The 57,671-nt window shown below is 49.5% G+C and carries 52 protein-coding genes and 1 tRNA gene (2 of these 53 only partly in view); 37 read left to right on the forward strand and 16 right to left on the reverse strand.

Features of this window, described 5'->3' with window-relative positions; translation table 11 throughout:
* From B0475_RS01400 to B0475_RS01425, 6 genes are all read left to right on the forward strand, one after another.
* Positions 1–826, forward strand: partial view of a VIT domain-containing protein gene (locus tag B0475_RS01400; RefSeq protein WP_077409621.1) — the end only. Its footprint begins 1,238 nt before the window's first position; only the last 826 of its 2,064 coding nucleotides appear in the window; its start codon lies off the left edge, out of view; it ends in the stop codon at positions 824–826.
* A 24-nt stretch (positions 827–850) separates the two neighbouring features.
* Positions 851–1,477, forward strand: coding sequence for a class GN sortase (locus tag B0475_RS01405; protein ID WP_077409622.1), 627 nt, complete (start codon positions 851–853; stop codon positions 1,475–1,477).
* A gap of 650 nt (positions 1,478–2,127) precedes the next feature.
* Positions 2,128–3,609: a serine hydrolase domain-containing protein gene (locus B0475_RS01410; RefSeq protein ID WP_198538062.1), complete on the forward strand. Its 1,482-nt coding sequence runs from the start codon at positions 2,128–2,130 to the stop codon at positions 3,607–3,609.
* Positions 3,610–3,698: 89 nt separating this feature from the next.
* Positions 3,699–4,088 carry a VOC family protein gene (locus B0475_RS01415; RefSeq protein ID WP_077409623.1) on the forward strand — a complete coding sequence of 130 codons (390 nt, stop codon included), beginning with the start codon at positions 3,699–3,701 and terminating at the stop codon, positions 4,086–4,088.
* A 9-nt stretch (positions 4,089–4,097) separates the two neighbouring features.
* On the forward strand, positions 4,098–4,523 hold the full coding sequence (locus B0475_RS01420; protein ID WP_157892601.1) for a GNAT family N-acetyltransferase: 426 nt from the start codon (positions 4,098–4,100) through the stop codon (positions 4,521–4,523).
* Positions 4,524–4,613: 90 nt separating this feature from the next.
* A complete protein-coding gene (locus B0475_RS01425; RefSeq protein WP_077409625.1) occupies positions 4,614–5,075 on the forward strand; it encodes a hypothetical protein in 462 nt (153 codons plus the stop codon).
* 311 nt (positions 5,076–5,386) lie between these two features.
* Here B0475_RS01425 and B0475_RS17580 read toward each other — a convergent pair whose 3' ends face one another.
* Positions 5,387–5,536 (reverse strand): hypothetical protein, encoded by a 150-nt coding sequence (locus B0475_RS17580; RefSeq protein WP_157892605.1) that lies wholly within the window; start codon positions 5,534–5,536, stop codon positions 5,387–5,389.
* Between the two features lie 81 nt (positions 5,537–5,617).
* Here B0475_RS17580 and mnmG point away from each other — a divergent pair, with 81 nt between their 5' ends.
* The 3 genes from mnmG to B0475_RS01445 all read left to right on the forward strand — a co-directional run bounded on the left by mnmG (position 5,618) and on the right by B0475_RS01445 (position 9,439).
* Positions 5,618–7,489 (forward strand): tRNA uridine-5-carboxymethylaminomethyl(34) synthesis enzyme MnmG, encoded by a 1,872-nt coding sequence (mnmG, locus tag B0475_RS01435; protein WP_077409627.1) that lies wholly within the window; start codon positions 5,618–5,620, stop codon positions 7,487–7,489.
* Positions 7,490–7,549: 60 nt separating this feature from the next.
* On the forward strand, positions 7,550–8,284 hold the full coding sequence (locus B0475_RS01440; protein WP_077409628.1) for a crotonase/enoyl-CoA hydratase family protein: 735 nt from the start codon (positions 7,550–7,552) through the stop codon (positions 8,282–8,284).
* An 87-nt stretch (positions 8,285–8,371) separates the two neighbouring features.
* A complete protein-coding gene (locus tag B0475_RS01445; RefSeq protein WP_077409629.1) occupies positions 8,372–9,439 on the forward strand; it encodes a CNNM domain-containing protein in 1,068 nt (355 codons plus the stop codon).
* Between the two features lie 192 nt (positions 9,440–9,631).
* Here the strand turns inward: B0475_RS01445 and B0475_RS01450 are convergent, their stop codons facing one another.
* Entirely contained in the window at positions 9,632–10,390 is a 759-nt protein-coding gene (locus tag B0475_RS01450; RefSeq protein ID WP_077409630.1) for a fructosamine kinase family protein, read from the reverse strand.
* Positions 10,391–10,476: 86 nt separating this feature from the next.
* On the opposite strand from B0475_RS01450, the gene B0475_RS01455 reads away from it, so the two are divergent.
* The 9 genes from B0475_RS01455 to B0475_RS01495 all read left to right on the forward strand — a co-directional run bounded on the left by B0475_RS01455 (position 10,477) and on the right by B0475_RS01495 (position 22,637).
* Positions 10,477–12,702 carry a S9 family peptidase gene (locus B0475_RS01455; protein ID WP_077409631.1) on the forward strand — a complete coding sequence of 742 codons (2,226 nt, stop codon included), beginning with the start codon at positions 10,477–10,479 and terminating at the stop codon, positions 12,700–12,702.
* Between the two features lie 14 nt (positions 12,703–12,716).
* On the forward strand, positions 12,717–14,159 hold the full coding sequence (locus B0475_RS01460; RefSeq protein ID WP_077409632.1) for an aldehyde dehydrogenase family protein: 1,443 nt from the start codon (positions 12,717–12,719) through the stop codon (positions 14,157–14,159).
* Positions 14,156–14,584, forward strand: a complete 429-nt coding sequence (locus tag B0475_RS01465; protein WP_157892607.1) for a hypothetical protein — start codon at positions 14,156–14,158, stop codon at positions 14,582–14,584. Before B0475_RS01460 ends, B0475_RS01465 begins: the two co-directional genes overlap by 4 nt.
* A 139-nt stretch (positions 14,585–14,723) precedes the next feature.
* Positions 14,724–17,147 carry a TonB-dependent receptor plug domain-containing protein gene (locus B0475_RS01470; protein ID WP_077409634.1) on the forward strand — a complete coding sequence of 808 codons (2,424 nt, stop codon included), beginning with the start codon at positions 14,724–14,726 and terminating at the stop codon, positions 17,145–17,147.
* Positions 17,148–17,252: 105 nt separating this feature from the next.
* A complete protein-coding gene (locus B0475_RS01475; RefSeq protein WP_077409635.1) occupies positions 17,253–17,795 on the forward strand; it encodes a Pycsar system effector family protein in 543 nt (180 codons plus the stop codon).
* A 240-nt stretch (positions 17,796–18,035) separates the two neighbouring features.
* Positions 18,036–19,094 carry an SO_0444 family Cu/Zn efflux transporter gene (locus B0475_RS01480; RefSeq protein WP_109862332.1) on the forward strand — a complete coding sequence of 353 codons (1,059 nt, stop codon included), beginning with the start codon at positions 18,036–18,038 and terminating at the stop codon, positions 19,092–19,094.
* 1 nt (position 19,095) lies between these two features.
* Positions 19,096–19,554, forward strand: coding sequence for a YybH family protein (locus tag B0475_RS01485; RefSeq protein WP_077409636.1), 459 nt, complete (start codon positions 19,096–19,098; stop codon positions 19,552–19,554).
* 138 nt (positions 19,555–19,692) lie between these two features.
* On the forward strand, positions 19,693–21,399 hold the full coding sequence (locus B0475_RS01490; RefSeq protein ID WP_198538063.1) for a GGDEF domain-containing protein: 1,707 nt from the start codon (positions 19,693–19,695) through the stop codon (positions 21,397–21,399).
* 20 nt (positions 21,400–21,419) lie between these two features.
* Entirely contained in the window at positions 21,420–22,637 is a 1,218-nt protein-coding gene (locus B0475_RS01495; protein WP_077409638.1) for a multidrug effflux MFS transporter, read from the forward strand.
* Here B0475_RS01495 and B0475_RS01500 read toward each other — a convergent pair whose 3' ends face one another.
* The 3 genes from B0475_RS01500 to B0475_RS01510 all read right to left on the reverse strand — a co-directional run bounded on the left by B0475_RS01500 (position 22,638) and on the right by B0475_RS01510 (position 26,269).
* On the reverse strand, positions 22,638–24,665 hold the full coding sequence (locus B0475_RS01500) for a putative bifunctional diguanylate cyclase/phosphodiesterase (RefSeq protein ID WP_198538064.1): 2,028 nt from the start codon (positions 24,663–24,665) through the stop codon (positions 22,638–22,640).
* Between the two features lie 78 nt (positions 24,666–24,743).
* Entirely contained in the window at positions 24,744–25,307 is a 564-nt protein-coding gene (locus tag B0475_RS01505; RefSeq protein ID WP_077409640.1) for a nucleotidyltransferase family protein, read from the reverse strand.
* Positions 25,304–26,269, reverse strand: a complete 966-nt coding sequence (locus B0475_RS01510; RefSeq protein WP_198538065.1) for an XdhC family protein — start codon at positions 26,267–26,269, stop codon at positions 25,304–25,306. The genes B0475_RS01505 and B0475_RS01510 overlap by 4 nt, the downstream gene beginning before the upstream one ends.
* Before the next feature lie 224 nt (positions 26,270–26,493).
* Between B0475_RS01510 and B0475_RS01515 the strand changes: the two genes are divergently transcribed.
* Complete coding sequence (locus B0475_RS01515) at positions 26,494–27,060, forward strand: molybdopterin cofactor-binding domain-containing protein (RefSeq protein ID WP_109862320.1); 567 nt, start codon at positions 26,494–26,496, stop codon at positions 27,058–27,060.
* A 66-nt stretch (positions 27,061–27,126) separates the two neighbouring features.
* The gene (locus tag B0475_RS17585; RefSeq protein ID WP_157892618.1) at positions 27,127–27,291 is read left to right on the forward strand and encodes a hypothetical protein; all 165 of its coding nucleotides are present in this window, start codon (positions 27,127–27,129) and stop codon (positions 27,289–27,291) included.
* Here B0475_RS17585 and B0475_RS01520 read toward each other — a convergent pair.
* The 3 genes from B0475_RS01520 to B0475_RS01530 all read right to left on the reverse strand — a co-directional run bounded on the left by B0475_RS01520 (position 27,275) and on the right by B0475_RS01530 (position 30,028).
* Positions 27,275–27,916, reverse strand: coding sequence for a flavin reductase family protein (locus B0475_RS01520; protein ID WP_232781822.1), 642 nt, complete (start codon positions 27,914–27,916; stop codon positions 27,275–27,277). The genes B0475_RS17585 and B0475_RS01520 overlap by 17 nt on opposite strands.
* Before the next feature lie 41 nt (positions 27,917–27,957).
* Positions 27,958–29,877 (reverse strand): M1 family metallopeptidase, encoded by a 1,920-nt coding sequence (locus B0475_RS01525; protein WP_077409644.1) that lies wholly within the window; start codon positions 29,875–29,877, stop codon positions 27,958–27,960.
* A gap of 74 nt (positions 29,878–29,951) precedes the next feature.
* Positions 29,952–30,028, reverse strand: a tRNA-Asp gene (locus B0475_RS01530).
* Between the two features lie 192 nt (positions 30,029–30,220).
* On the opposite strand from B0475_RS01530, the gene B0475_RS01535 reads away from it, so the two are divergent.
* The 4 genes from B0475_RS01535 (at position 30,221) to B0475_RS01550 (ending at position 35,281) form a co-directional block, all read left to right on the forward strand.
* Positions 30,221–31,693, forward strand: coding sequence for a glyceraldehyde-3-phosphate dehydrogenase (locus tag B0475_RS01535; RefSeq protein WP_077409645.1), 1,473 nt, complete (start codon positions 30,221–30,223; stop codon positions 31,691–31,693).
* A 155-nt stretch (positions 31,694–31,848) separates the two neighbouring features.
* Entirely contained in the window at positions 31,849–32,448 is a 600-nt protein-coding gene (locus B0475_RS01540) for a DUF937 domain-containing protein (RefSeq protein WP_077409646.1), read from the forward strand.
* A gap of 179 nt (positions 32,449–32,627) precedes the next feature.
* On the forward strand, positions 32,628–34,934 hold the full coding sequence (locus B0475_RS01545) for a DUF1631 family protein (RefSeq protein ID WP_077409647.1): 2,307 nt from the start codon (positions 32,628–32,630) through the stop codon (positions 34,932–34,934).
* A 17-nt stretch (positions 34,935–34,951) separates the two neighbouring features.
* Positions 34,952–35,281, forward strand: coding sequence for a PilZ domain-containing protein (locus B0475_RS01550; RefSeq protein ID WP_077409648.1), 330 nt, complete (start codon positions 34,952–34,954; stop codon positions 35,279–35,281).
* Here B0475_RS01550 and B0475_RS01555 read toward each other — a convergent pair.
* On the reverse strand, positions 35,275–36,627 hold the full coding sequence (locus tag B0475_RS01555; protein WP_077409649.1) for a TolC family outer membrane protein: 1,353 nt from the start codon (positions 36,625–36,627) through the stop codon (positions 35,275–35,277). The genes B0475_RS01550 and B0475_RS01555 overlap by 7 nt on opposite strands.
* A gap of 6 nt (positions 36,628–36,633) precedes the next feature.
* Entirely contained in the window at positions 36,634–37,272 is a 639-nt protein-coding gene (locus tag B0475_RS01560) for a protein-L-isoaspartate O-methyltransferase family protein (protein ID WP_077409650.1), read from the reverse strand.
* A gap of 187 nt (positions 37,273–37,459) precedes the next feature.
* Here B0475_RS01560 and rsmG point away from each other — a divergent pair, with 187 nt between their 5' ends.
* The 5 genes from rsmG to B0475_RS01585 all read left to right on the forward strand — a co-directional run bounded on the left by rsmG (position 37,460) and on the right by B0475_RS01585 (position 44,893).
* On the forward strand, positions 37,460–38,044 hold the full coding sequence (rsmG, locus tag B0475_RS01565; protein ID WP_157892620.1) for a 16S rRNA (guanine(527)-N(7))-methyltransferase RsmG: 585 nt from the start codon (positions 37,460–37,462) through the stop codon (positions 38,042–38,044).
* The gene (locus B0475_RS01570) at positions 38,041–38,811 is read left to right on the forward strand and encodes a ParA family protein (protein WP_077409652.1); all 771 of its coding nucleotides are present in this window, start codon (positions 38,041–38,043) and stop codon (positions 38,809–38,811) included. The genes rsmG and B0475_RS01570 overlap by 4 nt, the downstream gene beginning before the upstream one ends.
* Entirely contained in the window at positions 38,804–39,700 is an 897-nt protein-coding gene (locus tag B0475_RS01575; RefSeq protein WP_077409653.1) for a ParB/RepB/Spo0J family partition protein, read from the forward strand. The genes B0475_RS01570 and B0475_RS01575 overlap by 8 nt, the downstream gene beginning before the upstream one ends.
* Positions 39,701–39,808: 108 nt before the next feature.
* Positions 39,809–41,557 carry a phosphoenolpyruvate carboxykinase (GTP) gene (locus B0475_RS01580; protein WP_077409654.1) on the forward strand — a complete coding sequence of 583 codons (1,749 nt, stop codon included), beginning with the start codon at positions 39,809–39,811 and terminating at the stop codon, positions 41,555–41,557.
* 243 nt (positions 41,558–41,800) lie between these two features.
* The gene (locus B0475_RS01585; RefSeq protein ID WP_198538066.1) at positions 41,801–44,893 is read left to right on the forward strand and encodes an Ig-like domain-containing protein; all 3,093 of its coding nucleotides are present in this window, start codon (positions 41,801–41,803) and stop codon (positions 44,891–44,893) included.
* A 48-nt stretch (positions 44,894–44,941) separates the two neighbouring features.
* On the opposite strand, the gene rimI is transcribed toward B0475_RS01585, so the two are convergent.
* Entirely contained in the window at positions 44,942–45,424 is a 483-nt protein-coding gene (gene rimI, locus B0475_RS01590; RefSeq protein WP_077409656.1) for a ribosomal protein S18-alanine N-acetyltransferase, read from the reverse strand.
* 125 nt (positions 45,425–45,549) lie between these two features.
* Here rimI and mgtE point away from each other — a divergent pair, with 125 nt between their 5' ends.
* The gene (mgtE, locus tag B0475_RS01595; protein ID WP_077409657.1) at positions 45,550–46,911 is read left to right on the forward strand and encodes a magnesium transporter; all 1,362 of its coding nucleotides are present in this window, start codon (positions 45,550–45,552) and stop codon (positions 46,909–46,911) included.
* Here the strand turns inward: mgtE and tsaB are convergent, their stop codons facing one another.
* On the reverse strand, positions 46,912–47,562 hold the full coding sequence (tsaB, locus tag B0475_RS01600; protein ID WP_157892622.1) for a tRNA (adenosine(37)-N6)-threonylcarbamoyltransferase complex dimerization subunit type 1 TsaB: 651 nt from the start codon (positions 47,560–47,562) through the stop codon (positions 46,912–46,914).
* A 58-nt stretch (positions 47,563–47,620) separates the two neighbouring features.
* On the opposite strand from tsaB, the gene B0475_RS01605 reads away from it, so the two are divergent.
* Entirely contained in the window at positions 47,621–48,442 is an 822-nt protein-coding gene (locus tag B0475_RS01605; protein WP_077409659.1) for a M23 family metallopeptidase, read from the forward strand.
* Positions 48,443–48,649: 207 nt separating this feature from the next.
* Here the strand turns inward: B0475_RS01605 and ttcA are convergent, their stop codons facing one another.
* On the reverse strand, positions 48,650–49,474 hold the full coding sequence (ttcA, locus tag B0475_RS01610) for a tRNA 2-thiocytidine(32) synthetase TtcA (protein WP_077409865.1): 825 nt from the start codon (positions 49,472–49,474) through the stop codon (positions 48,650–48,652).
* Between the two features lie 74 nt (positions 49,475–49,548).
* Here ttcA and B0475_RS01615 point away from each other — a divergent pair, with 74 nt between their 5' ends.
* The gene (locus B0475_RS01615; RefSeq protein WP_077409660.1) at positions 49,549–49,752 is read left to right on the forward strand and encodes a DUF465 domain-containing protein; all 204 of its coding nucleotides are present in this window, start codon (positions 49,549–49,551) and stop codon (positions 49,750–49,752) included.
* A gap of 48 nt (positions 49,753–49,800) precedes the next feature.
* Positions 49,801–50,643, forward strand: a complete 843-nt coding sequence (locus B0475_RS01620) for a hypothetical protein (RefSeq protein ID WP_077409661.1) — start codon at positions 49,801–49,803, stop codon at positions 50,641–50,643.
* Here B0475_RS01620 and B0475_RS01625 read toward each other — a convergent pair whose 3' ends face one another.
* Both B0475_RS01625 and B0475_RS01630 read right to left on the reverse strand, forming a co-directional pair.
* Positions 50,644–51,972, reverse strand: coding sequence for a DUF1501 domain-containing protein (locus B0475_RS01625; RefSeq protein WP_157892624.1), 1,329 nt, complete (start codon positions 51,970–51,972; stop codon positions 50,644–50,646).
* A 10-nt stretch (positions 51,973–51,982) separates the two neighbouring features.
* Positions 51,983–53,779, reverse strand: coding sequence for a DUF1800 domain-containing protein (locus tag B0475_RS01630; protein ID WP_077409663.1), 1,797 nt, complete (start codon positions 53,777–53,779; stop codon positions 51,983–51,985).
* Between the two features lie 150 nt (positions 53,780–53,929).
* Here B0475_RS01630 and B0475_RS01635 point away from each other — a divergent pair, with 150 nt between their 5' ends.
* The 4 genes from B0475_RS01635 (at position 53,930) to moaB (ending at position 57,276) form a co-directional block, all read left to right on the forward strand.
* On the forward strand, positions 53,930–54,628 hold the full coding sequence (locus B0475_RS01635) for a cupredoxin domain-containing protein (RefSeq protein WP_077409664.1): 699 nt from the start codon (positions 53,930–53,932) through the stop codon (positions 54,626–54,628).
* A gap of 70 nt (positions 54,629–54,698) precedes the next feature.
* The gene (locus B0475_RS01640) at positions 54,699–55,547 is read left to right on the forward strand and encodes an AAA family ATPase (RefSeq protein ID WP_077409665.1); all 849 of its coding nucleotides are present in this window, start codon (positions 54,699–54,701) and stop codon (positions 55,545–55,547) included.
* Positions 55,548–55,561: 14 nt separating this feature from the next.
* Positions 55,562–56,737 (forward strand): vWA domain-containing protein, encoded by a 1,176-nt coding sequence (locus B0475_RS01645; protein ID WP_077409666.1) that lies wholly within the window; start codon positions 55,562–55,564, stop codon positions 56,735–56,737.
* Positions 56,738–56,781: 44 nt separating this feature from the next.
* Positions 56,782–57,276 (forward strand): molybdenum cofactor biosynthesis protein B, encoded by a 495-nt coding sequence (gene moaB / locus B0475_RS01650; protein ID WP_077409667.1) that lies wholly within the window; start codon positions 56,782–56,784, stop codon positions 57,274–57,276.
* Here the strand turns inward: moaB and B0475_RS01655 are convergent, their stop codons facing one another.
* Positions 57,277–57,671, reverse strand: partial view of an ion transporter gene (locus B0475_RS01655; RefSeq protein ID WP_077409668.1) — the end only. Its footprint extends 400 nt past the window's final position; only the last 395 of its 795 coding nucleotides appear in the window; the start codon falls outside the window, past its right edge; the stop codon is at positions 57,277–57,279.

Below are 57,671 nucleotides of genomic sequence, written 5' to 3' on the forward strand. Positions count from 1 at the left end.
CTCTGATGGCGGCACCAACATGGCACCCGCTCTACAAATGGCCATGCAGCGGGAAAACCGCAAAGCCGGTTATCTGAACCAGATCATTTTCATGACCGATGGCTCAGTGGGTAATGAGGCCATGATTTTTGATCAGATTGCCCAGGACATTGGAGATGCGCGCTTGTTCACCATTGCCATTGGCCCGGCACCGAATAATTATTTCATGAGTAAAGCAGCCATGTTTGGAAAAGGCACCTACACCCACATCGCCAGCCTGGATGAAGTGAATGCGTCCATGGGTCATTTATTCGCTCAATTGGCCAAGCCCGCACTGACTGATGTGGCGGTGACCTGGAATACTTCAGATGTGATTCAAAGTCCCAGTGTGATTCCCGATCTTTACATGGATCAGCCTTTGGTCATCACCAGCAAAACCACACTGAACAGCACAGCAGGGCGCCCTTCCTTTGTGGTCAGCGGTCTGAGTCAGCAAAAAACCTGGTCAGAGGGTTTGACCCTGAACAAAGATGGCCAGACCAACGGCATTGCCCGCTTGTGGGCCCGCAATAAAGTGGAAGAAATGACCGACGATTTGATGCTGGGTGGTGATTATGAGTTGCTGAAACAAGACATCATTGACCTGGCACTCGATCACCATCTGATCACCGAATTCACTGCCCTGGTGGCGGTGGATAAAAATCCGGATGCCAGCCGGATGGCCCGTGCGAAAGCGGCTCAGCAAGTGCCGTTTCCACAGGGATCATTGGGTTGGCGCTGGAACCTGCTGATGGGGTTGATGTTAATGGCTTTTGGGTTGTTCATCCAACGCAGAACTCAAGTCTGAATTGAACGTCAAACACAGGAGCCAATGATGATACATTCTCACTCTCGTCACATGACTTTCGGAGCCAAAGTCGCACCTCGCAAGGCAAGGAAAAGCGCGTGGATTAAGTTCATCCTGGCTGCTGTGTTAACCGTGGGCAGCTGGCAGGTGGGTTCCTCCGTCTACCTGCTGGCCAAAGCCCACCTGGCACAGTACCTGATCGCTGATGCCTGGCAGGAAACCCTGGCCGATGGTCAGCCGCATCCACCCTGGTCCTGGGCTGATACCCATCCGGTGGCCCGCTTGAATTTTCCCACCCTGACTGAAACCACCTATGTTTTGGAAGGGGCCAGTGGTCGCAACATGGCTTTTGGGCCGGTACACACACAATCATCTGGCATGCCCGGGACCCCGATCAGTACCGTCATCAGTGCCCATAATGACTCCCATTTCAGTTTCTTGGGTCAGTTGAAACTGACCGATGTGATACAAATTGAAACCCTTGATGGTGCTTACAGTTACCGGGTGTCTGACATCCGTGTGGTGGATTCTGATCAACATCAGATCAGCATCAATCAGCGCGATGAACTGATCCTCACCACTTGTTATCCGTTCAATGCCCTGCAAACCGGCGGTAACCTGCGCTATCAGGTCACGGCCAAACGCTTGTGAATCCACAGGTGCAGAACTCCGGCAGTGTGCGCCTGGTGAAGATCATCAAGGTATTGTGTGTGATGGCTTGTGCGTTAGCCGGTCATTGACCAGCCAAGCCTTTCATGGCGGATCGATTTGGCATAGATTGAAAAGAAATGAACTTGGGACTCCATGCAATTTTGTTCCTGACAAAATTGAAAACGGCCACAGCGTTCAGGCCAATCAATTAAGCACACGACCCTCTGATTATACTGAGTATAACCAACCGGGTCAGCGGTTCGGACTGATCATCAGCTCTCCATGGGTTCACGTATGTGTTCAATTGTCAGGACCAGCGATCGCCGGCTAGCAATGATGGATTTTGCGCTGCCCACATCGGTTGTGCTTCAGGGTGTGCGGCACAATCTGTAGACGGACCTGATGGTTTTTTGATAACCTGTTTTACGCTGTTTGTACGACCGATTGCATGTGTGACTGAACGCCCTTAAAGCGTGCTCACCTTGGTCAGGTACTTGTGATTAATGGCACTGTTTGTTGGCTTTGTCCCGTGCTAATCTATGCGTGCTGAACAGGATGGTTCATTGGTTTTTGCACATGTTTTCAACATGTCAGTTGTACATGAGTCATCCGCTACTATATTTAATAGACACAACGACAGGAATCCCTCTGTGAAACGAATACTCCCCGGGTTGTTGGTGCTGGTTATGCTCAGTGCCTGTGTGCACAGCCATAAACCACTTTCATACAATGGTATGTCGCTGACTGTTGATGGTTGTCAATCCTCCAACACCACGTCGGCACAACAAGCCATACTCGAACATGGACTGCGTTCTCAGGTGAAATTTGCAGATGAAAACGAGCCGCTGTACTCCATAGCGGAGCAGTTGACTGCCCATCAGATACCGGCTTTGTCTGTGGCGGTTATTGACGCAGGCAGGATTGCATGGACTGGGATTTATAACAGTGGAGGTTCAACATTGAATTGTGACAGCCTGTTTCAGGCCGCCTCACTGTCTAAGCCAGTGACTCTAATGGCAGTTGTGCGCATGCATTCAGAGGGCTTGATTGATATGGATAAGGACATTCAGGCATACTTGGAACACCAGGTTTTGCCGCAGGGGTTACAGACGACAGAGAATCCGGTGACTTTTCGCAACCTGTTGGGACACACCTCTGGGATCACGCCGGGTGGTTATGAAGGGTATGCGCAAGGCGAAATGTTACCATCAGATGTTGAGGTGCTCACCGGAGCTGCAGGGGTCAACTCACCGGCCATTGAAGTGGTTGCGGTTCCCAATGAGCAACTGATGTATTCCGGTGGGGCTTACACCCTGGCTGAACTGGCTTTGCAGGATGTTTTCAATGACACCTTCAGCAACATCATGAAGCGCTGGATTTTGCAGCCACTGGAGATGGGAATTGCCGATTTCAGCCAACCTTTACCAGCAATTAAAAGCAGTCAGGCAGCGCAGGGACATGACATGAACGGGGCTGTTGTGCCTGGTGGTTGGCGGAATCATCCGGAACAGGCTGCGGCAGGCTTATGGAGCAATGCTTCAGATCTGGCAAAATTTTTAATTGAGATGCATCATGCTTACCAGGGCGGCGGTAAGTTGTTTACCCAGCGAGATATTGAGCTGCTACTCAATGGAGAGCGTCATGGTCAGGCCTATGGCTTCATCATCAACCGCACTGACACATCTGTTGCCATCACTCACTTTGGTGGGAATGTTGGATACAGAACGGGTATGACCATTGATCTTGTGAGCGGTGATGGTCTGGTTTACCTGACCAACTCCGACAGTGGTGGCAACCTGGGAAATGAGCTGTTGTACGCAGCCAGTCAGATTTATGACTGGCAGCACTTTAAGCAGACAACGGTCAAAAGGGCTCAGGTTGAAACTCAGGTGCTGAAGGGTTTATCAGGTGACTATACCTGGAATCAACAAGTTGATCTGCAGGTTAAATATGATGAATCTGTTAAACAGATCGCGTTGTATTTTCCCAATGGTGATGCCTATCAATTGGTGCCGATAACTGGAGAAGCATTGGACTTCATCCATGCGGAAACAGGAGTTCGTGTGGCATTTGACCCTGAAGATGGTTTGCAATCATTTCTTCTGTATGGACAACAGGCGGTCAAAAAGTAAATGTTTTCTGCCTGGTCAGCTTTGTTCTGAGTCAGGTGAATATGTGATAAATTGATTGTTTCATAGCAATCATTCATCAGGAGTCAGACATGAAAATTAACCTCACCAGTGTGATGGTCACAGACCAGCAGCAGGCGCTTGAGTTTTATACCGAAAAGTTGGGTTTCATTAAAAACCAGGATGTGCCCATGGGTGAACACCGCTGGCTGACCGTGGTGTCACCTGAAGGTGCAGCAGGTGTTGAGTTGTTGTTGGAACCGCTGGGTTTTGCACCAGCCAAAGACTTTCAGCGCCAGCTATATGAAGCGGGTATTCCCTTTGCATCATTTGAATCTGCGGATCTGGACACAGAATGGCAAACCCTCAAGAAACAAGGTGTGGTGTTCAAAGGTGAACCACAGGAGATGGGTGGCGTGAACATGGTGGTGTTCGATGACACGGTGGGCAACCTGATTTGCCTGGTGGAAAAAACCAGCTGAGCCATCATTGTGAACCGTAAGGTTACTGTCAACACATTGCGCAATGAGCATTTGACTCAGGCCTGGGAGGTTTGGTTGACTGCCGGCTGGAATGATGACTTCGGTTTATCATTGAGTGAATTCATCACGTCCTGGCAGGCATCACCGGTCAAACAGGGTGTGTTTTTCGCTGATCAATTGGTGGGCATTGCCCGGGCCAATACCGATGGCGTCCTGTATGCCATGATTCATGATGTGGTGGTATCGCCCGATCACAGGAGTCAGGGGCTGGGTAAACAGCTGGTGACTGGGTTGGTTGATGCCTTGCGTGCCAAAGGGATACGCAGCATACAGTTGATGGCAGCACAGGGACAAGCGCGCTTCTATCAGGGTCTGGGGTTTGTCCGACGGCCTGAAGGTGGGCCAGGGATGACATTGGCTGATCGCGCTGAATGAGCAGCTGACACCAGGTTTCCTGGTGGATGCAATACTTGTACTTGAACACACCCATTGTTTATGATGGAAATCAGTCAATCAAGGAGTTTTATGGATATGCGTGGCAAGCTGTTTTATTGTTTCCTGATATCAGGTTCAGTCTGGACCAGTCAGACGTTCGCTTGTGATTGGCAAACCGGTGAACGTGAACAAAAGGTCTTCCTGTCCTGGGATGGCCAACGACTGGATCATTGGACAGTCGAACCGGGAGAGATCAAGGCTGTTGAACTGCCCAATGGTTTTCAGCTGGGTTTGAAACTGGAAAATCCCGAGCCTGAGAAAATCATCGACTACCGGGAAAAAATTCCTCACCCACCAGAAATGGTCAGCATCAGTTTGTATGACCTGGCTGGTGATGCACCGGTTTTCCTCACCCGCACTTATGGCGGCACCAATTCAATTCAAGGTTATGGTGCCCGTGGTGGCGCTGACCGGGTTGATGTCTTGGGTGATCCGGGCATTTCATTGACTTTATTTAAACCTGTGTGTTTGCCACCGGATTCGGCAGAATAAAATCATCTGGTCAAGGGTTGCTTTATTGTTACCAGATTATTTAGTGGGGTGCAAAGATGTTTGAAGTGATTTTGATTGTCAATGCCATTAGGAATGACCTTGGGACTTCATTCACTTTTGTTCCTGACAAAAGTGAAAGCCGACTCTACGGATGGAGGAGTTTGGGTCTCGTCTGGAACAGAGACCGAGGCCTCGGCGATCATGTCGTGTGATCAAGCGCCCGACGTTCTGATTCGCTGTCGCTCACGGCCTATCGATCATTCCATTATGGCTTCTTGACTTCGTCAAACCGCCATATCTGCATGCTTTGCCTAACCAAGTCGGCGGGTCGGGCTGATCATCAGCTCTCCATTGATGGGCTTCACCTTCATCACAGATTGTCTGATGATGATCGGCAATGCCGCTCTGGCAGTGAGCCTCGCCTGAGGACATCGCTGAACCTGAGGCACTCGGCGGTTCATGGCTGTTTCGCTTCGGAATGCCTTGGTGGCTGGCCGATCTGAGTTATAATAGCGGGTTGATTGAGTTTTTTTGACATGACGATGAATTACGACCAGGTTTTTGATGTGATTATTGTGGGTGGCGGGCATGCCGGCACCGAGGCTGCGCTGGCGGCTGCCCGGATGGGGGCGAAAACATTGTTGCTGACGCACAATATTGAAACCATTGGTCAGATGAGTTGTAATCCGGCCATTGGTGGTATTGGTAAAGGCCATCTGGTCAAAGAAATTGACGCCCTGGGCGGGGTCATGGCCCAGGCCACTGATCATGCTGGTATTCAATGGCGTACACTGAATTCACGCAAAGGGGCTGCGGTGCGTGCCACCCGGGCTCAGTGTGACCGGGCCTTGTACCGGGCGCACATCCGAACAGCGGTGGAAAACCAAAGCAATCTGTTTATTTTTCAACAAGGTGTGGAAGACCTGATCATAGAAAATGACCAGGTCAAAGGGGCGGTGACGCAAATGGGACTGACATTCATGGCTCAAACCGTGGTGCTGACCGTAGGCACTTTCCTGGCCGGCAAAATCCACATCGGTTTGTCCAATTTCTCCGGTGGCCGGGCGGGAGACCCGCCAGCTACGGTATTGGCCCAAAAATTGCGGGCACTGCCGTTTGAAGTGGCGCGCCTGAAAACCGGCACCCCACCACGCATCGATGGTAAAACCGTGGATTTTACGGTGATGGAAGAACAGCCCGGTGACACCCCGCGGCCGGTGTTTTCCTACATGGGGCACCTGGATCAGCACCCCGAACAGGTCAGTTGTTACATCACCCACACCAACCTCCAAACCCATGACCACATTCGCTCTGGACTCGACCGTTCGCCGATGTATTCAGGAGAAATCGAAGGTAAAGGACCGCGTTACTGTCCCTCCATTGAAGACAAGATCATGCGCTTTGCAGACAAAGATTCGCATCAGATTTTTGTTGAGCCGGAAGGTCTGGGCACTCATGAGCTGTATCCCAATGGCATCTCTACTTCGCTGCCATTTGATGTTCAGTTGAAGTTGGTGCGTTCCATCAGAGGTTTTGAGAACGCCCACATCACCCGACCTGGTTATGCGATTGAATACGATTTCTTCGATCCACGTGGATTACAGTCATCACTGGAAACCCGCTTTGTCGAAGGCCTGTTTTTTGCTGGCCAGATCAACGGCACCACCGGATATGAAGAAGCTGGTGCTCAAGGGCTGATTGCCGGCATGAATGCTGCCTTGAAAGTGGCCGGAAAACCCAGCTGGACTCCGGCCCGCAATGAAGCCTACATGGGGGTGTTGATTGATGACCTCATTACCCAGGGTACCAATGAACCCTATCGGATGTTCACCTCACGGGCTGAGTATAGACTGATGCTGCGCGAAGACAATGCCGATTTCCGGCTCACTGAAAAGGGCCGTGAACTGGGGCTTGTTGACGATGAACGTTGGCTGGCCTTTAGTGAGAAACGAACCCATGTGGAAGGTTCATTGGAGCAACTCAAAGGCGTGTGGTTGGGTCCCAACAATGACCTGGGACGCAAATTCATCACCCAAACCGGCATCGAGTTAAGCAAAGAAACCAATGCCTATGACCTGTTGCGCCGCCCCGAAGTCAACATCGGTATGCTGCTGGCTCTGGATGGCATTGAGCTGCCAAGCCGGGCTGACAAGGTATTGGAACAGATAGAAATCCAAACTCAGTATTCGGGTTACCTGGAACGTCAGCAGCAGGAAATCGACAAAGCCAAAGCGCATGCCAATAAACCCTTACCATCTGATCTGGATTACCGCCAGATCAAAGGCCTCAGTGGTGAACTCACCGAAAAACTGAATCAGATCAAACCCGAAACCATCGGCCAGGCATCGCGCATTCAAGGTATGACCCCCGCTGCGGTGTCACTGCTGTTGGTACATTTGAAAAAAGCCGGTTGATTCAACTGTGAGACAAAGTGATTCACGATACAATCATCCCATTTCATCCAATCATTCATCATGCAACAGTCTGTCAATCTAGATATTCAAAACGGCATCGCCACCATCACCCTGGATGATGGCAAAAGCAATGTCGCATCCCCCGCCTTACTTGATCAACTGAACGCCGCGCTGGATCAGGCCGAAGCGGCCGGGGCGGTGGTAATCATCACCGGGCGGGCGGAAGTGTTCTGTGCCGGGTTTGATTTGAAAATCCTGAAAACCGGGGTCAAAAATGCCTATGCCATGTTGATGGGTGGGTTCTGGATGTTGCACCGGCTGATGTCTTATCCGCATCCGGTGATCATTGCCTGTAACGGTCATGCCATTGCCCTGGGTTCCTTTTTTCTGCTGGCTGGTGATTACCGGCTGGGAGTGCGGGGCGACTTCAAAATCGTGGCCAACGAGGTGCTTAATGGTCTGACCATGCCGCACTGTGCCCTGGCCCTGTGTGAAAACCGCCTGAAGCCATCGCACTTTGACCGGGCCATGCTGCTCTCTGAAGTGTTCAACCCTGAGGGGGCGGTAGAAGCCGGCTTCCTGGATCACCTGGTACCAGCAGAAGAGCTGTTGCCGGTGGCACAGAAACTGGCTGCCCACTATCAGTCGCTTGACATGCTGGCTCACAAAGAGAGTAAGCTGCGGATGCGGAAAAACTTTTTACGGCGGTTAAAAAAAGCCATCCGGGCTGATCGCAGGGGCTTCGTGCTGATGGGTTTGAAACGCATGCTGGCCGCTAAGAAGAAAAAATCCTGAGCACGGCTTGAATTCATTCGCTGCTGAAATAGCTTGAAATAATCAAACGCCGACCAAATCTATGTACTTTTAAAACGCTGACAGCCGATGTTACTGTTGTTGCTCTATGTTTTTGGGGCTTTGTTCTTTTCTTTTCTCTGTTCAATTGCTGAAGCGGTGTTGCTGAGCATCACCCCATCATATGTTGAAAAACTCAAACAAACCGAGCCCAAAAAAGCAGAACAGGTCAGGCGTATCCGGTTCGTCGATGTGGATCGTTCACTGGCAGCCATCCTGACATTGAACACCATCGCCCACACCGTCGGTGCGATTGTCGCCGGCGCCAAAGCCACCCATGTATTTGGTGATGCCTGGATTGGGGTTTTTTCAGCCATCATCACCATCCTGATTCTGGTGTTCTCAGAGATCATTCCCAAGACCATTGGTGCGGTTTATTGGAAATCGTTGACAGGGGTAACGGCATCCTTTGTGGTATGGCTGGTCAAACTGTTGTATCCCCTGATTATCATGACTGAGCTGATCACCAAATTGATTTCCAAAGGCAAAAAGCACCATGGGTTTAACCGCGAGGAATTTCTCGCCATGGCCGGTCTGGGTGCCCGTACCGGCTCAATTGCCAGTCATGAATCGAGGATCATTCAAAACCTCTTTAAGTTGGGTTCGCTGAAAGCCAAAGACATCATGACCCCTCGTGGAGTGGTGGCTGGTTTCCAGCAGGACACCACTGTTCAGGAAGCGTTCGGCACCCTCAAAGACGTCGGTTTTTCGCGTTTGCCAGTGTATGCCGAAGACTTGGATGACAGTCATCATTTTGTGCTGAAAACTGACATTCTGATGGCCTATGCCCATGATCCCGCTTCCACACTCAAAGAGCTGAAGCGGCCGGTCAAATGCGTGATTCAGGATCTGGCCCTGCCTGATTTGCTGGAGTCTCTGCTGAATGAAAGTCAGCACCTGGCATTGGTGGTGAACGAGTACGGTGACCTCAAAGGCCTGGTTACCCTGGAAGATGTGGTGGAAACCCTGTTGGGGCTGGAAATCATGGATGAACTGGATGAAATCAAAGACATGCAGGTGTTTGCCAGAGAGCAGTGGTTGGCGCGTGCCAAAAGCCGTGGTCTGGTGGTCGACAGTGAGTTAACTGAAACGGATTGATCCGCTGTGTCTGAGTTGCCAGAATGAACCATATGGATCATTGATCCAGGTATTTTATCAGACAAAACCGTCTGATTCAGAACCAGCAGGATTTGCGCTGATTCTCTGAGCAGTGAGTGGGTTTGTTCGATGGCTTTGCAGAGGCCATACACAATCACCAACCAGGTTTGCCCCTGTCAGACTGCAGTCAATTCAGCCAGCCAATTGCCGATGAAGAGTACGCAGGTCTCTATCGACAGCTGGCCAGTAGCTGTCGCCAAACAGATTGAGGTGGTTGAGTTGGTGATACAGGTTGTAGATGACTTTTTTCAGCGGGTATTGTTCGCTGATTGTCCTTACAGATCGATAGGATTGATAGAAGATTCCGGGAAAGCCGCCAAATAATTCTGTCATGGCCACATCGGCATCGGCATCGCCACAGTAAATGGCTGGGTCAATCAGCCAGGCGTGTTGTTGATCAAACAACACATTGCCTGACCACAAATCACCGTGTAATAAGGCTGGGTGATCCACTTCCTTGTCGAGGAATTCAATCAGCTGAGAAGCGCAGGCATCCATGGCTTGCAGCACCAATTGCTGACGTGACTGGTCAATGATCATCCGGGCTTGAGCAAGCAGCCTGTATTGATAAAAAAAAGATCCCCAGTCAACGGTCTGCATGTTGATTTGCGGGTTCAGGCCAATGTAATTGTCAGCATACCACCCATAGCGGGGCTGTTGCTGTTGATGAAGGGTGGCCAGCGCTTTGCCAAATTGTCGCCACTGGGAACGGGAGCCGCCCACGGCTTGGATGCGTTCCAGTTCCAATGTGTCTTTACTGATTGAAATGACCTGTGGTGTTTTGATCGGACTGTTAATGGCGCTGAGCTGTTGTTGCAGGTGTCTGAGTCCGTCTGCCTCGCACAACAGGTGGTCTGGATATTGGCTGGAATTGTGTTTTTGAAAGCTCATCAGCGGTGGTTAAACAGGCGTTCCTTCACATGCATTGAGCCCCTGATTCTGGTATAACTGTAGCCCCTTGATCTAACCCTGAACACATGAAACCTGTTGGCTTGTTGTTGATGACCATTATGACCCTCACTGTTACCGAAGTAAATGCTGAACAACTCACTTTAGAACGTATTTTTGCCAGTCCGGATTTGGCCGGTCCAAAACTGAGGGCGCTGAAAATGTCTCCTGATGGCGTACGGGTGACCTATTTGCAAGGTAAGATCAATGACAAAGATCAGTTCGATCTGTGGGAGTATCACATCAAAGACCGGCAGCAACGTATACTGGTTGATTCGGATGAGTTACTTGATGGCGAAGAGCAGTTGTCGGCTGAGGAGAAAGCGCGCCGCGAACGACAGCGACTGGCCAATGTGTCCGGAATCATTGATTACGCCTGGTCGAAAGATGGACAGTTTTTGTTGTTTCCTCTGAATGGTGATTTGTATGTCTATCAGCTGGCTGACCAAAGTACCCGTCAGATCACCCGCACAGATGCTTTTGAAACTGACGCGCGGTTTTCTCCCAAAGGTCGGTATGTGTCATTCATTCGTCAACAAAACCTGTTTGTGGTGGATGCCGAGACTGGACAGGAACAACAGTTAACCCAAGACGGTGGAGGGTTGATAAAAAATGGTATGGCCGAGTTTGTGGCACAGGAAGAAATGAAGCGCAATACCGGGTATTGGTGGTCTCCTGATGAGCAGTACATTGCTTTCTTACAGGTGGATGAGTCACCGGTGGAAGTGACCAAACGTTATGAAATCAATGCCGATGACATAGAAGTGATTGAACAGCGTTATCCCTATACGGGTCAGCCGAATGTGTCCATCAGGATGGGTCTGGTCAAACTGACAGATGGCGCCATCAACTGGGTTGATTTAGGAAATGAGGCTGATATTTATGTGGCCCGTGTTGACTGGTTGAAAAGCGCACAGGAAGTCAGTTATCAGTGGCAAAGCCGTGATCAGCAAACGCTGAAGTTACAAGTGGCTGACTTGACAGGCAAGTCCCGAACCCTGATCACTGAGCGCAGTGACACCTGGATTAATCTACATGATGACCTGACTTTTCTCCACGATGGCCGTTTCATCTGGGCGTCAGAACGCAGTGGTCATAAACACCTGTATCTGTATTCAGCAAAGGGTGAAGTGATTCATCCGCTGACCAAAGGTGAATGGGTGGTTGATGAGCTGACCGGTTTGGATGAATCTGCCGGTTGGGTTTATTTCACCGGCGCATTGGATACGCCATTGGAAAAGCACCTGTATAGGGTGGCGTTGAACGAACCGGCTCAACCGGAAAAAATTACCAGCCGGTCGGGTTTTCATGAAATTTCGATGGATGATTCAGCGCGTTATTACATTGACCAGTGGTCAGACCGGGAACATCCCCCACAAACATCTTTGCACCGGTCTTCCGGTGAACGACTGGCCTGGCTTAACCAGAATGCCGTAGGGCCTGGCCATCCTTATTATCCTTATCTTTCCGCCCATTTGCCCAATGAGTTTGGCCATATCAAGGTTCATGAGGGCACAGATCAGGCGTACACCCTGCATTACCGCATGATCAAACCAGCTGATTTTGATCCAGCTAAAAAATACCCGGTTTTTCAGTATGTATACGGTGGGCCGCATGTGCAATATGTCACCAGGTCCTGGGGTCGGCTGATTGAACAATACATGGCTCAGCAAGGATTCTTGGTGTTTGTCATTGATAACCGGGGGAGTGATCGTCGTGGCGTGGTCTTTGAGTCTGCACTGTATAAGCGCATGGGCACACCAGAGCTGGAAGATCAGGTGGCAGGCACCCGGTACCTCAAGTCACTGCCGTTCGTAGATGCTGAAAAAGTGGGGATTTTTGGCTGGAGTTACGGTGGTTTTATGACCTTAAAAGCCCTGACCAAAGCAGCTGATGAATACGCCCTTGGGGTGTCAGTTGCACCGGTTACAGATTTTGCTTTGTATGACACCCATTATACCGAGCGTTACATGTCCACACCGCAGTTAAACCCTGAAGGCTACCGCACAACGGCGGTTTTTGCTGATGTCAGCAACATCACCAAACCTTTGTTATTGATCCATGGCATGGCCGATGACAATGTGTTGTTTTTGAATTCCACCAAGCTGATCAAAGTACTGCAGGATGAGGGTGTCCTGTTCGACACCATGATTTATCCGGGCGGAAAACACGGCATCAGTGGTGAAAAGCCGCAATTTCATGTGTACAGTACCATCGCCCGTTTTTTCATCAAACACCTACAAACAACTGACTGATTAGGAGCACCGCAATGAGAGATTATCTTGGTTTTTACCTCAATGGAAAATGGGTGTTGCCCGAAGGCAGGGACACACTCGATGTCATCAATCCTGCCACTGAACAACTGGCCGGAAGAATATCTTTGGGCACATCTGAAGACGTTGATCTGGCGGTGAACGCTGCTGCCAAAGCCTTTCAAAGCTATGCTCGAACCAGTCGTGAAGAACGGTTGGATCTGCTCAAAGCCGTGGCTGCAGAATACAAAAAACGTTCAGCCGACATCGCCGCAGCCATCACCGAAGAAATGGGTGCGCCCAAATGGCTGAGTGAATCCAACCAGGCTGCCTCCGGTTACCTGCATTTTAAATCGGCGATCACGGTGCTGGAAGAATTTGAGTTTGAGTTTCAGCAGGACACCGCATTGATTACCAGAGAACCGATTGGCGTATGTGGTTTTATCACCCCCTGGAATTGGCCGGTCAATCAGATCGGTTGCAAACTGGCACCTGCACTGGCAACCGGCTGTACCACGGTATGGAAACCGTCTGAAGTGGCACCTTTTTCTGCTTATCTGCTGATGGAAGTGCTGGATGCGGCGGGGGTGCCGGAAGGGGTGGTAAACATGATCAATGGCGATGGCCCCACAGTGGGTTCAGCGATCTCTGCACATCCAGACATTCAATTGGTGTCATTCACCGGTTCTACCCGGGCTGGTATTGCTGTGGCTAAAGACGCGGCACCTTCCATCAAACGGGTGACCCAGGAATTGGGCGGTAAATCTCCCAACATCATTTTGGGAGACCTTTCCGAAGAGCGCTTTGCCAAGGCCGTGGCCGGTGGGGTGAAAACCATGTGTGTGAATTCAGGACAGAACTGTAATGCACCATCGCGTATGCTGGTTCCGGTTGATCGTTTGCATGAAGCCACGGCAGTGGTCAAGCAAACCATGGAACATTTACAGGTCGGTGACCCAGTTGCAGACAACACCTTCGCCGGACCAGTGGTTTCAAAAACCCAGTGGGATCGCATCCAGAAGCTCATTCAGCAGGGGATTGATGAAGGTGCAGAACTGATCACTGGTGGTCCAGGCAAACCCGGGGGTCTTGAAACCGGCTATTATGTGAAACCAACGGCTTTCACATCAGTAAACAATGACATGGCCATTGCCCGACAGGAAATCTTTGGTCCGGTATTGTGTCTGATCCCCTATGACAACGAAGCCCAGGCGGTGGCACTGGCCAACGACACGGAATACGGTTTGTCTGGATACGTTTCCGGCGCGGACCCGCAAAAAGTTGCTGACATTGCCCGGCAAATACGTGCCGGTATGATACACCTCAATGGAGCTCAAATGGATCGCACTGCACCATTTGGTGGTTACAAGCATTCCGGCAACGGCCGGGAGCGGGGTCCTCAGGGTTTTGAGGAGTTTTTGGAAACCAAAGCCATGCTTGGTGCCGGAAAAATAACATGAAAATGAGTCAATTCATTCTGAGCAATATGCCCAATGGCCGTCATCCACTGAGTTGGCTGGTGTTTGTGTTGCTGCTGATCATCCTGATCCCCATATTATTGTTGATGGTGATTCTGATACCGGTGCTGTTGATCTTTAATTTGATTAAGATGCGTTTTTTTCCCAACAAGAACCCCAAAACTTTCATCACCCCATTTGGCTTTGCCGCCTATTCCCAGATCAATCGATCAGTGGTGAATTATCCCTGGCATGACATCGAAAAAGTGGAGGTCTGGTCTGAAGAAGGTCAGACTTTTCCGGTGCTGCTCATGAAAACCGGTGAGCCGGTGAAGCTGAAGGATATTTCTATTGGGCAAATCAAAACCCTCTGTGCTCAACATGGCATCCGGTTTTATGAAGATGTGGTGATTGTTCAGGAAGCCTGATTATGCTGCTGATTTGTCCGTTCGGTTTGCAATAAAATAGATTTTTTTAACCTTGTATTCATGACTGGTGGTTTATATACTTTGTGTACGCTGTTGTATTTAGACGGCTAAATTATAAATAAAACTCAGAGGGTATATCATGAAAAAACAAGCACTGGCAGCAGCAGTTGCCACCATTTTATCCATTTCAGCAACACCACAGATTCACGCCCAGTCGTCCGATGAAGTTGAAGATCTGGGTAACATTGTTTCAGTGGGGACACGCGTGTCCGGGCGGACCATCACCGAGACAGCGGCACCGGTAGACATCATCACCAGTGAGGAAATCACCAACAGCGGCGCCACTGAAGTGGGGAAAATTCTACAGTTACTGGCCCCGTCATTTAATTTTTCATCGACCACCATCAGTGATGGCACCGACATCATTCGCCCGGCCACCCTCAGGGGTCTGGGTCCTGATCAGGTGTTGGTCCTGGTTAACGGCAAACGTCGCCATCAACAGGCATTGGTGAATGTACAACAAACCATTGCCAGGGGATCTGCAGGTACCGACATCAATGCCATTCCGGTAACCGCCATTGATCGCATTGAAATTCTGCGTGATGGTGCAGCGGCACAATACGGTTCGGATGCCATTTCCGGGGTGATCAACATCATCCTCAAGCAACAAACCAACCTGACCAGCATAAGCTTACAGGCTGGCCAGCATTATGAAGGTGATGGTGAAGTATTGATGGGTGGTCTGAACACCGGATTCGATCTCGGAGAAGATGGTTTCATCAATTTGTCACTGGAATACCGGGACCGAGGTGAAACCAACCGGGCAGGAGTAGACTCTCTGCGGGTTGATCCGCCGAGGGTTACCCAGCGAATTGGCGATGCCGATTCAGAGAATGTTTACTTATGGTTCAATGGTGAAGTGCCGGTAGGCAGCGCTGAATTGTATTTTTTTGGAGGTGGGTCTGACCGTGAAGGTAATTCATCAGGCTTTTTCCGATCCGCTGGCGATGACCGCACCTCACCAGCCTTGTATCCCGATGGGTTTTTACCCACCCTGATTACCAATGTCAATGACCGATCATTGAATGTGGGTCTACGCAGTGACTTTAATGATCGCTGGAGTTGGGACTTGAATGCCGGTCTGGGTCACAACCGATTCACCTTCCGGACCGCCAATTCCTGGAATGTGTCATTCGGCCCTGGTTCTCCCACTGGTGCCCAGGACGGCACCCTGAAATATGATCAACGTACCTTGAATTTCGATGTTCGGGGATCCTATGACACATCCTGGGGGTCGCCGGTTTATGCATCTTACGGTCTTGAATACAGAGATGAAAATTATGAAATCGTTCGCGGAGACCTGGTGTCGTATGCTTACGGTCCCAACAATGACCCCAGCTTGGTGATCCTCAATCAGAATGGTGGCATAGCCGCGGCGGGGATCCAGGGTTTTCCTGGATTCACTCCCGCCACAGAAGTGGATGATGGGCGTGATTCGATAGGTGTGTATGCCGATTTTGAAAGCAACCTGACGGATAACTTCATGATGGGCCTGGCGTTGAGGGCTGAGGACTATTCAGATTTTGGCAACAGTTTCACCGGTAAATTATCTGGATTGCTCACCGTCAGTGATCGGGTTTCCCTCAGGGGTACGGTGTCCACTGGCTTCAGGGCACCCAGTGTGCAACAGGCATTTTATTCACAGGTTTCTACCAACCTGAATGCCGACGGAGTGTTGACCGAAACCATTACCGCCAGACAAGGCAGTGATGTGGCCCGGGCTTTTGGCGTTCCTGATCTTGAAGAGGAGACCTCGGTCAATGCGAGCCTGGGGCTGGTTTTTGAGGTCAATGACCAGTTCACCCTGACGGCTGATCTGTATCGCATTGATATCGATGACCGCATCGTATTCTCTACCAGTATCAACCCCGAAGCCGGCAGTGAAAACTGTTTTGATGCCGCGGTGTGCCCCATTGCAGTGCTGCTCAGACCCCTGAATGTCGGACAAGCACAATTCTTTACCAATGCCATCGATACCGAGACCACCGGTCTGGATATTGTGGGTACCTTCAACACCGAGTTTGATAACGGATCGTTACTGAATGTGGTGGGTGCACTGCATTTCAATGACACCGATGTTTCAACCGTGCGTTCTTCCAGCAGTGTGCTTGAGCCAGGTCAGATTTTTGATGAAACCCAAAGAGTTCTGATTGAAGAAGGGCAACCAGGTGAGTCTGCGTTGTTGAGTTTTACCCATGATTACAACAACTGGTCAACCAACCTGAGGTTCAATTATTTTGGTTCTGTGGCAGGGCAGGGTTTTACCGGTATTCGTCAGGAATGGGGTGGTAAATGGCTGACAGATTTGTCAGTGAGCTATGCCTTCAATGAGCAAGTTAAGCTGACTGTCGGTGGTACCAATATCTTTGATGAATACCCTGACAAATGGGATGAGGCAGACGGTTTTCCATTCCCTCAGTTGGGTTTTGTGTATGGTTGGGAGACCTTGCCATTTGGCATCAATGGTGGCTTTTACTTTGCTAAGTTGAACGTCGACTTCTGATGTACTGATGATGCTGTGGTGCCAGTCAACAGGCTGGCACCACTTGCCTTCTGATGGGTTTGAGCATAGGTGCTATACTGTTCATAAGAGACACAGTGGCCGTTTATGAGCACCAAAAATCAACCAGTCGTCAAACCCAATCACGATGTCATTCAGACATTGCGTACCGCACATCAAAACCAAACACAATTGAATTTGATGGCTGATCAAAAGGCCAACATACTGATCGGCACACTGGTTTTGGTGTGTTCTGTGGTCATGACGCGTTTTCTGTCCTTAACAGATACCAACAGCAGCGAGCTGCTGCCCTTGATGGTGTTCATGGTTCTGCAATTGATTCCGTTGGTGCTGACTGTGATGGTGCTGATTCCCAAAAATGTGATCAACCGGCCATCGACAAGCATCAATGAGATCAGCAATCCGTTGTTTTTTGGTTTGTTTACCCAATTTTCAGAAACTGAATTTCTGGAGTATCTTAAACGGGTTTTGACCAGTAATGAAGCCGCCAGAGATCTGCTGATGAAGGACATCTACCAGTTGGGACAGGTGCTCAGGCGAAAATACCGACTGTTGCGTCTGGCCTATCTGTTTGCCATGTCGGGCGTGGTGATTCCGGTGCTATTGGCGGTGGTGCTTTTTTGGCTTTAACACAATTGATTCAGTCTGAATCCTTGGGCTCATCCTGCTGTGTACCCAAACCAAGCATATTCCATTGGAATGACCCCCCCCCCCCTGCATTGATTGCATGGTGTGGATTGGCGGGTTGGTTTGATTTTGCTGATCTGAAAGCCGATCATCTGTGATCTGCGTGATCGGCCTATTGTCCGGTTAAGTTGAGATAAAAGGCGTATAATGAACAGGTCGACATAAAACACAATGATGAATGAAATGATTCAATATTTGAGTGCTGTATGGGAGCTGTCTCTGGAAGCAGCACCCTGGTTGCTGTTGGGCCTGATCATTGGCGGGTTATTTAAAAGCTTGGTGCCACAGGCGTTTTTACAACGCCATTTGACCCGACCTGGTATGTCATCAGTCATCAAAGCAGCGGTGCTTGGTATGCCCTTACCGTTGTGCTCCTGTGGCGTGATACCCGCAGCAATGGGCCTCAGGCAAGCCGGGGCCTCCAAGCCAGCCACCAGTTCATTTTTGGTGGCCACGCCCGAAACCGGAGTTGATTCCATCAGTGTAACCTATGCCATGATGGGCCCGGTGATGGCAATCATCCGTCCTGTAGCGGCTTTGATATCAGCCATTGTAACGGGACTTCTGGTGTTGTTGTTTGGAGATGACCAGACACAAACGGTGGCCAGTCGATCTGACAACAATTGTTGTGCTGCAGATGAGAAACCGAATGACATTAAACCAGCACAGTCATGGTTTGAGAAGGCCCGGTCCGGAGTCTGGTATGCCCTGACTGATTTATATCAAAGCATATTGAAGTGGTTGATTGTCGGCATCTTACTGGCCGCATTGATCGAGGCCTTCGTGCCTCATGACTGGTTGATTCAGTGGGGTGACAGTTGGGTGGTGATGATCCTGATGTTGTTCGTAGGCATTCCCATGTACGTGTGTGCCACTGGCTCAACCCCAATTGCGGCGAGCTTTCTGATGGCGGGTATCTCTCCAGGTGCTGTGTTGGTGTTTTTGCTGGCCGGGCCGGCTACCAATATGGCAACTTTGGGGGTGATCAGGGATCACATGGGATCTCGTACCATGTGGTTGTATCTGGCCGGCATCATCAGCTGCGCTCTGCTACTCGGACTGTTGGTTAATGTCTTTTTCAGTGGCACACAAATCTCCATTTCAACCGAACATGCTCACAACATTTTGCCGGGGTGGGTTGAAGTGCTGAGTGTGCTTGTTTTGCTGTTGCTGGCACTGCTGCCGTTTTGGCCAAGCAAGCAACCGACCACCACAGGTTGTTGTGGCAGTAAGGAAAGTTGAGATGAAGCAAACCATTGTCATGATTTTGTTGTTGTTGATCAGTGCCTGTCACCGCGGACAAAAAACAGCGCCAACCCATCCCGCGATCATCGTGATGCAACAACACCTGCAGGCCGTCAGTGAACGAAACCTTGAGGTCCTCAAACTGACACTTGCTCCGACAGGTCAAATGCAATTGATCTTGCCCCAGTCTGAGATCATCGGAGGCACGGATGCATTTCTGGCTTATCACAAAAACTGGTTTGCCATACCTGACTGGACTTTTGAAACCCATATTTTGAACACCTTGGTCAAGCGGGATATGGCAATGGCTGTGGTTGAGGTAATTTATCGGGAACCTGAGCGTGACGGAAAGCCATATGTCAACCGCATGATTGTGAGTTATGTATTGCAACGCGTTGAAGGCCAGTGGTATGTGATCAAAGATCACGCCAGCTCCATTGAGAAGTCAACCGATTAAACCCACTGAGTGACTTGCTGAAATGGCCAGTGTCTGTGACTGTTCAACTGTTCAATGAATGATAGAATACGAAAACCCATGAACAATGTAAAACCACCTTGGAAGTTGATCTTGTTGACAGGCATGTTGTGCCTTTCAATGGCATTCGCACAACCCGGTTTGAGTGAATTGGATGAACAGATTGAACAATGTCAGTCGCTTGAAGATGATCATCCCGAGCGAGCCATATCTTTGGCTGAGCAATGGTTAAATACCATCAGTCAGATCAGTGACCCGGTGAGTTATGGTCGATTCTTGTCTTGTCAGGGTTGGGCCTATGCTGTTCTGGAGCAGGGAGACATGGCCAAAGCTGTGGCCTATCAGCTGGAACGATTATCTGCTCGGCTCAATGATTCCAAAGCCAGTGTAAACCTGTTGCGGCGCGCAGGCAGCATTTTTCACCGCACCGGAAATCGCATAGGCGCTGCTGATAACTATCAGGCGGCTCTGGAAAAAGCCCATCAATTATCCCTGAATGATGAAAAAATTCCATTGTTGGTCAACCTGGGCGTGCTTAATTCAGAAATCAGAGAGCATGACAGCGCCATCGGACACTATTATGCAGCACTCAGGCTAATGGACCAACTGGATGATTTCAGGTACCACGCACCGGTGCTTTTTAATTTGGCTGTTACCCTCAGTGGACAAAAGCGATTTAAGGAAGCCCTGGAGATTTATCATCAGGCAGAAGCTCTGATCACCGAACAATGGCCCCAACAACGGATTGGGCAGGTGTATATGGGTCTGGCAACTGCATATGGCGCCCTGGGTCAGCTCACTCAGGCTGGTGAATACATCAGTAAAACCCATGACACCTTGCCGGTGGACAACCAACAAACGGTTTTTGCGTATACCGTGAAGGTGTTTCAGGCATTGGTCAGTTCCAGACAGGGGGTTACAGATGGACTGAGTGAATTGGCAGATGAAGCTGCTGCTTTTTACCTCAGACCAGAAAATGAAGCGGCGCTGACCACAGCCGACAGTCCGCTGAATACTTTGTCTGACCTTTACGAAAGCCTGAATATGCCCCAGCAGGCACTGGATGTCAGTAAAGTGGCTCAACGCCTGGAAAAACGTTTTCAGGACAGCTTCAATAAGCGCGTGATGGCTCAAATGCAGGCCCGACTGAGGGACATTGAACAACAAAATGAATTGGCAGAATTAAAAACCCGTAATACCCAGACTGAAATGGCGTTGGCTGAATCGGCTCATAAAAGGTCTTTGATTCTGTTGCTGGCCATCGCCTTGGGTTTGGTGCTGGTGGTGTCCTGGTTGTGGCACCTGCGCAGCAAGCGACAGCTGGTTCGTCAATCCATGCTTGATACTTTGACCCGAATGTCTAACCGCCGGGGCATGATGTCCTGGCTCAAAATCCAGCACATGCCCAAAGAACCTCAAAAAAGAATGTTGTGGTTGATTGACATTGATCATTTCAAAACCATCAATGACGAATACGGTCATGAAGCTGGTGACACCACCCTGGTTCAGGTGGCCAACTGCCTGGCCGGTTTGCTCAACGATCAACGTTTTCTGGCCCGTTGGGCGGGTGAAGAGTTTTTGCTGGTCACTCAGGACATCAGTCGATCTGATGCTGGCGGTTTTGCAGATCTCCTGCTTGAACAGGTGTCAGCCATGCAGGTGCGTCATGGGTTGCAGCGGTTCAATGTAACGGTGTCAGTTGGGGTGAGTATCATCAAAGATGACAGTATGGTGATGTGGAACCGGGCTCTGTCTCAGGCAGACAAAGCCTTGTTTGTGGCCAAGGACCGTGGCAAAAATTGCATGTCAATGGCCACTGATTTCTGAATCATGACAGCCAGCACATCATGACACAAAGCAGAGAAGACCTCAGAACCAATCCTCTGGAGCTGATAATCTTGTTGGCCATGTTTACCTCCATTGGTGCACTGACCATTGATTTGCAGTTACCGGCCATGCCTGATATTCTGCGTTCATTCGGATTCACAGAAGGCAATCAACAACAGTGGATCATCACTGCTTACATGGTGGGTTTTGCACTGGCACAAATCATCTACGGGCCCTTGTCAGATACCCTGGGCCGTAAACCCATTTTACTGCTTGGTTTATTGATTTATGTTCTGGCATCTGTGTTGTGTATTGTGGCTGATTCTTACCTGGGATTTTTATTGGCCCGGGCCCTGCAGGGTGTCGGTGCTGCGGCTGCCCGCATCATGGTAAATGCCATCACGCGAGATGTTTTTTCTGGAAATGAAATGGCTCGGGTAACCTCGCTGGTGATGATGATTTTCATCATGGTTCCTGTGCTGGCTCCATCTCTGGGTTCATTGATCATATGGCTGGGAGGCTGGCGTGACATTCTGTATGTGTATGTGGGATTTGGATTGCTGGCAATGTGCTGGAGCTGGTGGCGCTTGCCGGAAACCCTGGCTGACCGGCACCGAAAACCGTTCAGTCTGGCTCAATTGAAACTCACATTTGGTGCCGTCATAAGGCAGCCGGTGTCCATGGCTTTTGCAGCGGTCAGTGGTATCATCTTCAGTGGGTTTATGGCTTATCTGAACAGCGCCGAACAATTGTTTGCCAGCTTGTATCAGGTCAAAGAACACTTCCCGTTAATTTTTGGTGTGGTGGCTTTGTTTTTTGGTGTGGCGGCATTTCTCAATGCCAGGGTGGTGATGCGCTTTGGCGCCATGGCCATCACCAGAGTGGCCTTGTCGGTGATGGTGATGTGTAATTTTCTGGTTGTCCTTGTTGCGTGGTATTTTCAGGGCTTACCACCGCTGTGGTTGTTTTTGAGCAGCCTGGTACTGATCAATATTTGTATCGGCTTGATTTATGGGAATGTGATGGCCATTGCCATGTATCCCTTGAGTGAACATGCCGGTATGGGGGCCTCGGTGATTGGTATGGTTTCTGCCTTACTGGCATCCTTGCTGGGGGTATTGATTTCTCAACAATTGGAGCAAACCATCATGCCCATATTGCTTGGATTTTTACTCACGTCGCTGGCTGCCTGGCTGTTGGTTCACCGGTTCAGAGATCGTGTGACGATGGCTGAATAATCAGCCTTTGGCGACTTGACTTTTGCGGCTCATCACCAACAATTTTTTGGCCGCGTCTGAATGCACAGGATGACTCAGGTAATACCCTTGAAAGCCGCTCACAGTCATGGTTTTAAGTAACTCAAACTGCTGTTTGTTTTCGATGCCTTCAACCACCACTTTTTTACCCAGGCGATGGCACAGGGGTATCAGTGCTTTGAGGATTTCTTCATTGATGGTCTGGTTACGACTGTCTGAGACAAATGAACGATCAAACTTAATCACATCAGCCGGAAAGGTTTTCAGGTAATTCAGGGAAGAATATCCAGTGCCAAAGTCGTCAATGGCGATTTGAATACCGAGTTGCTGTAATCTTGACAGTGTATCGCGACCACTCTCAATGTTATGCATGGCAGTATTTTCAGTCACTTCCAGGGTGATGGCTTCGGCGTCCACCTGTTCCCGGGTCAAACAATCCTGGATGAATTTGACCACATCGCCGTTTTGGATTGTTTCTGCTGAAACGTTGATGGTAATTCGGGCAGCACCCGGATTGGTGTATTTCCAGGCGCGAACCTGTTTGATGGATTGCTGAATCACCCAATGATCGAGCGCTATCATCATCCCCAGCGACTGCATCATGAATAAAAAAGAATCAGGTCTGAGCAAGCCTCGATCTGGGTGGTTCCACCTGACCAGAGATTCAAAGCATATGATGCGGTTATGAGCGGACCAAATGGGCTGAAAATACAGTTCCAGTTGATTGAGTTTGATGGCTACACGAACTTCATTTTCCAGGGTCAGGTCAGGATTGAAGGTGGCATTGATGCCTTCATGATAGTGCACTGACTTTTTCCCACCGGACTGTTTGGCGGCCTGCAATGCCTGATTGGCCTGGTGCAGCACAAAACTGATTTTCAGTTGGTTGGATATTTTGGTGATGCCGGCACTCATTTCGAGGTGGTAAGTTTTACCTTCTTGTTTGAACGGCCGCGACAGTGAGTGTCTGAGCTTTTCGGTTTTGTTGGTTTGGGTTTTGTCACCACCATTCAGAATGACCACAAAAACATCACTGTGCAGGCGACCAAAAAAGCGATACCTGCCAGTACAAAGGAACTCCAGACGCTTGGCCAGCTGAACCATCAGTTCATCCCCTTTTTTGATGCCCTCAGCGTCATTGATGCGTTGCATTTTGTCCACACCGATGAGTGCCAGTGTTAACCGCTCGCCGGTGCGGGCATTTTGTTTCCAGACCGACAGGTGCTTTTGCAGGGCAGCCTGATTGGGCAGCCCGGTCAGTCCGTCGGTGTGATTGAGGTTCATGAGTTTTTCAGATGATTGCTGAACCCGCATCCGTTCGACATCAAGCAACCACATCACCAGGCTGATGCCAATCAGCGGGTACATTAACAATTCAAACAAGCCGTGGTATGGCACCAGAATGGGCAGCAATGTGCTGCCGTCAAACAGGTAGTTCTCTACAGTCAGCCAACCGAGAAATGCCATTTCGAACCCATAGACAAAAAAACCAATGGTTACCAGTTTTTTTCCAAATAAGGGATTGGGGTCTTTTCTGAGGATGTAAATGGCCGTATAGAGACAGGCTATGCCTGCGGTCAGGTATCGAAGGCCAACACGAGTCAGGTAGCGCAGATTGACATCTGTTGGAGTCCAGTTTTTATATAAGGTGATGGTCAGGGCAATGATCAAACAACTCAAAAACAGCCACAGGATGGTTCGTTTGCTGATTTGTGTGCCATTGACCAGGGATAAGGTACCAACCACCAGAAAAGCAATTTGTAAATAACCGGCAGTCAGCATGATGAGCAGGTTGCTGAGTTTCAACACAGAGGTGGTCATGTCCAGGTCTGCCAGTAAGACCAGACTGATGTAAACGGTACTCAGGTATATCGCCAGGCTGATGAAACTGTAGGACCAATAAAACAGATATTTTCTTTGGTATTCCCTGGCAAAATGCAGCATCAGCAGTCCGAGCATGATCGTACTGATGGCCTGAGCAAGCAATGTATAGCCAAAAAAATCAGCCACGTCTGGTTCTCGAATGGGACATCGAATCATTATGGATGTTCTGACGGAAAGCTGTCAACCTTTGCTCATCCAATCCATTCATGATAAACCGCTCAGTTGATCAGCAGTGTCGATGTCATGATTTCCCTGGGGGCAGTTTATGCTGATGTGCTGCTCATTAGTCTGACGCAACAATGAACGTGCCCCCTGCTCATCTCCAATGGACAGCACGGCTGAAAAATGTGGTGGGGTAAATACAGCTGGTACGCCTGGTTTGCCGTCATAAGTACTGCTGATCAGGTGTTGCCGGTGTTGGTGGGCAGTTTTGATCAGGGATTGATAATGGGATTGGGTAATGTATGGCTGATCGCACAACGCAACCAATACGGCATCTGCATCTGCAGATATCTGCCTGAAACCGGTTTTCAATGAATGGCCCATGCCTTTGCGCCAATGTGGATTGACGATCACACTGGCTTGTTGAATGTGCTGTTGCATGATTTCATGTTGATAACCCAATACCACCCACAGTTCATCACACAATGGCAGCAACCTGTGTTCAATGTGTTCCAGTAATGTCATGGAGCCGGTTTTCAGTAACTGTTTGGGTTGTCCAAGTCTGGATGACCTGCCAGCCGCGAGAACCAGTCCCTTGATTCTCATGGCTGGTAGAAAACAGCCTGCAGTTGTGCCACCACAGAAACCGCGATGTTCTCCGGTAACCGGCCCCCCAGACTCAGTCCCACGGGTGCATGCAGGCGACCCTGTAAGTCTGTAAGTGTTAAACCAGCCAGTTTCAATACCTTGTCTCTGCGCGCCACAGGTCCCAGTAAACCAATGAATGGCGTCTTGCGCTGATTCACCAGTTGCAGATAGGCGGCATCCTGATCGAGGTTGTGACTCATGATGATGGCCGCATCAAAGTCGATTCCTGGTAGTGGGGCAGTATTTGACTGGTGGTGCAGCAGGGTTAGTCTGTGGTCATGATCCTGGTTATTCAGACGTCCGCTGCGATGGTCCAGTAAATAAGTATGCCAGTGCTGAAACAACAGCAGCTGGCACAAAGGAATGGCATCAAATCCGGCGCCCATGACCAGCACCGCTGGCGGTTTGTGGTAATCCAGACTGACCACATCAGGGCTGCTGAAATCAGCATTGCTGTGTGAAGCAGTTGTGTGATTGTGGTTGCTGATTTGCCAGGCCCCGACAGGTGCTGCAGAGCTGGATCGGGTGAGTAGCCTGAGTCTGGTGTCAGTGGCACTGCCTGGTTCCGGATTCAGGGCATCGAGCGGCTGATAGTCATCGGTCAATGCCTGTAGCAGAATGTCTATGGTGCCATCACAACCGGCCCCAAGACCAAACAGTGAATCATCACTCAGGTCATAAGTCAGGATTTTGGCGTCGCCATTGGCAAACAATGATTCGGCATGTTCAGCGATGTCGGCTTCCAGGCAGCCCCCACTGAGCAAACCGTGGGTGGTTTTATCGGCCTCAATGAGCATCATGGCACCAGGTTTTTTATAACTTGAGCCATCAACCCTGACCAGGGTGGCGAGCACCAAAGGCATTTGCTGGTCGCGGGCCTTTTTGAAGGCAGGCCACAAAGGGCTGATTTGTTCAAGCATGAATGGCTGGTTGTTTGAATGGTGATTTATTTTACATGTTGATGATCCGCTTGAACAGCTGCTGTCAGCAAATGGTGACCATCGATACATCAAAACCAGCCATGCGATTCCTACTGGGCAGCTATTCAGGGCAGGTAAGCCTTGCGGGTGGTCTGGGACAAAGGGCCCCATGAATCTGAAAGCACCGGCTGGCTTCAGCCAGTAAATATCATCGCCGACCCAATATGCCTGACGGTGACTTATGCAAAGCAGAACTGTATACGGATGATTATCCTGCCAACATCGTGCCACATCTGCAAATGGAATATCATCCAGCTTCATCGGGATTGCCCCGGGGGTCCTGGCGGGCTCCGGCACACACAGCCAATGGATTTGTGGTACAAAGCTTCATTGATGAGCTGGCTCATGAAAGTGGCCAGGACTCCCTGGCGTTTCAGCTTCAATTAATGGGTGAGCCCAGGGAAATCAACTATGCGAATCACGGCGGTCCGGTATTTAATCCTGGGCGTCTGGCGAATTTATTGCGCCTGGTTGCTGAAAAAATTGATTACCAGCAACCACGTGGCAAGGGACGTGGAGTGGGGTTGGCCACTTATTTTACTTTTGGTGGATATGCGGCTCATGCCATAGCGGTTTCAGTGGATGATCAGGGTGGTTTATGCATTGCCCGGGTGGTGGTGGCGATTAACTGTGGATTTGCAGTCAACCCACGAGGTGTAGTAGCCCAGATGCAGGGAGGAACCATTGACGCCCTGAGCACGGCGCTGAACCTTCAAATTACGGTAGAGTAAGGGCAGGTGGTACAAAGCAATTTTCATGATTACCCATTGATGATGCTGGCGCAGTCTCCCCGATAAATGGAAGTCCATGTGGTTAACCACGGTGGTGAACCGACGGGTGTTGGTGAAATTCCATTGCCCCCGGTGGCACCGGCATTAACCAATGCCATTTTCGCCGCCACTGGTCACCGGATTCGTCGACCACCCATTGCTGATCGATTGCGGGTCATGATGACTGTTTAGGCGGTTTCGGCCTGGCATAGGGAAACGTGTTTTGGTGTGACAGTTGATAATAGCTGTTTAAGCCGGAAATGCCGGCGGTATTGGCGCTTGTCAGGTCAATGTATCCCTCCTCACTGATCAGGTCAGCAGGCAGTCTGATCAGTTCTATCTGACCTACCACCAGACGGGTCTGGTTCAATTCAATGGGGATGATCTGGGATAATTTCATACCTATCTGTACGCAGGCCTCAGCGACGAATGGCGCGGGAAAATCGTTGATGTATTCACTGTCAAACCCACAAATTTCAAATTCAGATTGTTCCCGGTCGTATTTGGCTGATGTCTGATGGGCCTGTTCGACATGAGAGACCGGTACATGATTGATGGTGTAATGCCCGGTTGCAAGGATGTTCTCCAGGGTGTGTCTGGGTACATCACCAGGTGGTCGGGTCACAAATCCCAGCAATGGTGGATGACTTCCCAGGTGAACCAGCGAACTGAAAATGGCCAGGTTGGTTTGGTTGTCAAGCTGGGTGCCAATGAGGTTAGCCGGTTTGATGCCAGTGATGGAGTTTATGATGTTCAGTCTTTTGATCCGGTCTAGCCGGTCGATGTCTTGCCGGGTGAATAGCATGGGTTTGGTCACTAAATAAATCCCATGCTATCCAATTTTATGTGGGCAGAACGTCAATCTGTGGACAGTTCATTTTCCTGTGGCACCAAGGCATCCAGTTGTGCAGTCGCGATGGGATGATAACCGGGCCGGGCTTTGTGGTATATGTGACTGGCCAGGTTCTGTAGTTCGGGATCTGCGACCAGGGCTTCATACAGGGGTTTGATCAGTTTTACCCGGCCAATGCTGACCAGGTATTCAATCAGTCGCGGGTAAGCCGGTTGATAATGGTTGCGCACACTGATCAGCAACCAATCGTGAGCCACCTCACTGTTCTGACGTGCGGTTAAGTTGAACGCCTGATCCAGTTGTTGCAGTTGTGACAAACTGAGTTGATCTGGTAGTGCCCGCAGAAAGTGCAGCCATTCCTGGGTGGTCCAGTTTTCTGTGGGTATGTTGGTCAGTTTGACTTGTTGTAAAAGCCATTGGTTTACCCAGCGATCAATGGCATTGAACCGCTCGGTGACGGGTGGCGTGAAGAATGCCGGCATACCGGGTTCAAACAGCCATTGATTAACCTGATCGATGGTGAGCTTGTTAGGGTGCAATGCCAGTAAGCGGGACTTTAAATGGTTGATGAATTGTTGGGTGTTGATGCTTTGAAAAGCAAACTGTCTGAAGTAATCATTGAGGAAAGTGTCGAATGCCTGCCGGCCAACCTGTTGTTCCATCCACTCAAGAAAAAACCGCCCCTTGTCGTAACTGACTGCGCTGAAGTAGTCATCCGGATCAGGTGTTTTGGCTTGGGCAAACAATGACTGAAAAGGCCGGGGTAAAACGGTCAGTTCATCCAGCAATGCTTGGTAAGCCAGGGTGGCTTCCATGCGCATACGTGGCCGCCCGTGGACAGCTTCAACAATCCTTGACTCAATGTATGAAGTAAACCCTTCGTTGAGCCAGGCGTCTTCCCACAAATCGTTGGTCACCAGGTTGCCAGACCAGGAATGGGCCAACTCATGAGCGATCAGTGAGTCCAGCGATCGGTCGCCGGCGATTACGGTGGGTGTGATGAACGACAGTTTGGGATTTTCCATGCCGCCAAAAGGAAAACTGGGTGGCAGGATCAATAAATCATATTGCCCCCACAGATAAGGGCCGTACAACGCTTCGGTTGCTGTGATCATGGCTTCTGTTTCGGCAAACTCGTGTGCCGCGGCAGCCAGCCACTGTGGTTCGCTGTAGATGGTGACATGTTCACTGATTTTTTTGTGGTGGATGTCTCCGGCGGCAATGGCCAGCAGATAGACAGGGATGGGTTGAGGCATGTCGAATTGAAACTGACCTTCAGTTGCCTCCTGATCATTGTTGTCAGCACTCATCACCACCCGCAATCCGGGGCTCACTTCGATGTTGGCGGTATAAGTGACCCTCACTGAAGGGGTGTCCTGCATGGGAATCCAGCTGCGGGCGTGAATTGACTGAGATTGTGAAAACAGGTAGGGGTGTTTTTTGCCACTTGTTTGAGAGGGCTTCAGCCACTGCAGACCACTGGCAGCTGGCTGGGTTTGGTAATACAGTTTGATGGCGGAGTTGTCTGCCGGCAGATCAACGATGAGTTCGGTGCCCATGCCTTCAATGGTTTGTCCGGTTCGCCACAGCAGTTTGGGGTTCTTGCTGTTGCTGTTGGCTTCTGCCCTTTTGATTTTGAGGTCTTTGATGTCCAGATGGATCTGTTTGGCATCCGGGTCAATGCGATCATAATGAATGAGCACGTAACCGTCCAGGGTGCGATGCCGGAAACTGATGCTTAAATTGAGGTCTATGTGGGTGGCTTTAACCTGACGATGATTTGAAAATGAATAGACATCCGGGCGGTTGGTAACCAGCTTGGGATCCTGGGTACTGAGGATTTGATCACTCAGGCTGGATTTGGTTTGTTGGGTGCTTTGGCAGCCGGCAAGCAGGGCCAATAACAGCAGGGTAATCAGGCGCATTGTTTCAGGTCCAGTCAAAGGGCTCTATGTTACTGAGGACTGGCGGTGAAGACAAGCTTGAAAAGAGAGGAATGTGGCGGAGCGGACGGGACTCGAACCCGCGACCCCCGGCGTGACAGGCCGGTATTCTAACCAACTGAACTACCGCTCCGCAGTGGTGGTTCATCGCGTTTAACAAGCGAGCGCGCATTCTAATACAATTAAAACCAAAGCGGAAGGGTTTTTTTACAACTATTTTTCCATGGCACCAGCGGTGCAGTTTGTCGCATTCAGTGGTAGAATATGCGCCCAATTATCAAGCACTCCTTACTTAATTCGGAATAGGCCCCAGGCCGGAGACGTCATGACTGAAGAAAACAGACCCTTACCAACTGAATTTTTTGCTGACTGGAAAGAACGTGAAGCACTTGCTGAAGGTATGATCCCATTGATTGGCCGGTTGTATCGCCGCCGCAATGTGTCGTTGTACATGTATGGTAAGCGCATGATCAATCAATCAGTCACCGATCTGATGAAAGCGCATCGTTTTGTGCGGCAGGTGGAAGCCAATGAATTGAGTGAGTATGAAACCTTTCCGTTCATCAAAGCCATTGCTGAGTTGCCTCTGGGACCAGCCCACATTGATGTGGGTAAAATGGTATACCGGTATTTCAAAAACAACAGTTACGATGACATCAAGCAGTCTGATGTGGATGGCTATGTCAAAAAGGAATTGTCGCACCTGATTGATTCAGATGCCAAACCGCTGGATAAACCACAAGATGTGGTGTTGTATGGCTTTGGGCGAATTGGTCGCCTGGTTGCCCGCTTGCTGGTTGACAAAACCGGTGGTGGTGATGTTTTGGTGCTGCGCGCCATTGTGATTCGTAAAAGTAATGCGGACAATGACCTGGAAAAACGCGCTGCTTTGCTGCGCAAGGATTCAGTGCATGGCAAATTCAATGGCACCATCCGGGTTCTTGAAGATCAGAATAAACTGGTGATCAACGGTAATGAGGTGCAAGTCATTTATGCCAACTCTCCGGAAGACATTGACTACACTGAATACGGCATCAACAATGCCCTGGTGGTGGACAACACCGGTGTCTGGAAAGACGAAGCCGGCTTGCGTGGACATTTGCGGCCTGGAGCTAAAAAAGTGCTGCTGACAGCACCTGCGCAAGGTGACATACCCAATATTGTATATGGCATCAATCATGACTTGATAACGCCTGATAAAGACGTTATTTGTGCAGCATCCTGTACCACCAATGCCATTGTGCCGGTACTCAAATGCCTGAATGAAGAATTCGGTATCCAGCATGGTCATATTGAAACTGTTCATGCCTACACCAATGATCAAAACCTGATTGACAACTACCACAAGAAAGACCGACGAGGCCGAAGCGCTGCGCTGAACATGGTGTTGACCTCAACCGGTGCCGCCAAGGCGGTGGCCAAAGTGCTTCCTGAGTTGGCGGGTAAGCTGACCGGTAACGCGATCCGGGTGCCTACGCCGAATGTGTCGATGGCCATTCTCAACATTCAGTTGGGTAAGGACACCAATCTGGAAGAGCTGAATGAGTTTCTGCGTTACAAGTCATTGCACTCCCGGTTACAACAACAGATCGGTTACACCATTTCCACCGAAGCGGTGTCTACTGACTTTGTCGGATCAAGACAAGCCTGTGTGATTGATTCGCAGGCCACCATTGTTGAAAATAATCATGTGGTGTTGTATTGCTGGTATGACAATGAGTTTGGCTATTCCTGTCAGGTGGTGCGTTGTCTGGAGAAATTTGCGGGTGTGAACTGGCCTACATATCCAAGTAAGTAATCCACTATCCCCCGATAAAGAGAAGGCGCCGCATGGCGCCTTTTTTAATGGCCGAAGTTTTTGGGCTGTAATGATTGTTGACAAATAATTTCTTGTGCATCGACACAGTTGGGTCTATTTTATAGTCATCAAATACATTTTAAGGAGACAACATCATGCCAGGAATTCTGGACCTCATCAAAAACAACATCGGACAATCAGCGGTTGAACAAGTCAGCAAACAGGTCGGTGGTAATCAGGCAGCCACCCAACAGGCCATTGCAGTCGCTATACCTATGTTGTTATCTGCTTTACAAAAGAACAGCCGTTCACAGTCTGGCGCAGAATCACTCGCCAGGGCGTTGGAACGTGATCATCAGGGCGGTATCCTGGATAATCTGGGTGCTGTGCTGGGACAGTCTTCAACGCAATCAATGGGAGAAAAAATCCTCGGCCATGTGCTTGGTGGACGACAAAACAATGTCTCGAGTCAACTGGGTAAAGCCACGGGTCTTGGCAGTCAGGATGTCACTAAAATTCTGGCCAATCTGGCTCCCGTGGTATTGGGTGCGGTTGGCAAAGCCAAACAACAGAATAATTTAGGTGTGTCTGGGTTGCAGGACCTGCTGAAACAGGAAAGAAAAGCCATCAAGAAAGAACAGCCCAACCTCAGCTTTCTGGAAAAAGCCCTGGACAGCGATGGTGATGGCGATGTTGATCTGGCTGACGTCTTGAAGAAAGGTGGTGGAATTCTTGGCGGATTTTTCGGCAAATAGTTTCATTATCTGACAGAAACCACAACCAGAGAGGATGCTGGTTGTGGTTGTCCTTGCAAATCAGTGCTTTATCATGTAATTTAACAACAAAGTGTGAAGGCCTGATGATTATCAGAGCAACAGGCCGTGAAAGCCCTGATATAGGGTTTGTGGTTTAACAAGGGTGATCAAAAGCGGTAATGAACAAACAACAAATCCTCAAAGAATCCATTGTCATATTTGACAAATACCTGCAGCAGGGACTGAAAGATGCCATGAAGCTGACGCTGAAAAAGCTGTTCAGCAAAGCCGAAGTGGCCTCATCCAATCAGCAAGAACAAGAGCTGTTCAATCAATACCGCCAACTGAAAAATGGTGCCAAACAATTTTCTGGTTTGATTCGCACCAAAATCAAAGAAATGCCGGATTTCATCTCGGCAGAAGTCAATAAATCAGATTCTAAAATGTCACTGTCATTGGTAGAGGACGAAGAACTGTCCATCTCTTTGGCTTTGACTCAGCTGGATTCAACCCTTGAGGTGGTCAGTCATGCGGAACTGTACACCCTCGAAAAACGCATGAATCTGATTTTTGAGAATGAAAAAATTGACAAGACCAACATGCCTTTTTCACCGGCATCAGTGGTCTGGCTGTTCAGTCATGCGTTCACTCAAATTGAATTTGATGTGCCGGTAAAAACCATGATTGTCGAAAACCTGGTCAAGGAATTCAGCGATGATATCAATGAAGCCTACCATGAAATCAATGCGGTGTTTATCAAAGCCGGGATACTGCCAAACATCAAACCGGAAATGATCAGGCCCAAAAGCAGTGGCCAGGACGGCCAGGCTGCTCAGGATCAGGCGATTGATCAAACGGCTACTGATGAGCAATCAGCCAGCGTACAATCAGGCGCGGGCCAAGTGCAGGGTGGTGGATCAGGCCCATCAGGAGGAGCGGCAGGCCAACCAGGTTCATTGCCAGGTCAGGCTGGTGGACATGCTGTTCATCAATCTGGTTCAGCGGGGTATCCTGCCGGTGGATCCGCTGGGGGGAACGTCGAGAGTGGTTATGCTGGTATCCCTGGGCAAAGTGGACAAACGCAACAGGAAGCCCGCCAACTGGTGGAGTCTATATTCGATCTGTTGTCGCCGCCCAGAGGTTCGGCAGTCAGCCAGAACAGTGATGCGGTCTCACAACAAAGTGTGGCCAATGTTGACATTGACCAGGCACTGGAGCAAATCGGTCAGGACACTGGGGTTGTGGCCACCAGCAAAAACATTGGCAACCTCAAGGAAATGTTGACTGACCAGGTCAGAAACAACACCGGCAATTACTATCCAGAGCTGTCTCCAAGACAGCACAAGACATTGGATCTGATGGGTATGGTATATGATGAAATAGAAAACGACAAAACCATCGATACCCACATCCGCTCGTCATTCAACGCAATCAACGTGCCTTTGTTAAGGACTGCGATCAAAGACGAGAGTTTCTTCACAGACAATGGGCATCCAGCCAGGAAATTCATGGAACTGCTGGTTGAATCATCGCAAAAATGGCATGGTACCAATGTCATAAAAAAAATACATCAGTACAGTGACACAGCGGCCAAGTCTTTTGATGGTTCCACACAATCATTTGTTAAGGCGCTGGAGGAATTAACGCAATACCTCAAAGTCACGCAAACCAGAGCTGAGAGGGCAGAACAAAAGTGGATCAGTGCCGCTGAAGGCAAAGAAAAAATGGACATCACCAAAGCGCAGGTGGATGAACATTTACAGGATATTCTCGAAGGTTGTGACATTAAATTTATTCGCGACATCGTGGATCATGTGTGGCGTGATTCCCTGACCCTGACTTTATTGAGAGAAGGTAAGGACTCCCAGCAGTGGGATGAGAAGATTGACTCAGCAAAAACCATCGCTCAGATCGGTAATAAAATGGAGTTCATGAAGTTGTCAGGCCCGGATAAACTCAAGGCCATGCACCAATTGGATCAAACCATGGATGAATTGGGTTTTTCCAAGCGTGACCGCCTATCCACCAAGGACAACATTCACATGTGTTTGTCCTGGCAGGAAAGTGATGAACTCAATAAAGAAGAGAAAAAACCCAGTCTGAAAAAAGTTTTGTCGATTGATGAAGCAGTTAAAACAGCAGAAATTGAGACGGCCAATAAAAAAATCGAAGACATCAGGGAGCTCAGTGACGAAGAAAAAGAGATGCGTTCACAGGTGGTCAATATGCCCTATGGTACGTTATTCGATTTCATTATTAATCAACAAAATGACGTCAAAAGAAGGAAGTTAAGCTGGGTCAGTACAGTCAGTGACCGGGTCTTGTTTGTTGACCTGATTGGCCGTCATCCACACAAAATGAAATTAGCCAGACTGGCGATTGATCTGTGCAGGAAAAACATCATTCGTGTACAATTGCCTGAAGGGGGGTACTTTAAAAACGCACTGAATCGAATAGTCAACCGACTGAAAAAGCTTGCGGCATAACTACAACGGAATAACCCATGGTTGAAAAAAGAGAGTATAAAAGAGTCAATCCACCAGAGGGCTCAACAGTGGTCAATCAAATCAACAATAAGCTGTTGGGTAAAGTGGTTGATATTTCGGCGGGTGGATTTTTGCTGGCGGGTCGGGAAAAATACAGTGCAGGAATGATTTTTCAATTGAACCTGGAATTGGCATTGAGGCCCAAAAGGGTTTTTTCTGTGGGTGCTGAGTGTATCTGGAATGACCCCCAAACCAGTGGTCTGACGTTTGGGGGTTTTCAAATCATCGATATCTCAGATGAGGACATGGCTGACCTGCTTGGTGTGATCGAGCAACTCGATCACTGAACAGTTAACATGGCATTGATGGCTGTGATGTCGTTTTGTTCAAGTACGCCGGCTGCTCTCTTCAAGCGCAGGATATTCATCAGGTAATCATGTTTGGCGCGTGAATAATCGCGTTGAGCCTGGTACAAACTGCGTTGCGAATTCAACACTTCCACAATGTTCCGTGTACCGACTTCGAAACCCGCTGCGGTGGCTTCCTCAGCGCTTTTGGCCGAAACCACTGCCAGGGCCCTGGCCTGTACAGAACTCCAGCCAGCTTCCACATTATGCAACGCATTACGAACGCTGCGCACTGTAGAAAAAGTGGTGCGGTCGAGGTTTTCCATGGCTGCTTTGTATTGCAGTCTTGATTGTCTGGTCAATGACGAAGTCCTGCCACCAGAGAAGATCGGCACACTGACTGTCAGTGTGATCGAGTTAGAATCACGGGTGCTGTCTGGAAACTCCCGCAGTTCAACCGTACCGTCTGGTTGTGGTTGTAAGAAGGTACTGCCTTTGGAATTGTCTTCTGCCAGACGGGCGGAGAGATCTACCGTTGGGAAATGACCAGACTGTTGTCTTTTGATGGTGTACTCAGCCAATTCCGCATCGAATTTAGCGACCCCCAGATCAGGGTTGTTGGCCAGTGCCAGTGATTCCCATTCATCGCGTTCAGTCACCGGCAGGATAACTTGTTCAATGTTGTCGGGCAGCGCGTTCAGGTTCTGATAGTACTGTTGAGTGATTTCGTACAAGGCTTCTTTACTGTCATCCAACAGGTTTTTCGCGTTGATCACACTGGCCCTGGAGCCGTCATACTGTGCCCGTGCTTCGTGCACATCGGTGATCGCAGCCAGACCGACTTCATAACGTTGCTCGGCTTGTTCTAATTGACGTTGAATGGCTTTTTCTTCAGATTCTGCGAATTTTACTGCATCAATGTTGGTCAGCACATCAAAGTAACTTTGCGCCATGCGAATCAGGAATTCCTGTTCTGCGGCATCCAATTCAGCCAGGCCCTTACCTTTTTGTAAATCCGCCTGTCGCCATTCAAGCCAGTTAGCGTGGTCGTAAACTGACTGATTCAGGCTGACTGTCCAACCGTCACTTTCAGAGGTGTCAGGGTCATTGACTGAGCCATCACTGTATGTGGTTTTGGAATCGGATTCTGATTTGGACCAGGAGCCTGAGACCTGAGGCAGAAAATTAGCCAACGCCTGTTTTTTGTTTTCCAGGGTGGCTTGCTGGTTGTATTTGGCGGCCCTCAATTGAGGGTCTTTTTCCAGTGCCACATTCAGCACATCAACCAGGTCTTCTGCCATGGCGTGACCTGCGAACAGGGAACTTAATAAGAATAATTTCTTCATAATTTATCAGAGTTTAAATGTCTTGGTTTCGTTGGCTTGGGTTAGTTTGCCAACCACGGTGTCAAAATGTGATGAATAGACTGATGCAGAATCATAGACCCGCGCTTCCATAATAGGTTCCTGGCCGACGATGGCAAACACCTGCCCGTTGGGTTTAAGCCAGTCAAACACCTGCTCAGGCAATGATTCCAGGGATCCGGTGATGATCACCCGATCGTATTTTTGTTCTGCTTTGAATGAAAAAAAGTCAGCCTGTTCACAAGTGACGTTATCAATGTGGTTCTCTTTGAGTTTTTGTTTGGCGTTTTCTGTGAAGTCAGCATGCAGGTCAATGCTGTGAACGTAGTTGGTCAGTTTGCTCAGCAGTGCGGTTACATAAGCACTGCCAGTGCCGATCTCAAGCACCAGTTGGTGTTCGTCCAGGTCGAGGGCCTGAAGCATCCTGCCTTCAACCACTGGCTTCATCATGCTTTGTCCATGTCCGATTGGTAATGCCAAATCAGCAAAAGCCAGTTTTCGTTGTGGTACCTGGACAAATTCTTCACGTTGTACCTGGAGCATGGCATTGAGGATGTCTTTGTTGATCACATCCCAGGAGCGCACTTGCTGGGCGACCATGTTGTGTCGTGCTTTATCAAAATTCATGTATTAATTTGCCTTTTTTGTTATGATGTGGCCATCTGATCCTTGCTTGATTAAGCCTCGGAGCTCTGAATATTAGCTTACTGATAATCAGCACCATATCATGGGTTAAAAGTCACATTTTATGTTATTTTCACCAATGAACGAAGCCAATTTAATAAAGTTACAAACAAATAAGCTGATTGAAGGTATGGCGCAATTGAAGTTGCCCGTCGATCGTGCGCCACAGATCATGGCCTATTTGCAACTGTTGCAGAAGTGGAATAAAACCTACAACCTCACTGCCATTGACCAACTGGCAGAGATGGTCACGCATCATGCGCTTGATGCCCTGGCTGTGTTGCCTTACTACACAGGTCAGCGCATCATTGATGTCGGAACCGGTGGCGGCATACCTGGATTCATCATTGCCATCATGTGTCCTGAAAAATCGGTCACTTTGCTGGATGCCGTGGGTAAAAAGGCCCGTTTTATGAGGCAGGTTAAGCGGAGTCTTGATTTACCTCAGGTCAGTGTCATTCATGAACGGGTGGAAAATTATTTTCCTGATGAAAAATTCGATGTGGTAACATCACGGGCCTTTGCGGAACTCAGTCAGTTTTTAACATTAACGGCCCATCTGGCAAAGCCAGGTGCAGAATTTCTGGCAATGAAAGGTCCCAGGGAAGAACCAGTGGGTGCTGATTTGGGTTTCAGACAAACCGCCGTTTGGGACATCAGGGTGCCGTTTTTGGCAGAGCAAAGAAAATTGTATCAATTTAAAAAGACAACATGAAACACAAAAATAAAATCATTGCTGTGGCCAACCAGAAAGGCGGGGTCGGAAAAACCACCACCACCGTGAATCTGGCCGTCGGGTTGGTTCAGTTGGGTAAAAAAGTTTTGCTCATTGACCTGGATCCGCAAGGCAATGCCACCATGGCATGTGGTGCTGATTCCAGGCATTTGTCTTTGTCTTCGTGTGAAGTGTTGATGGATGAGTGTGAGGCCGCTGAGGCCATCATCCAGGGTGGCCAGGTCGATTTGATGGGGGCTAACACCAATCTCACGGCTGCTGAACTACAAATGATGGAGTATGAAGAACCGCAAACGGTTTTGAAAGAACAACTGAAAGGCGTCATTGAGCAGTATGATTATGTGCTCATTGATTGTCCGCCATCCCTGAGTATCCTGACCATCAACGCCCTGGCGGCAGCCAACAGTGTGTTGATACCTATGCAATGTGAATACTATGCCCTGGAGGGGTTGACTTCATTGCTGGACACCATTGAAAGGGTCAGACAAACCGTCAATCCGGCACTGGAAATTGAAGGGTTGTTGAGGACCATGTTTGATGGTCGCAATAACCTGGCAAATGATGTTGCTGAGCAAATCAGCGAACATTTCGGCTCCAAGGTTTTTACCACGGTGGTTCCGCGGAATGTCAAAGTGGCGGAAGCCCCAAGTTTTGGTCAGTCGGCCATTGAATATGACCACTTGTCCAGAGGGGCGGTGGCATACAAAGGCCTGGCCAGTGAAGTGTTGAGGAGAAACCATGGCTAAGAAACTCACCAAAAAAACCAGTAAGAAAAAAGTCACCAGAAAAAGTGGTCTCGGTCGTGGACTGGATGCTTTGTTGGGAAGCCGCCCGACCAGCACTGAGCCACAGCATGCGGAAAGCAGCGAACTACAAACCCTTGGCATCGAACAGTTGCAACCTGGCCAGTATCAGCCACGCAGCATCATGGACCAGGACAAGTTACAGGAACTGGCAGATTCCATCAGTTCGCAGGGTATTGTACAGCCGATTGTGGTCAGGCAACTGACCAGCGGACAATATGAGATCATTGCCGGCGAGCGTCGCTGGCGAGCTGCGCAACTGGCTCAGCTTTCAGAAGTACCGGTCCTGGTGAAGCAGGTCGATGATCAACAGACCATTGCCATGGCGCTGATTGAAAACATCCAGCGAGAAGACCTCAATCCGTTGGAAGAAGCTCTGGCGTTGCAAAGGTTGATCGATGAGTTTGCCATCACCCATGCTGAAGCGGCTGAAGCAGTGGGACGTTCTCGGGTGGCAGTCAGCAATCTGCTCCGACTGCTGGAATTAAGCAGTGCGGTGAAAGAGATGCTCAATGATGGTCTTCTGGAAATGGGTCACGCCCGGTGTTTGTTGTCACTGGATCCGGCGGATCAGGCCAGTGTGGCCAGACAGGTTGTGGCCAAAAAATTATCCGTGCGTCAGGCAGAAGCTTTGGTCAAGTCATTCAAACAACCGAAAACAACTGGTCAACCAGAAGAAAAGATGGCTGACATCCGACATCTTGAACAACAGTTGTCTGAAAAATTATGCGCCCGGGTTGATCTGCAGCACTCGGCCAAAGGCAAAGGCAAGCTGGTGATTCATTACCACAATTCTGATGAGCTGGACGGTATTTTAGAGCGGATTAAGTAAGAACATTAAAAGCGCGCCCAAAATCCTTCAAGATTACCCGTTTTGCTTGATTTTCTGTACCTGAAAGGTTAAGGTTTGCCACCAATTTTTTAGTTGGAAAACATTCGCATGAGCACAACGAATCAAGCCCTGGCCGATTGGGTCAAAGAAATTGCTGAACACACCCAAGCGGACCAGATTTATTGGTGTGATGGCAGTGACGCTGAAGACAAAAAATTCAATGAGCTGTTATTGGCTGATGGCAGCTACAAGCAACTCAATCCTGAAACCCACCCCAATTGTTATTTACACCTGTCTGACCCGCAGGATGTGGCTCGTGTGGAACACCTGACATTCATCTGTACAGAACAAGAAGCCGATGCCGGCCCAAACAATCACTGGATGGCTCCTGATGAAGCCCACAGTAAAATTGATGACTTGTTCAAAGGTTGTATGAAAGGCCGTACCATGTATGTGATTCCCTATTGCATGGGACCCATTGATTCACCAATCTCTCGCTGCGGTGTGGAAATCACTGACAGTGCATATGTGGTCCAAAACATGCGTTTGATGACCCGCATGGGTCAGGCAGCATTGGCCAGAATTGAACGTGAAGGTGGCTTTGTCAAAGGCCTGCATTCAACCGGAGAACTGGATCCGGAACGCCGTTTTATCATGCACTTTCCGGAAGAACTGACCATCAAGAGTTATGGTTCCGGTTATGGTGGTAATGCTTTGCTGGGTAAAAAATGTCACGCTTTGCGGATTGCTTCCTACCAGGCCAAAACCGAAGGTTGGCTTGCAGAACACATGTTGATTCTGGGCATCAAGACACCAGCCGGTAAACAACACTATGTAGCCGCGGCCTTTCCATCAGCCTGTGGTAAAACCAACCTGGCGATGTTGATTCCACCGGAAGGATACGTTAAAGATGGTTGGGAAATCAGCACTGTAGGGGATGACATCTGCTGGATGCGTCCAGGTGAAGATGGTCGTTTGTGGGCCATCAATCCGGAAGCTGGATTTTTTGGTGTGGCACCGGGTACCGCCAAAGACACCAATCCCAATGCATTGGCCATGTTGTATCAGGACACCATTTTCACCAATGTGGCTGAGACCGAAGATGGTCAGCCCTGGTGGGAAGGTTTGGATGACCGCACGCCAAAAACCGATTGGCAGGGACGGCCTTATGATCCGGCCAACGGTCCGGCAGCACATCCCAATTCAAGATTCACGGTTTCAGCCAAACGCTGTCCCAGCTATTCATCAGAATCTGAATCCGCCACTGGTGTGCCTATAGATGCCATTGTATTCGGAGGCCGTCGGGCCAGCCTGGTTCCTTTGGTTGCTGAAGCCAGGGATTGGGAACATGGCGTATTGATGGGCGCCACTGTGGCTTCAGAAACCACCGCTGCTGCCACCGGTGCGGTGGGCGTGGTCAGACGAGACCCGATGGCCATGAAACCCTTCTGTGGTTATCATTTTGGTGATTACTGGGGTCACTGGATCAGCATGCAAGAAAAAGCCAGTCGTTTGCCTAAGGTATTCACTGTAAACTGGTTCAGGAAAGATGAGCAGGGTCAATTCATGTGGCCTGGTTTTGGTGAAAACATGCGCGTACTGGAGTGGATCATTGGCCGTTGTCAGGATCAGCTTGATGCCAATGAAACAGCCATTGGTATGCTGCCTTCCAGGGATGACATCAATACCAAAGATCTGGATATGGACCTGAATGTACTTGACGAATTACTGGCAGTAGATCAACAAGCCTGGCAAAACGAGCTGAGCTCAGTGGATGCCTTTTTGCAGGGCTATGGTGAGCGGGTGCCAGCGGCTTTGTTCAAACAATTGCGCCGTATCAGTGATCAGTTAGACTGATCGCCCTTTGAACTGATTAAAAACCCTGCCAAGCAGGGTTTTTTTTTGAGCCAACGACTCGTCTGCACCACGCAGCGGTTTAATTGTGACAAGCTCAACACAATTGTCATCAAGCAGTGCTAAAATAAACAGCAGAAGCGCACATTCACAGGCTTGAAGCCCCTCCACGGATCAAATGCATACAGTGTAAAGAGCTGAATCGTCATGGTGTGTGTCCTGAACCGAAATGAAACAGGTAGAGATATGAAAAGAATGAAATCATTAGGGCTGTTGGTTCTGACAGTCGCTGGCATCCACACTGCCATTGCAGCTGATTTGCTGAATGAAAGTTTTGAGACCGACGGGCAAGGTGTGCGATATACATCAACACAGGAGTTCATCGATACGGCCAGTGATCACTGGGGAAGAACTGATGGCAGTAACATCAGTAATTTCTCGGGACCTTACAGCGGATTTGATGGCACCACTTTCTGGGCTGCTGAAGACGTTGATGATCCAGACGGAAACGGCCTGGATACTCAAACCATTTATTTTGAAAACATCAACATCACCGGCCACAACAACTTGCAGTTTCTGGGGTTATTTGCCGCAGGCAATGAGAGTGGGCCCGGTGCCAGTAAGTACGATGCCGCAGATGTGTTCAAAGTTCAGTACCGGATCAATGGTGATGGAGCTGATCCATTCACAGATGGGGTGTGTTTCGCCTATGAAAACAATGGTGATGCTTCCAATGAGCCCATCGGCCTGGATGCCGATTGTGATGGTGAGTCCGATGGTGTGGCTGGTCGCCTTGGTACCAGCATGACTGAATATGGTTTCACAATTGCAAGCACCGGCTTTACCATGGATTTATTGGTCACTGTTTCTGTCGACGCAGGTGAAGAAGAGCTTGCGCTGGATCATTTGAGGGTGATCGGTGATCCCACCGGTATTGACAGCCCGCCAGTGATTATCAGTACCACTCCCGGTGATTCGGCGGTGAATGTGGCAACCAGCAGTCAGATATTGGTGGAGTTCAACGAAACCGTTGATGTGGCAGCCAATGCCGTCAACATCAATTGTACCCTCAGTGGCATACAAAACCTGCCGGCAGCTCCTGAAGCGGGCATCACCAGTCTAACTCTTAATCCAACTGATTTTACTTCAACAGAGGATTGCACAGTAACGGTTAATGCGGCATCGGTGTCTGATGTTGACGGCTCGGCTGACCAGTTAGACGGTGACGGCAATGGTACACCAGGTGATGATTTTGTGTTCAGTTTCACTTTGGAACCTGATGTTCCCCCCACTGTTACGGGCAGTTATCCGGCCAATGGTTCGGTTGGGTTTGGTGTGGCGGATGATTTGACCATTGATTTCTCGGAATCCATTGATGCCACTGCCACAGCAGCCACCCTGGTATGCAGCGTGTCTGGTGCAGTCAGTTTCAGCGGATTACCGTTGAATGACAGTACTGTCATGACTTTGAACCCTGACAACAACCTGATTGATACGGAAACCTGTGACCTGACCATCGCAGCGGCGGAAGTCACTGACAATGATTTGACTGCGGATAACATGGAGAGTGATGAAGTCATCTCTTTCACGGTTGGTTTCCCGGTGGTGGAAATTTTTGATATTCAGGGAGCTGGCTTGATTTCGCCGTATGACAATTCAAGGGTAACCACCCTCGATAACATTGTTACGGTATTGACGCCAAATGGATTCTATATGCAGACTCCGGACGCCCGGGATGACCTGGACTTCACCACTTCCAATGGCATATTTGTATACACCCAGAATCCCCCGACTGTAGCCGTTGGTGACCAGGTTGATCTCACCGGTGATGTCACAGAATATTTTGGTTTGACTGAATTCACCAATCCCTTCAGTTATGTGTTATCAGTAGATTCTCAGGGTAATCCATTACCCACTGCGGTGTTGCTCAATGACAGCTTCCCGCCCAACGATCCGGCGCAATTGGTTTGTCCTGCTGAAGGATTGGACTATGAATGCCTGGAAGGCATGTGGTTCAACATGCCACAAGGCTTTGTCAGCAGTGCCTCCATTGCTTTTTTTGGTGCCAATCGGGATGACCAGCTGGTTCGGGCCGGAACAGCCCGGGCCTTCCGTGAGCCGGGTATTGATTATCCGGGACAACCCGGATTGCCGGTGTTTGACGGAAATCCTGAATTGTTGGAAATGGACATCGATACATTGGGACTCGATTTGGCAACTAACAGCCACCCGGCAGGCAGTGAGATCAGTGTGACTGGGGTGTTTGGTTATGATTTTGAGGAATATGAAATCTGGCCATCACAAATCACTCTGATCAATGAAAATGTCATTCCTTCGGCGGTCAGAGATGCCGGTGATGAGGTGACCCTGGCTTCAGCTAACATGTATCGTTTCTTTGATGATGTGGATGATCCGGGTGATCAGGATGATGGCCAGGTGGAAGATCCGGTGGATTATGCCAACCGTTTGCTGAAACTGGCCAACTATGTGGTCAACGACTTGAAATCACCGATCATTCTGGCTTTACAGGAAGTAGAAAACATCAATGCACTGAACGACCTGATCATGGCCATCAGTAACGCAGGTGGTCCGGCTTACACCGCTGAACTGATTGAAGGCAATGACCGGGGTGGAATTGATGTGGCTTACTTGTATCAGACTGCCTTGCTGTCCAATGTGACGCTGGATCAGTTGGGTGAAACAGAGGTGATTGTTGGTTTTGATGGCGCCTTGTTGCATGATCGGCCACCTTTACACCTGCGCGCTGAAGTCAGCCTTGTGCAAGGTGATTTCACCATCAATGTACTGGTGGTTCATTTACGTTCCCGGGGAGGTATTGATGATCCTTCAGAAGGCGACCGGGTCAGAGGTAAACGTTTGCAGCAGGCCAATTCAGTGGCCGCGATGATCGATGACATTCAGACCAATCACCCTGGTGAGTCATTGTATGTATTGGGTGATTTCAATGCCTTCCAGTTTTCTGATGGATATGTTGATGTGATTGGTCAAATCACTGGTGAAGCTGTGCAGGCAGAAAACCTGGTTTGGACGCCGCCGCAGTTTGCCGCAGATCCATTGCACCAGGCCGTCCAGTTGCTGTCGCCCGAACAGCAGTATTCTTTTGTGTTCCGGGGCAGTGCCCAGGTTCTGGACAATGCGATCATGAATGATGCCGGTCTGATGAACCTGATCGAGATGCAATTTGTGCGAGGTCAGGCAGATGCTGGTTTGGACAATGAAGATGACAACAGCACATCGATCAGGTCTTCAGATCATGATGGTTTTGTGTTATTCATCAAAGAAGATCTGGATTTGATCTTCCGCAATGGTTTTGATTAATAGTCAGCCAGTGCAATTCTGAAAAAGCCCGTCATCGACGGGCTTTTTTTATGGCTGGACGACTTTCCGTGACATCAACAGGGCATCTTCTTTGACAAGTTTCCCTTGGCTGTCACGATACCGATAGTAGTTTTTCCGGCGGCCGATGGTGTCAAAATGAAAGGACTGATAGAGCCTGATGGCTGCGGCATTGCTTTCCCTGACTTCAAGCCAGAGATGACCGGCATGATTGATGCGACATATCAACAGCAGCCGATGCATCAGCTGGCGGCCCATGGATTGTCGTTGATACGCCGGTGCCACGCCGATGTTCAACAAGTTGGCTTCCTCAAATCCCATCATCAGTACGGCATAGCAAACGAGCTTTCCAGGATCTTCCGGCTGATACCCTTTGATACATTGGTACCCGGCCTTGATGCAGTCAAACATGATTTTTTCTGACCAGGGGTTGGGGTAAATCTGTTGTTCGATCGACATGATCTGCGGTACATCAACAGCGCTGAACGATTCAAAAATGAGTTTGTTTTTCAAGGTGTTGTCATCTCTGTGTAAGGTCTGAATTGTACTTTGAATGAGGCTTGTATTATCATAACATGATCATTCAGTGGGAAGATCACTGCCACACATCACAAACACAGCGTTAGCACAGGAATTTTATGGTCGAATCAGTGCCCAATGAGGCAACAGAAAAAGACATTTCAGCGTTGAACACCGCTCTGGAAGAAGAGCGCATGGGCGAGGTTACCCGCATCATCAATGGCATACCGGGCGCGGAAGTGGCCTTGTTTCTGGAATCTCTGCCAGGTGAAAAGCGTAATGCCGTCTGGGATTTGGTAGACGATGCCAGTCAGGGTGATGTGTTGGTCTCACTGCACGATGAGGTGCGTGATAACCTGATTGAGGGTATGGACACTGAGCAGTTGGTGGAAGCCACCCGCGATCTTGATCTGGATGACATGGCAGACATCATTGTTGATCTGCCTGAGGAAGTTTCCAATCAGTTGATCCTGTCCATGGATAAAGCCTCCAGGGAACTGCTTGATCAGGTATTGTCCTATCCGGAAGATTCAGCTGGTGGCTTAATGAACCCGGAAGTGGTGACCGTTCGTTCCGATGTGAGTGTGGAAGTGGTCAAGCGCTATTTCCAATTCAGGGGGGTGTTACCTACGCCGGTTGGTGATTTGTTTGTGGTGGGACGTAAGGGGCATTACAAGGGCAGGGTTCCCATCGCCACTTTGCTGACCTGTGACCCGAAAACCCCGATCAAAGACATCATGGATGAAGATGCGTTGGCGATTCCGGCCAAAACCCCAGCCAGTGAAGTGGCGCAGGATTTTGAGCACAATGACTGGATTTCTGCGCCTGTGGTGGATGACAAGAACAAGCTTATAGGACGCATCACCATTGATGATGTGGTTGATGTGATCCGTGAAGAAGCCGAACGTTCAGTGATGCGCATGGCTGGTTTAAATGAAGAAGGTGATATGTTTGCTCCGATCCTGACTTCATCAAAAAGAAGGGCCATCTGGTTAGGCATCAATTTACTGACTGTCCTCATGGCGGCTTTTGCGATTGGTTTTTTCGAAGAAACTTTGCAAAAAGTCACCGCGCTGGCCATCCTCATGCCGGTGGTGGCATCGATGGGAGGTATTGCCGGCTCTCAAACCCTGACCCTGATGATTCGCGGTATGGCCACTGGCCAGGTCGGTAGCGGTAACATCAAAGACTTATTGGGCCGGGAGTTTATGATTGGGGTAATCAACAGCATACTATGGGCTGTGGTGCTGGCTTCACTGACTGCATTTTGGTTTAAAAACTGGGACATCAGTGTGGTCATTGCCATGGCTTTGGCGGTTAATCTGGTGGCCGGTGCTCTGGCCGGTGTGGTGATTCCCGTGATGCTGCGTCGCATGAGCATTGACCCGGCCATTGCCGGGGGTGTGGTACTGACCACTGTGACTGATATAGTGGGGTATGTATCCTTCCTTGCGTTTGGTACCTGGTTGTTACTGGGCTGATCAGTTGAAGACCACTTTTTCCCGGATGTAACTGGGTTGGATGTGGATGATGTGTTGTGCCTGCTGTGGGAAATCCTGCTTCACAATGTGTAATAAAGTTGTGGCCTCCGGGTGACTGTCGGGCAGCACCCGGGCATCATGAGGAGCCTCCAGCATGCTTTTAAAGGCACTGCCACTGCATACCTCAAATCCAGCTGTGTCGATCGCCTCAGGTGCAGCCAAACTGTCTTCAGTCAGGCGTTTTAAGTGACCATCGCTGATTTCAAAGGTCGCCCAGTAAACTTCTCCCATGCGGGCATCATTGGCGATCAGTAGTTTGCCCTGCTGCTCCGGGTTTTGCTGCCATAACTGATGGGCCATGTTATGCAGTGTGGAAATGGCCACCACCGGCACTTCCCAGGCCAAGGCCAGACCCTGGACCACTGACATGGCGATACGAACACCGGTAAAAGCCCCTGGTCCCTGACCAAAAACAATGCCATCGACCGCTGACTTACTGATGCCCTGAGCGTTAAGCAAGTCATCCAGATAGCCAAGCACCAGATCGGCATGTTGACGTGGTGCCAATTGTTTTTTGTCGGTGATGTGGCCTTGATGTAACAAGCCCACGGAACACAGTTCGGTGGCGGTTTCTATGGCGATCAGATTCATCGTGGTTGCTGCGTTGGCTGTGAATGTTAGAATAAGCGATTTATTATAGATCAAAGCCATGAAAAGTGTTACCCTCGTCTGTTTGCTGTTTGTTGCTCAATTGTTGTCAGCTGAGCCTTATCGATTGACATTGAATGGCGAACCCTGGCAAGGTGCACTGGTGATTGGTAACACCAATCCCGGGGCAGCCGTCAGTGTGGATGGTGCATCGGTGGCGGTGACCGATGATGGCTATTTTATCTTTGGCTTTGGTCGTTTCGAGGATCAGGCCAAAGTGGTTGAGGTGGAACATCAGGGGACCAGGTACTTGACCACGGTACCCGTCAAACCCAGGGAATTTCCCACCGAGCGTATCGATGGTTTACCGGCAGCCAAAGTCAATCCACCTGCTGAACGGCTGGCCAGGATTGCCAGAGAGCAGGCTGAAGTCAAATCAGCCAGATCAGTGTGGTCAGATCAACGGGCATTTCTTGAGTCGTTCATCTGGCCATCTGAGGGTCGGATCAGCGGGGTGTACGGCAGTCGGAGGATATTGAACGGTGAACCCAAAAGGCCCCATTACGGGATGGACATCGCCAACGTCACCGGCACACCGGTGGTGGCTCCGGCCAGTGGCGTGGTGACCATGGCAGTTGATGATCACTATTACACTGGTGGAACCATCATCATTGACCACGGTTATGGTTTGAACAGCACCTACCTCCACCTCAGCCAGGTTGATGTCAAAGTCGGCCAACGGCTTGAGCAGGGGCAAAAAATGGGCGAAATTGGTGCCACCGGGCGGGCCACTGGCCCTCATCTGGATTGGCGACTGAACATTGGTACCTCACTGCGCTTGGATCCGCAACTGATCATTCCACCTGAACCTCAGAAAGAGTAAGGTCAAATGGCACAACGACCACGGCAATGAGATCACCGAAGGCCTTGTCCGCATCGGTTCTGTGAGACGGCAGTGCAAGTCTGGGTACACTCATGGTTAAGTGTAAACCACAATTGGATGATTGAAGTGCTGGTGATCCGGGTTCTGAACGGCAAGCCTGATTTGATCACCCCTGACCAACGGTTTATCAACGCGATATCCGGGTGTTCAGAGAACCTTGAACTGTGTGTTGGCAGCCTGTTTCAGGGCTTTGAAGTCAAACAATTCCGGATCGCACAGGTGTGAAGGCACCAACTGGGTCATGGCGCGGGCAATGTTGTCCACCCGTCCAGGCTGAATCTGATCCCATTGCTGCAGCATGTGTTTGATCGCCTGGCGCTGCAGGTTATCTTGTGAACCACACAGGTTACAGGGGATGATGGGGTATTGTTGGTATTCAGCCAGTTGTGCCAGGTCTTTTTCCCGGCAATAGGCCAGAGGTCGGATGACGATGTGCTGACCGTCATCACTGAGCAGTTTGGGTGGCATGCTTTTCAGTTTGGCGCCGAAAAACATGTTCAGAAACAAGGTCTCCACCATGTCATCCTGGTGATGACCCAGCGCCAGTTTGTTGCACCCCAGTTCATCAGCAACCCGGTAGAGAATGCCGCGGCGTAAGCGGGAACACAAGCCACAAGTGGTTTTGCCAACCGGGATCTTTTCTCTGACTATGGAATAGGTGTCTTCTTCAATGATGCGGAATTCCACACCCTGTTCCTGCAGATAAGCGGGCAGCACATGTTCCGGAAACCCTGGCTGTTTCTGGTCGAGATTGACCGCCACCAATTGAAAGTCAAAGGGTGCTTTACGCTGAATCATTTGCAGCAGGGTGAGCATGGCATAGGAGTCCTTACCACCGGATAAACACACCATGATGCGATCGTCAGGTTCGATCAGGCCAAAATCGCCGGAGGCTTTGGCCACTTGCCGGCGTAATTTGTGGGCCAGTTTTTGAGCTTGTTGGGCGTTGTCGGTGTTGACGTCTTGCAGCATCTGTTTATTTTTCAGGAAATGTGCAGAACGATAGGGTAAAATTTTATAACATTCAATCATTATTTCAGATAAACATGTCTTTGACACACAGCGAGATACGGCAGCGGCTCAAAGCCCTCAGCGAGGAACACCGTGAATTGGATGAAACCATAACACACCTGGTCGAAACGGCTGATTTGGATGAAATGAAGGTTAAGCGCATGAAAAAACGCAAGTTGAAAATCAAAGACATGATCATGGTCTATGAAGATATGTTGATTCCTGACATTGATGCCTGACAATTTGTCCCCAAATCTTACAAGGATTTTCACCAGAAACCATCGCCCATGAAATTACCTACCTGTTTACTCCTGTTGCTGTTGTCTGTGCCACTGCACAGTTTTCCGCTCAATTCTGCCGAGCCTGAATTCATTCGCCTGGTTGAAACCAGTGAACACAAAGCACTGCAGGTTTCTGTCGTCAGGTATCAGCCACGCACCGGTGGGGAGCTTATTGTTGACCTGGTGGGTGCTGTGCATGTGGGGGATCGGCAGTATTATCAGGACCTGAACCGCTTGTTTCAGAATTATGATGCGGTGCTTTATGAGCTGGTGGCTCCTGAAGGAACCTACATTCCCAAAGGAGGGGTGGAAAATAAAAGCCTGTTATCCAACATTCAGTCCACCATGAAAGACGTGCTTGGCTTGTCCTTTCAGATGGAAGAAATTGACTATACGCAACAACATTTTGTGCATGCGGATTTCACTCCAGAGGAATTCAGCAAAAGCATGGATGAAAAAGGTGAGTCGGTGTTCAGCATCATTTTTAACTTGTGGCGTGCCGGCTTGACCCAACAACTGAGCGGCCAGTCTGGTACCAGTGATTTTGATTTGATGATGGCACTGTTTGCTGATGATCGGCAAAACGCACTGAAATCGCTGATGGCCAGGGAATTGGCCAACTCCGAAGGGATGATGAAAGCATTGGAAGGTCCCGAAGGTTCAACCTTGGTGGCTGAAAGAAATAAAAAAGCGCTGACTGTGCTGAAACGTGAAATGGCGAACAACCACAAGTCATTCGCCATTTTTTACGGGGCTGCTCATCTGCCTGATTTTCATCAGCGGCTGATCAGCGATTTTGACCTGGTGCCAGTGTCAACTCAATGGGTTGATGCCTGGAAACTCAAGTAATCAGTCAAAAGTTCCGGTAAACAAGGGGTCATAGTTTTCTTCATAAACCGGGTTCAGTTCAACTCCATTGACCAGTCCCAGTGGGGTGTAATCATTGTAGCCGGGGAAGATGTACCCCAGGAATCGGTTGTGTTGTCTTTTGAGCAACACCTCACTGACCACATCACGGAAATCAACCGTTGCCTCAACATCATCTCCCTCATACAGTTGATTGGGAGCCAGGCCGGGGAATTGACCGTAAAAACCACCATTGACATGATCGCCAATGACAAACATGGGATTGCCATAACCGTGATCTGTGCTGTTATCGCTGTTTTCATAAGCCCGGCGGCCAAACTCGGATTGTACAATGATGGTAAACCGTCCATTGTGTGAGGCCGTCAAATCCTGATACAGGGCATGCAGGCCGGCAGACAGCTCTGAAGTCAGGTCTGCAAATTGACCGGTGGTACCCGTGCCTTGTCCGGTGTGGGTATCCCAACCACCAGTGGGGACATATGCCACTTCCAGATTCACATCGTTTTTATAGAGTTGGGCCACCGTGCGTAATTGTTGACCCAGAAAACCATCCGGATACTGGGCGTTGTTGCCAGGCACATAATTGTCCCAGTCAATTGACTGAATGATGCTTGAAGCATTAAGTGTTTGTGAGCCGACCAACTGTTCCAGGGTATTGGGGTTGGTATAGATTTCACCGAGGATATCCTGCATTTCATCAGTCCAGGCCCAATGCCCGTCGGACAAGCTGAATTCCTGGGGATTGGCCATCACCAGTGCAGTGGGGTCACCCAGTACCGCATCGGTGTTGTTATAAGACGGTACAATTGATGGCATCACCGCATCATCCGGGGTGTGCAGAGATGAATTGAAATATCGGGTCAGCCAGCCAGTGCCAAGGGTGGTCACTGATTGTGATCCCAGTTCCATGAAGCGGGTGGCTTCAAAATGTGATCGATTAGGCACCACCAGTCCGGTGGCATGAACGATGGCCATTTTATTGCTGTTGAACAAACTGGCCAGACCGGTTGCAGAAGGGTGCATGCCGAAGGCATTCTGACCATTGAGGGGCAACGATTCGGTGTTTGGAATGTGTAACGTTGGTCGCAAGGTGGTGCTGTATTCAACGTAGTCATTGCCTGAACGAGGCGGCACCATGTTCAATCCATCCATGCCTCCATTGAGAAAGACGTACACCAACAGGTCTCGACCGGAGCCACCGGACCCACCCCTGACGAGCGAATTGGCAAAACCCAGTTGTAAGCCGCCCAAACCAGCCACACTGACCAGGCCTGAGCCTTTAAGAAACTTTCTTCGATTCATTTTTTTCATGGTCATTACCTCATCTGTAGCTGAATTCAGCGGTCAGGAATATGGTGGACACCACTGCAAACAAGCGTTCCTGGTTGTAGCCAGGCCAGTCATTGGAGTCCAGATCTATGGGGGTGTTGCGATCACTGCCAACTGGTGTGGTGTTGTCCTGATAGGACATGAATTTGGCCAATTTATCCTGGCTGTTGCTGTCCGGAATGATGCCGCAGGCACGTTGATACCAAAAATCCACCATGTTGTTGGCAGTGCGGTCACTGGGATTGGGAAAAGCCGTTTTGGTAATTTCAACGATCTGATTAAAGGGGACATCTCCATTGTGGCCATCCCTGAAACGTGAGGTCCACTGAATAAACTTCCAGGTGGACATGGTGCTTGATGCACCCAACCAATGGGATTTGTAATCTGGATAACCGTTGGGCGAAGTCCAATGAAATGGATGCTGGCCAGAGTCCATGAACCCCCAGTGATGCCAATTGGTGTATTCCACCGTAGGGTCAAAGCTGAAGCCATATTCTATTTGACGCAATGCAGAGATCAGTTTTTCGAAGGGGCGTTTGATTTTCTCCCCCCAGGTGCTCAGGAATTCATTGGATTTAAGCAGCACTTCCATGGCTTGTTTGATCTGATCACTGGCTTGCCAATTCTGCTGCAGGGTGTTGGCCACCTGGTCAACAATGCTTTGTGGTGGTTCATCGGCAATGAACCGACGACACAGCTTGAGAGCCAGAAATTGTGCTGTGGCTGGGTGTTCAGCGAGCATGTCGAGGATGTCATTGACATCTTTTTCAGGGTTGTTTGAATCATATAAAAAGTCAGTTCCCATCACTCGTTTGATGCCTTGGTCATGCCAGTCAGAACGGAACATGAACAAACCAGTTGGGGCCAGATTGGGATTGATTGGTGGGTTATACAGGTATTGATAGTCCTGCCAGCTGGCACCTGAAAAGGACCAACCTGTTAATGCTCGGGCCAGTTCCTGAACATCGGCTTCAACATACCCAGTGCGGCGGCCCTGACCATCAACAGGCACATCTTGCCATGGCATGTGGCCAAAGTAATTAGCGGCACTGATGGTGTGCAGTTCCAGCAGTTCGCGGGCATAGTTTTCATTGGGTGCAGATTGCTCGTTCACACCGTTACCCAGGTATGACAGCATGCAATTGGAGCGGGTCACTTCATACAGCATGTTGCGGAAGTTGCCCAGTACTTCCGGGCGAATGACATCACGGTCATAGTGGACAAACATGGGTTGGATGTTGTCACCTTCCATATAAACATTGAAATGGTTGTGCCAGAAATCGGCCATCATCTCCTGTAATTGTCGTTTGCTGTTGATGGCTCTGATGAAGGTGGCGTAGACAGTTTCACGGCCAGGCTGTATGTGTACATCCCATGGGATGTCACCGCCGCCTGGAATGTGAACATGTTGCTGAAAAAATTGTTGCTGGGTTTTGTTCAGGGTTTGAAAGCCCTGGTTGAGCATGTTGTCCACAACACTGTCGTCCAGCAGATCCGGTTCCAGTTGCTCGTCAATATAGGCCAGGATGCGGTCCATTTCACTGGCTCCGCCGAGACCACTGATGTGATCAAGGTCAGCCTGGTTACTGCCAAAAGCCATTTTACTCAAAACCCGATGAGTCAGGCTGGGGGTGGGAATACCGCCTCGTAACTGACTGGGAACCTGGGTCATGCTGGCCGCAGTACCCGGGTTGAATGCCGGTGTGGCTTTGTGCTGAACCGGTCCAATTGATTTGGGCGGCAGGTTTTTATCACTCGCCGGATGGTGTTTTTTTCGGTATAAATTCATCGCCTGAACTCCTCTCTGATGCCTTTAATCTAGATTGAACGGTACGGACATTGTGAGAATCAGTTCACACATCAGGGCATACAATGACCAGGAAACCCGGAATTAGCAAAAAATTAACTTCACCCACAGGATTTTGGCTAAGATAAAGCGATGAAGAATCCACAGGTGACAAAATATGCCCAGTTTTGGCTGTTGACCCTCTGTATGGTCAGTTTGACTGTATCTGCCGCGGTTCATGAGGTCATTGTGCAGGACAATTCATTCAGTCCGGCCACCGTGGTTATTGAGGCCGGAGACACAGTTCGCTGGATCAATCAAGGCCCTGGGGCACATAACATTTATGCAGTGGGCAGGTTCCGTTGTGCCAATGGTTGCGAAGCCGAAGGTGGAAACGGCAACCCCTCCAATGCGGCCTGGGTTGCAGAGGTCACCTTCCGGGTGCCCGAAACCATCCCATATGAATGTCAGCCGCATGTTAATTTTGGTATGGTAGGCACCATAGTGGTCAACCAACCGGCTGATGCTGTGGTTCCTGAAATCACTGCCAATCCTGACAACACATTCAGCCCAACTCAGCTGACCATCATGCAAGGTGACGTGGTCTTTTTCCGGAATGCCGGTGGTGAGCACAACATCCACAGTAATGACGATGGCCTGATTTGTGCTGATGGTTGTGTTGGTGACGGACAAAATGCAGACGCCGACCCAACCGGATTTCCCTGGGAGTTTTATCACCGGTTTGCGCAACCAGGTACGGTGATTTTGCAATGTGATAACCCGGCACACCCCGCCCAATTGACGACGATTGAGGTCATCAGTGAACTGATTTTCTCCAATGGTTTCGATTGATTGAGCAGATGGCTGGTATGCAAACCAGCTGCTTGATAAAATAAACCTTCACCCATAAACACACAAACCCATGACCCGATTTACCGGTACCGATCAATACGTCGCCACCGACGACCTGCAACTGGCAGTCAATGCCGCTGTGACCCTGCAACGACCGCTGCTGATCAAAGGCGAGCCCGGCACAGGCAAAACCATGCTGGCTGAAGAGGTGGCTGCTGCCATGGGCAAGCGATTGCTCTGTTGGCACATCAAATCAACCACAAAAGCCCAACAAGGCTTGTACGAATACGATGCGGTTTCCCGGTTGCGCGATTCTCAACTGGGCGATGAAAAGGTGCATGACATCAAAAATTACATCAAACAAGGCATGCTGTGGCAAGCCTTTACGGCGGATGAACAGGTGGTGTTGCTGATTGATGAAATTGATAAAGCCGACATTGAGTTTCCCAATGATTTATTGGTTGAGCTGGATAAGATGCAATTCACTGTATACGAGACCGGTGAGACCATCGTTGCCAGGCAGCGGCCAATCATCATCATCACCAGTAACAATGAAAAAGAATTGCCCGATGCTTTCTTGCGTCGTTGCTTTTTTCACTACATTAATTTCCCGGATAAAAAAACCATGGAAGAGATCATTCGGGTGCATCATCCTGAACTGAAAAAAAACATGCTCAATGCAGCCCTTGAAGTGTTTTTTGAAGTCAGAGAAGTGCCGGGCCTGAAGAAAAAACCATCCACTTCAGAATTGATTGACTGGATCAAACTGCTGGTGGCTGATGACATTCCGATTGAGGCTTTACAAAACAAGAGTATCAAAGAAGCCATTCCACCCCTCTACGGTGCATTACTGAAAAATGAACAGGATGTGCACATGTTGCAGAAACTGGCTTTCATGATGCGCCGGGACAGCCGGTGATGACAGGTTGATCGATGCTGATTGATTTTTTCTACACATTGAAAAAAGCCGGTTTACCGGTTTCTCTCAAAGAATTGCTGGCCTTGCTCGAAGCCCTGGAGCAGCAAGTGATTTTCGCTTCAGTGGATGATTTTTATCACCTGTCCAGGATGTGCATGATCAAAGATGAAAAATACTTTGATCGATTTGATCAGGCATTCGGGCATTATTTCCATGATTTGGAGATGATTGAAGATTTTGAATCGTTTCTGATTCCTCACGATTGGTTGAATCCGGATTGGATCAAAAACTTATCGGATGAGGACAAAGCCAAAATTGAAGCCCTGGGTGGTTTTGATAAACTGATGGAGACCCTGAAAAAACGTTTGGAAGAACAGCAGAAAAAACACCAGGGAGGTAACAAATGGATTGGTACCGGTGGCACCTCGCCTTTTGGTCATGGTGGATATAACCCGGAAGGTGTCCGCATCGGTGGAGAAAGTCGTCACCAGCGGGCGGCCAAGGTCTGGGAAAAGCGGCAATTCAAAAACCTTGATGGCGCCGCTGAAATGAACACCCGGGCAATGAAAATGGCGCTGCGCAAACTCAGGAAATTCGCCCGCACCGGGGCGGCAGAAGAATTGGATTTATCAGGCACCATTAAATCCACTGCAGACAATGCTGGCCTGCTGGACCTGAAGATGCGCCCTGAACGGCACAATGCAGTTAAATTACTGGTGTTTTTTGATGTCGGCGGTTCCATGGATTATCATGTGCAGCAATGTGAGGAATTGTTCACGGCGGTGCGGGCTGAGTTCAAGCACCTGGAATATTTTTATTTTCATAATTGTATTTATGAGAAACTCTGGCAGGATAACCACCGGCGCTGGGAAGAAAACATCAGCACCTGGGAAGTGCTGAACACCTACGGGGATGATTATCATGTGATGGTGGTTGGCGATGCAGCCATGTCACCCTATGAGATCACGGAACCCTATGGCAGCGTTGAACACATGAACGAAGAGCCGGGTCATGTTTGGCTCAGGCGCATCACAGAACACTGGAAAAAACTGGTATGGCTGAACCCCGTACCTGAAGAGTACTGGTCTTATACCCATTCCACGCAGATGCTGAATAAGCTGGTCAACCGGCACATGTATCCATTGAACCTGAATGGTTTGCAGGACGCGATTGATGCCCTGGCCAAATAACCACAGGTTGTCCATTTACAGACAGCCCTGAAAGAGAAGAATTAATGAGTAAAACGGCATTGAATATGGCGGTCCTGACGGTCAGTGACACCCGCACCCTTGAAACCGACACATCTGGATCAACCTTGGCAGAGCGCATCCGGCAGGACGGTCACCATTTGGTTGACAGAAAGTTGGTGAAAGATGATTTATTCCACATCAGAGCCATCATCGCTGATTGGATTTTTCAACCGGGGATTCAGGTGGTGTTGATCACCGGTGGGACGGGTTTTTCCGGCCGGGATGTCACTCCAGATGCCATTGCGCCATTGCTGGTTGATGTGATTCCCGGTTTTGGTGAATTGTTCAGACAACTGTCATTCCAGGAAGTGGGCACTTCAACCATACAGTCCAGGGCAGTGGCCGGATTGGCCAACCGCACCATGGTGGTGGCCTTGCCAGGGTCCACCGGAGCGTGCCGTACGGCCTGGGATCGCATCCTCAAAGAGCAATTGGACAGCACCCACAAGCCATGTAACTTTGTGGCTGAAATCAGCTGATCAGCGTTGGCCTGAACGAATCAGTGCTTTGATTTCATCCAGTTCCTGCTGGATTTTGTCCAGCTGGTTTAATTCTTCTTCATTCTGTTCCAGCAACAAGCGATCGTGTGCCGCATTCTCTTTTTCAAGAACACTGACCACAATACCAATGACCATGTTCAAAAAGGCAAATGCGGTGAAGAAAATGAAAGACAGGTAAAAAGACCAGCTCAATGGATATGTTTCCATCGTTTCATACATCACATCGGTCCAGTCCTCAAAGGTCATGACCCTGAACAGCGTCAACATGCTGGTGGCAATGTCTCCCCAAAGAACCGGGTTGATGGTATTGAAAAAGAAACTGCCGACCGCACCATAAATATAAAAAATGATGAACATCAAAAGCATCACGTAAG

Origin of the sequence: Marinicella sediminis (assembly GCF_002000055.1) — a bacterium.
GTDB classification, from domain to species: Bacteria; Pseudomonadota; Gammaproteobacteria; order Xanthomonadales; family Marinicellaceae; genus Marinicella; species Marinicella sediminis.

Excerpts from the sequence above, each read along its gene's own strand:
- B0475_RS01405 (WP_077409622.1), top strand. The coding sequence starts at position 851 with ATGATGATACATTCTCACTCTCGTCACATGACTTTCGGAGCCAAAGTC.
- B0475_RS01415 (WP_077409623.1), top strand. The coding sequence starts at position 3,699 with ATGAAAATTAACCTCACCAGTGTGATGGTCACAGACCAGCAGCAGGCG.
- B0475_RS01425 (WP_077409625.1), top strand. The coding sequence starts at position 4,614 with ATGGATATGCGTGGCAAGCTGTTTTATTGTTTCCTGATATCAGGTTCA.
- B0475_RS17580 (WP_157892605.1), bottom strand. The coding sequence starts at position 5,536 with ATGAACCGCCGAGTGCCTCAGGTTCAGCGATGTCCTCAGGCGAGGCTC.
- mnmG (WP_077409627.1), top strand. The coding sequence starts at position 5,618 with ATGAATTACGACCAGGTTTTTGATGTGATTATTGTGGGTGGCGGGCAT.
- B0475_RS01440 (WP_077409628.1), top strand. The coding sequence starts at position 7,550 with ATGCAACAGTCTGTCAATCTAGATATTCAAAACGGCATCGCCACCATC.
- B0475_RS01445 (WP_077409629.1), top strand. The coding sequence starts at position 8,372 with ATGTTACTGTTGTTGCTCTATGTTTTTGGGGCTTTGTTCTTTTCTTTT.
- B0475_RS01450 (WP_077409630.1), bottom strand. The coding sequence starts at position 10,390 with ATGAGCTTTCAAAAACACAATTCCAGCCAATATCCAGACCACCTGTTG.
- B0475_RS01455 (WP_077409631.1), top strand. The coding sequence starts at position 10,477 with ATGAAACCTGTTGGCTTGTTGTTGATGACCATTATGACCCTCACTGTT.
- B0475_RS01460 (WP_077409632.1), top strand. The coding sequence starts at position 12,717 with ATGAGAGATTATCTTGGTTTTTACCTCAATGGAAAATGGGTGTTGCCC.
- B0475_RS01465 (WP_157892607.1), top strand. The coding sequence starts at position 14,156 with ATGAAAATGAGTCAATTCATTCTGAGCAATATGCCCAATGGCCGTCAT.
- B0475_RS01470 (WP_077409634.1), top strand. The coding sequence starts at position 14,724 with ATGAAAAAACAAGCACTGGCAGCAGCAGTTGCCACCATTTTATCCATT.
- B0475_RS01475 (WP_077409635.1), top strand. The coding sequence starts at position 17,253 with ATGAGCACCAAAAATCAACCAGTCGTCAAACCCAATCACGATGTCATT.
- B0475_RS01480 (WP_109862332.1), top strand. The coding sequence starts at position 18,036 with ATGATTCAATATTTGAGTGCTGTATGGGAGCTGTCTCTGGAAGCAGCA.
- B0475_RS01485 (WP_077409636.1), top strand. The coding sequence starts at position 19,096 with ATGAAGCAAACCATTGTCATGATTTTGTTGTTGTTGATCAGTGCCTGT.
- B0475_RS01490 (WP_198538063.1), top strand. The coding sequence starts at position 19,693 with ATGGCATTCGCACAACCCGGTTTGAGTGAATTGGATGAACAGATTGAA.
- B0475_RS01495 (WP_077409638.1), top strand. The coding sequence starts at position 21,420 with ATGACACAAAGCAGAGAAGACCTCAGAACCAATCCTCTGGAGCTGATA.
- B0475_RS01505 (WP_077409640.1), bottom strand. The coding sequence starts at position 25,307 with ATGAGAATCAAGGGACTGGTTCTCGCGGCTGGCAGGTCATCCAGACTT.
- B0475_RS01510 (WP_198538065.1), bottom strand. The coding sequence starts at position 26,269 with ATGCTTGAACAAATCAGCCCTTTGTGGCCTGCCTTCAAAAAGGCCCGC.
- B0475_RS01515 (WP_109862320.1), top strand. The coding sequence starts at position 26,494 with ATGCCTGACGGTGACTTATGCAAAGCAGAACTGTATACGGATGATTAT.
- B0475_RS17585 (WP_157892618.1), top strand. The coding sequence starts at position 27,127 with ATGGAAGTCCATGTGGTTAACCACGGTGGTGAACCGACGGGTGTTGGT.
- B0475_RS01525 (WP_077409644.1), bottom strand. The coding sequence starts at position 29,877 with ATGCGCCTGATTACCCTGCTGTTATTGGCCCTGCTTGCCGGCTGCCAA.
- B0475_RS01535 (WP_077409645.1), top strand. The coding sequence starts at position 30,221 with ATGACTGAAGAAAACAGACCCTTACCAACTGAATTTTTTGCTGACTGG.
- B0475_RS01540 (WP_077409646.1), top strand. The coding sequence starts at position 31,849 with ATGCCAGGAATTCTGGACCTCATCAAAAACAACATCGGACAATCAGCG.
- B0475_RS01545 (WP_077409647.1), top strand. The coding sequence starts at position 32,628 with ATGAACAAACAACAAATCCTCAAAGAATCCATTGTCATATTTGACAAA.
- B0475_RS01550 (WP_077409648.1), top strand. The coding sequence starts at position 34,952 with ATGGTTGAAAAAAGAGAGTATAAAAGAGTCAATCCACCAGAGGGCTCA.
- B0475_RS01555 (WP_077409649.1), bottom strand. The coding sequence starts at position 36,627 with ATGAAGAAATTATTCTTATTAAGTTCCCTGTTCGCAGGTCACGCCATG.
- B0475_RS01560 (WP_077409650.1), bottom strand. The coding sequence starts at position 37,272 with ATGAATTTTGATAAAGCACGACACAACATGGTCGCCCAGCAAGTGCGC.
- rsmG (WP_157892620.1), top strand. The coding sequence starts at position 37,460 with ATGGCGCAATTGAAGTTGCCCGTCGATCGTGCGCCACAGATCATGGCC.
- B0475_RS01570 (WP_077409652.1), top strand. The coding sequence starts at position 38,041 with ATGAAACACAAAAATAAAATCATTGCTGTGGCCAACCAGAAAGGCGGG.
- B0475_RS01575 (WP_077409653.1), top strand. The coding sequence starts at position 38,804 with ATGGCTAAGAAACTCACCAAAAAAACCAGTAAGAAAAAAGTCACCAGA.
- B0475_RS01580 (WP_077409654.1), top strand. The coding sequence starts at position 39,809 with ATGAGCACAACGAATCAAGCCCTGGCCGATTGGGTCAAAGAAATTGCT.
- B0475_RS01585 (WP_198538066.1), top strand. The coding sequence starts at position 41,801 with ATGAAAAGAATGAAATCATTAGGGCTGTTGGTTCTGACAGTCGCTGGC.
- mgtE (WP_077409657.1), top strand. The coding sequence starts at position 45,550 with ATGGTCGAATCAGTGCCCAATGAGGCAACAGAAAAAGACATTTCAGCG.
- tsaB (WP_157892622.1), bottom strand. The coding sequence starts at position 47,562 with ATGAATCTGATCGCCATAGAAACCGCCACCGAACTGTGTTCCGTGGGC.
- B0475_RS01605 (WP_077409659.1), top strand. The coding sequence starts at position 47,621 with ATGAAAAGTGTTACCCTCGTCTGTTTGCTGTTTGTTGCTCAATTGTTG.
- ttcA (WP_077409865.1), bottom strand. The coding sequence starts at position 49,474 with ATGCTGCAAGACGTCAACACCGACAACGCCCAACAAGCTCAAAAACTG.
- B0475_RS01615 (WP_077409660.1), top strand. The coding sequence starts at position 49,549 with ATGTCTTTGACACACAGCGAGATACGGCAGCGGCTCAAAGCCCTCAGC.
- B0475_RS01620 (WP_077409661.1), top strand. The coding sequence starts at position 49,801 with ATGAAATTACCTACCTGTTTACTCCTGTTGCTGTTGTCTGTGCCACTG.
- B0475_RS01625 (WP_157892624.1), bottom strand. The coding sequence starts at position 51,972 with ATGAAAAAAATGAATCGAAGAAAGTTTCTTAAAGGCTCAGGCCTGGTC.
- B0475_RS01630 (WP_077409663.1), bottom strand. The coding sequence starts at position 53,779 with ATGAATTTATACCGAAAAAAACACCATCCGGCGAGTGATAAAAACCTG.
- B0475_RS01635 (WP_077409664.1), top strand. The coding sequence starts at position 53,930 with ATGAAGAATCCACAGGTGACAAAATATGCCCAGTTTTGGCTGTTGACC.
- B0475_RS01640 (WP_077409665.1), top strand. The coding sequence starts at position 54,699 with ATGACCCGATTTACCGGTACCGATCAATACGTCGCCACCGACGACCTG.
- B0475_RS01645 (WP_077409666.1), top strand. The coding sequence starts at position 55,562 with ATGCTGATTGATTTTTTCTACACATTGAAAAAAGCCGGTTTACCGGTT.
- moaB (WP_077409667.1), top strand. The coding sequence starts at position 56,782 with ATGAGTAAAACGGCATTGAATATGGCGGTCCTGACGGTCAGTGACACC.